The sequence below is a fragment of the Bacillus timonensis genome (genome assembly GCF_004799755.1).
GTDB lineage: Bacteria > Bacillota > Bacilli > Bacillales > Bacillaceae_L > Ferdinandcohnia > Ferdinandcohnia timonensis_A.
Window position 1 is genome coordinate 1 of sequence record NZ_SLUB01000022.1, and the last position, 57,671, is coordinate 57,671.

General features: G+C 41.0%; 50 protein-coding genes and 1 riboswitch (1 of these 51 running past the window's edge). Of the genes, 34 read left to right on the forward strand and 16 right to left on the reverse strand.

Translation table 11 applies throughout. The features are described from left to right. Positions 1 to 77: 77 nt before the first annotated feature. The gene (locus E1I69_RS12880; RefSeq protein ID WP_136380006.1) at positions 78 to 284 is read right to left on the reverse strand and encodes a hypothetical protein; all 207 of its coding nucleotides are present in this window, start codon (positions 282 to 284) and stop codon (positions 78 to 80) included. Then, positions 269 to 730 carry a hypothetical protein gene (locus tag E1I69_RS12885; protein WP_136380007.1) on the reverse strand — a complete coding sequence of 154 codons (462 nt, stop codon included), beginning with the start codon at positions 728 to 730 and terminating at the stop codon, positions 269 to 271. Before E1I69_RS12885 ends, E1I69_RS12880 begins: the two co-directional genes overlap by 16 nt. A 742-nt stretch (positions 731 to 1,472) precedes the next feature. Between E1I69_RS12885 and E1I69_RS12890 the strand changes: the two genes are divergently transcribed. Further along, on the forward strand, positions 1,473 to 2,024 hold the full coding sequence (locus E1I69_RS12890; RefSeq protein WP_136380008.1) for a glycerol-3-phosphate responsive antiterminator: 552 nt from the start codon (positions 1,473 to 1,475) through the stop codon (positions 2,022 to 2,024). A 435-nt stretch (positions 2,025 to 2,459) separates the two neighbouring features. Here the strand turns inward: E1I69_RS12890 and E1I69_RS12895 are convergent, their stop codons facing one another. After that, positions 2,460 to 4,292 (reverse strand): EAL domain-containing protein, encoded by a 1,833-nt coding sequence (locus E1I69_RS12895; protein WP_161974890.1) that lies wholly within the window; start codon positions 4,290 to 4,292, stop codon positions 2,460 to 2,462. A 256-nt stretch (positions 4,293 to 4,548) separates the two neighbouring features. Between E1I69_RS12895 and E1I69_RS12900 the strand changes: the two genes are divergently transcribed. The 5 genes from E1I69_RS12900 to E1I69_RS12920 all read left to right on the forward strand — a co-directional run bounded on the left by E1I69_RS12900 (position 4,549) and on the right by E1I69_RS12920 (position 11,599). Further along, positions 4,549 to 4,779, forward strand: a complete 231-nt coding sequence (locus E1I69_RS12900; RefSeq protein WP_136380010.1) for a DUF1659 domain-containing protein — start codon at positions 4,549 to 4,551, stop codon at positions 4,777 to 4,779. A gap of 35 nt (positions 4,780 to 4,814) precedes the next feature. After that, positions 4,815 to 5,030: a DUF2922 domain-containing protein gene (locus tag E1I69_RS12905; protein WP_136380011.1), complete on the forward strand. Its 216-nt coding sequence runs from the start codon at positions 4,815 to 4,817 to the stop codon at positions 5,028 to 5,030. Positions 5,031 to 5,096: 66 nt separating this feature from the next. Further along, positions 5,097 to 5,267 carry a YvrJ family protein gene (locus tag E1I69_RS12910; protein WP_136380012.1) on the forward strand — a complete coding sequence of 57 codons (171 nt, stop codon included), beginning with the start codon at positions 5,097 to 5,099 and terminating at the stop codon, positions 5,265 to 5,267. A 141-nt stretch (positions 5,268 to 5,408) separates the two neighbouring features. Next, a complete protein-coding gene (locus E1I69_RS12915; protein WP_136380013.1) occupies positions 5,409 to 6,308 on the forward strand; it encodes an Rpn family recombination-promoting nuclease/putative transposase in 900 nt (299 codons plus the stop codon). A 665-nt stretch (positions 6,309 to 6,973) separates the two neighbouring features. Further along, positions 6,974 to 11,599, forward strand: a complete 4,626-nt coding sequence (locus E1I69_RS12920; RefSeq protein ID WP_242634591.1) for a LysM peptidoglycan-binding domain-containing protein — start codon at positions 6,974 to 6,976, stop codon at positions 11,597 to 11,599. A 208-nt stretch (positions 11,600 to 11,807) separates the two neighbouring features. Here the strand turns inward: E1I69_RS12920 and E1I69_RS12925 are convergent, their stop codons facing one another. Next, on the reverse strand, positions 11,808 to 14,219 hold the full coding sequence (locus E1I69_RS12925; protein WP_136380015.1) for a DUF4127 family protein: 2,412 nt from the start codon (positions 14,217 to 14,219) through the stop codon (positions 11,808 to 11,810). Positions 14,220 to 14,418: 199 nt separating this feature from the next. Then, complete coding sequence (locus tag E1I69_RS12930; protein WP_161974891.1) at positions 14,419 to 15,129, reverse strand: response regulator transcription factor; 711 nt, start codon at positions 15,127 to 15,129, stop codon at positions 14,419 to 14,421. 151 nt (positions 15,130 to 15,280) lie between these two features. Between E1I69_RS12930 and E1I69_RS12935 the strand changes: the two genes are divergently transcribed. From E1I69_RS12935 to E1I69_RS13005, 16 genes are all read left to right on the forward strand, one after another. Then, complete coding sequence (locus tag E1I69_RS12935; RefSeq protein ID WP_136380017.1) at positions 15,281 to 17,089, forward strand: sensor histidine kinase; 1,809 nt, start codon at positions 15,281 to 15,283, stop codon at positions 17,087 to 17,089. Next, the gene (locus E1I69_RS12940) at positions 17,086 to 17,787 is read left to right on the forward strand and encodes a response regulator transcription factor (protein WP_136380018.1); all 702 of its coding nucleotides are present in this window, start codon (positions 17,086 to 17,088) and stop codon (positions 17,785 to 17,787) included. Before E1I69_RS12935 ends, E1I69_RS12940 begins: the two co-directional genes overlap by 4 nt. Before the next feature lie 102 nt (positions 17,788 to 17,889). Further along, positions 17,890 to 19,176, forward strand: coding sequence for an ABC transporter substrate-binding protein (locus tag E1I69_RS12945; RefSeq protein WP_136380019.1), 1,287 nt, complete (start codon positions 17,890 to 17,892; stop codon positions 19,174 to 19,176). A 70-nt stretch (positions 19,177 to 19,246) separates the two neighbouring features. Further along, entirely contained in the window at positions 19,247 to 19,939 is a 693-nt protein-coding gene (locus tag E1I69_RS12950; RefSeq protein WP_242634592.1) for a hypothetical protein, read from the forward strand. 14 nt (positions 19,940 to 19,953) lie between these two features. Beyond that, on the forward strand, positions 19,954 to 20,889 hold the full coding sequence (locus E1I69_RS12955) for a carbohydrate ABC transporter permease (protein WP_431731882.1): 936 nt from the start codon (positions 19,954 to 19,956) through the stop codon (positions 20,887 to 20,889). Further along, the gene (locus E1I69_RS12960) at positions 20,879 to 21,715 is read left to right on the forward strand and encodes a carbohydrate ABC transporter permease (RefSeq protein ID WP_136380020.1); all 837 of its coding nucleotides are present in this window, start codon (positions 20,879 to 20,881) and stop codon (positions 21,713 to 21,715) included. The genes E1I69_RS12955 and E1I69_RS12960 overlap by 11 nt, the downstream gene beginning before the upstream one ends. A gap of 24 nt (positions 21,716 to 21,739) precedes the next feature. Then, a complete protein-coding gene (locus E1I69_RS12965) occupies positions 21,740 to 23,080 on the forward strand; it encodes an FAD-dependent oxidoreductase (protein WP_136380021.1) in 1,341 nt (446 codons plus the stop codon). A gap of 19 nt (positions 23,081 to 23,099) precedes the next feature. Beyond that, the gene (locus E1I69_RS12970; RefSeq protein ID WP_136380022.1) at positions 23,100 to 24,749 is read left to right on the forward strand and encodes a DUF4127 family protein; all 1,650 of its coding nucleotides are present in this window, start codon (positions 23,100 to 23,102) and stop codon (positions 24,747 to 24,749) included. Between the two features lie 332 nt (positions 24,750 to 25,081). Beyond that, positions 25,082 to 26,155, forward strand: coding sequence for a YecA family protein (locus E1I69_RS12975; RefSeq protein WP_161974892.1), 1,074 nt, complete (start codon positions 25,082 to 25,084; stop codon positions 26,153 to 26,155). A 147-nt stretch (positions 26,156 to 26,302) separates the two neighbouring features. Continuing rightward, the gene (locus tag E1I69_RS12980) at positions 26,303 to 26,668 is read left to right on the forward strand and encodes a hypothetical protein (protein WP_136380024.1); all 366 of its coding nucleotides are present in this window, start codon (positions 26,303 to 26,305) and stop codon (positions 26,666 to 26,668) included. 132 nt (positions 26,669 to 26,800) lie between these two features. Next, positions 26,801 to 26,929: a hypothetical protein gene (locus E1I69_RS25240; protein ID WP_278186162.1), complete on the forward strand. Its 129-nt coding sequence runs from the start codon at positions 26,801 to 26,803 to the stop codon at positions 26,927 to 26,929. A gap of 204 nt (positions 26,930 to 27,133) precedes the next feature. Continuing rightward, positions 27,134 to 28,558 (forward strand): S8 family peptidase, encoded by a 1,425-nt coding sequence (locus E1I69_RS12985; RefSeq protein ID WP_136380025.1) that lies wholly within the window; start codon positions 27,134 to 27,136, stop codon positions 28,556 to 28,558. A gap of 334 nt (positions 28,559 to 28,892) precedes the next feature. Then, entirely contained in the window at positions 28,893 to 29,864 is a 972-nt protein-coding gene (locus tag E1I69_RS12990) for a Gfo/Idh/MocA family protein (RefSeq protein WP_136380026.1), read from the forward strand. 528 nt (positions 29,865 to 30,392) lie between these two features. Beyond that, positions 30,393 to 32,072 carry a methyl-accepting chemotaxis protein gene (locus tag E1I69_RS12995; RefSeq protein WP_136380027.1) on the forward strand — a complete coding sequence of 560 codons (1,680 nt, stop codon included), beginning with the start codon at positions 30,393 to 30,395 and terminating at the stop codon, positions 32,070 to 32,072. 51 nt (positions 32,073 to 32,123) lie between these two features. Further along, on the forward strand, positions 32,124 to 32,258 hold the full coding sequence (locus E1I69_RS13000; RefSeq protein WP_136380028.1) for a DUF4083 domain-containing protein: 135 nt from the start codon (positions 32,124 to 32,126) through the stop codon (positions 32,256 to 32,258). A gap of 58 nt (positions 32,259 to 32,316) precedes the next feature. Continuing rightward, the gene (locus E1I69_RS13005; RefSeq protein ID WP_136380029.1) at positions 32,317 to 32,850 is read left to right on the forward strand and encodes a hypothetical protein; all 534 of its coding nucleotides are present in this window, start codon (positions 32,317 to 32,319) and stop codon (positions 32,848 to 32,850) included. A gap of 25 nt (positions 32,851 to 32,875) precedes the next feature. Here E1I69_RS13005 and E1I69_RS13010 read toward each other — a convergent pair whose 3' ends face one another. Together E1I69_RS13010 and E1I69_RS13015 are read right to left on the reverse strand one after the other, a co-directional pair. After that, positions 32,876 to 33,325 (reverse strand): hypothetical protein, encoded by a 450-nt coding sequence (locus E1I69_RS13010; protein ID WP_136380030.1) that lies wholly within the window; start codon positions 33,323 to 33,325, stop codon positions 32,876 to 32,878. A 65-nt stretch (positions 33,326 to 33,390) separates the two neighbouring features. Beyond that, on the reverse strand, positions 33,391 to 35,454 hold the full coding sequence (locus tag E1I69_RS13015) for a glycosyl hydrolase family 18 protein (RefSeq protein ID WP_136380031.1): 2,064 nt from the start codon (positions 35,452 to 35,454) through the stop codon (positions 33,391 to 33,393). A gap of 178 nt (positions 35,455 to 35,632) precedes the next feature. Between E1I69_RS13015 and E1I69_RS13020 the strand changes: the two genes are divergently transcribed. Beyond that, complete coding sequence (locus tag E1I69_RS13020; RefSeq protein ID WP_136380032.1) at positions 35,633 to 37,132, forward strand: S8 family peptidase; 1,500 nt, start codon at positions 35,633 to 35,635, stop codon at positions 37,130 to 37,132. A 222-nt stretch (positions 37,133 to 37,354) separates the two neighbouring features. Here the strand turns inward: E1I69_RS13020 and E1I69_RS13025 are convergent, their stop codons facing one another. The 3 genes from E1I69_RS13025 to E1I69_RS24415 all read right to left on the reverse strand — a co-directional run bounded on the left by E1I69_RS13025 (position 37,355) and on the right by E1I69_RS24415 (position 38,874). Beyond that, complete coding sequence (locus E1I69_RS13025) at positions 37,355 to 38,287, reverse strand: LytR family transcriptional regulator (protein WP_136380033.1); 933 nt, start codon at positions 38,285 to 38,287, stop codon at positions 37,355 to 37,357. A 174-nt stretch (positions 38,288 to 38,461) separates the two neighbouring features. Next, positions 38,462 to 38,707 (reverse strand): hypothetical protein, encoded by a 246-nt coding sequence (locus E1I69_RS13030; RefSeq protein WP_242634593.1) that lies wholly within the window; start codon positions 38,705 to 38,707, stop codon positions 38,462 to 38,464. An 8-nt stretch (positions 38,708 to 38,715) separates the two neighbouring features. Beyond that, positions 38,716 to 38,874, reverse strand: coding sequence for a hypothetical protein (locus E1I69_RS24415; RefSeq protein WP_154670409.1), 159 nt, complete (start codon positions 38,872 to 38,874; stop codon positions 38,716 to 38,718). A gap of 161 nt (positions 38,875 to 39,035) precedes the next feature. Between E1I69_RS24415 and rbsK the strand changes: the two genes are divergently transcribed. The 10 genes from rbsK (at position 39,036) to E1I69_RS13075 (ending at position 48,678) form a co-directional block, all read left to right on the forward strand. Next, entirely contained in the window at positions 39,036 to 39,965 is a 930-nt protein-coding gene (rbsK, locus tag E1I69_RS13035) for a ribokinase (RefSeq protein WP_136380034.1), read from the forward strand. Between the two features lie 49 nt (positions 39,966 to 40,014). Next, the gene (locus E1I69_RS13040; protein ID WP_136380035.1) at positions 40,015 to 40,932 is read left to right on the forward strand and encodes a nucleoside hydrolase; all 918 of its coding nucleotides are present in this window, start codon (positions 40,015 to 40,017) and stop codon (positions 40,930 to 40,932) included. A 193-nt stretch (positions 40,933 to 41,125) separates the two neighbouring features. Beyond that, a complete protein-coding gene (locus tag E1I69_RS13045) occupies positions 41,126 to 42,274 on the forward strand; it encodes a M20 family metallopeptidase (RefSeq protein ID WP_136380036.1) in 1,149 nt (382 codons plus the stop codon). A 143-nt stretch (positions 42,275 to 42,417) separates the two neighbouring features. Then, on the forward strand, positions 42,418 to 43,305 hold the full coding sequence (gene purU / locus E1I69_RS13050; RefSeq protein ID WP_136380037.1) for a formyltetrahydrofolate deformylase: 888 nt from the start codon (positions 42,418 to 42,420) through the stop codon (positions 43,303 to 43,305). A 103-nt stretch (positions 43,306 to 43,408) separates the two neighbouring features. Further along, positions 43,409 to 43,993, forward strand: a complete 585-nt coding sequence (locus E1I69_RS13055) for a hypothetical protein (RefSeq protein ID WP_136380038.1) — start codon at positions 43,409 to 43,411, stop codon at positions 43,991 to 43,993. A gap of 159 nt (positions 43,994 to 44,152) precedes the next feature. Further along, entirely contained in the window at positions 44,153 to 45,073 is a 921-nt protein-coding gene (locus E1I69_RS13060; RefSeq protein ID WP_136380059.1) for a ribose-phosphate diphosphokinase, read from the forward strand. A 244-nt stretch (positions 45,074 to 45,317) separates the two neighbouring features. After that, entirely contained in the window at positions 45,318 to 46,466 is a 1,149-nt protein-coding gene (locus E1I69_RS25245; protein ID WP_136380039.1) for an SEC-C metal-binding domain-containing protein, read from the forward strand. Positions 46,467 to 46,569: 103 nt separating this feature from the next. Further along, positions 46,570 to 47,226 (forward strand): hypothetical protein, encoded by a 657-nt coding sequence (locus tag E1I69_RS13070; protein ID WP_136380040.1) that lies wholly within the window; start codon positions 46,570 to 46,572, stop codon positions 47,224 to 47,226. A 148-nt stretch (positions 47,227 to 47,374) separates the two neighbouring features. Further along, complete coding sequence (locus E1I69_RS24420) at positions 47,375 to 47,545, forward strand: hypothetical protein (RefSeq protein ID WP_154670410.1); 171 nt, start codon at positions 47,375 to 47,377, stop codon at positions 47,543 to 47,545. Beyond that, complete coding sequence (locus tag E1I69_RS13075; RefSeq protein WP_136380041.1) at positions 47,542 to 48,678, forward strand: PD-(D/E)XK nuclease family protein; 1,137 nt, start codon at positions 47,542 to 47,544, stop codon at positions 48,676 to 48,678. The genes E1I69_RS24420 and E1I69_RS13075 overlap by 4 nt, the downstream gene beginning before the upstream one ends. A gap of 84 nt (positions 48,679 to 48,762) precedes the next feature. Here E1I69_RS13075 and E1I69_RS13080 read toward each other — a convergent pair whose 3' ends face one another. From E1I69_RS13080 to E1I69_RS13100, 5 genes are all read right to left on the reverse strand, one after another. Then, entirely contained in the window at positions 48,763 to 50,067 is a 1,305-nt protein-coding gene (locus E1I69_RS13080) for a nucleobase:cation symporter-2 family protein (protein WP_136380042.1), read from the reverse strand. Beyond that, complete coding sequence (locus E1I69_RS13085) at positions 50,067 to 50,714, reverse strand: xanthine phosphoribosyltransferase (RefSeq protein WP_242634594.1); 648 nt, start codon at positions 50,712 to 50,714, stop codon at positions 50,067 to 50,069. Before E1I69_RS13085 ends, E1I69_RS13080 begins: the two co-directional genes overlap by 1 nt. A gap of 110 nt (positions 50,715 to 50,824) precedes the next feature. After that, positions 50,825 to 50,926: riboswitch (purine riboswitch) on the reverse strand. A 605-nt stretch (positions 50,927 to 51,531) separates the two neighbouring features. Continuing rightward, positions 51,532 to 52,815: a M20 family metallo-hydrolase gene (locus E1I69_RS13090; RefSeq protein WP_136380043.1), complete on the reverse strand. Its 1,284-nt coding sequence runs from the start codon at positions 52,813 to 52,815 to the stop codon at positions 51,532 to 51,534. A gap of 877 nt (positions 52,816 to 53,692) precedes the next feature. Beyond that, positions 53,693 to 54,223: a hypothetical protein gene (locus E1I69_RS13095; protein ID WP_136380044.1), complete on the reverse strand. Its 531-nt coding sequence runs from the start codon at positions 54,221 to 54,223 to the stop codon at positions 53,693 to 53,695. Positions 54,224 to 54,379: 156 nt separating this feature from the next. Then, entirely contained in the window at positions 54,380 to 54,862 is a 483-nt protein-coding gene (locus E1I69_RS13100; protein WP_161974894.1) for a sigma-70 family RNA polymerase sigma factor, read from the reverse strand. Positions 54,863 to 55,413: 551 nt separating this feature from the next. Here E1I69_RS13100 and E1I69_RS13105 point away from each other — a divergent pair. Next, complete coding sequence (locus E1I69_RS13105; RefSeq protein WP_136380046.1) at positions 55,414 to 56,601, forward strand: acetyl-CoA C-acetyltransferase; 1,188 nt, start codon at positions 55,414 to 55,416, stop codon at positions 56,599 to 56,601. Positions 56,602 to 56,685: 84 nt separating this feature from the next. Here the strand turns inward: E1I69_RS13105 and E1I69_RS13110 are convergent, their stop codons facing one another. After that, positions 56,686 to 57,671, reverse strand: the 3' portion of a protein-coding gene (locus E1I69_RS13110; RefSeq protein WP_136380047.1) for an ATP-binding protein. It continues 559 nt past the right edge of the window; only the last 986 of its 1,545 coding nucleotides appear in the window; its start codon lies off the right edge, out of view; its stop codon occupies positions 56,686 to 56,688.

Sequence of the window (57,671 nt, forward strand, 5' to 3'; positions counted from 1 at the left end):
TCTCTGTGAATTTTTGTTTGGTTTGGCGATTAAACAATACCACAATGAGAATACTTTTTCATTTTTTTTTATTAATTTTAGTCCGTGCGGGCTTTTAAAGAGCCATCGCGTAGCGATTTCGTTCTTCCTGTGGTCCCCCCAGATGGATTACGGTACTTTTTTGTTTCAAGTTCAGCCACCATTAAGTCGAACAATCGACTTAATGGTGTTTTCCAGTCCCTATCGTTAGAAAGTGCCCAAACATTGCGTTCTGCCGCTACATCACATCTTATCGATACGACCACAAGAGCATCCAGTCCCCATCTTCATGAACCACGAAAACATCTTGGTGGATGGAGAAGGTTCCATATGTGCTTTTGTAGGTTTGAGTGATAGGGACTTTATAGACATCATGGAAAGTAGTGGAGTTTTGCGTCATCTGCCAGGATTTGAGTTTTTCGGCGTCCTCTATCGTGAACTTGAACGTGTCAGTTCCGAAATGTCCAACAAACACATGGTTGCGCTGCTGGATGTAATCGGCTTTTTGGAACCGCTCTTGCATCAGGGGATGGAATAATTCCCAGGAGCTTCCGAAATCGGCATCCTGTTCGTATTTATAAAAGGAGTGAACAAGCTCCTTGGCTTCTTCCTCCGGTGATGAACGAAAAAATGATATAACTAGAATTACAAAAAGAATGGCCCCAACTATGATCAAAATTAACTGAATGGGCAAGCCGCGTCGTCTTCTCATAAGTAAACAAAAGCCCCCTTAAGCTTGTTTACTATTATGGATATGCCTTCGAAAAGTTGTCCTAGTACAAGATTTCCTCCTTAATTTGGTGTGGGACAACGAACCTGTCCCTCTGTCCCAAAAAAATAGGCTAGAGCCTAAGCCCTAGCGCTAAATTTACTTAAGCGAGTTAAGAAAGGACGACGTGGTCCTTTGCCATATCTCACAAAATACAGCCGATCTTCCAGTCTTTTATAAAAACGAATTCCCACGATCTTTAAGGGTGTCCAAATTTCTTTAAAGGTATAATAAGGCAAGTTTAGCACTCCTCCCCCAGTCAACACATTATTTTTATATTATTTTTTACCTTTATAATCTATTTAAAAAATAATAGCATGTCCATGTTGATAAAAATGTGGAAACGTGTAGTAAAAAATTAAAATATTTTGGTCAAATTTAGACAAAAATCGCTAAAAAAGCCCCTTTTTAGGAAAGTCACCCTCAAAAAGTGCCAATAATCGCTATATTTTTACACCGATTTTCCCAATATACAATTTCCTAATACATTGGTACTATATAATTATAGTAAAATACTAGATTGGTATTATAACCAATCATAATCTTGTTAGTTAATGTAGAGAATAGGGGTTTTCTACATTTGACTATATATTTTACCTGTAGACTTTTTTCTCTTTTCGCCCTGCTCATGTTGAGTAGGGCTCTTTTTTTGTTTGTAACCGAAAGTGTATACTAGTTTAAAGAGATGGAGGGGAGACTGGTGGATCAACAAATTTTACCCGCATCAACGACGATGAAAGAATTCGAGTATTTTTTAAAAAGTAAATATGAAATCGGGGTTTTTACGGAAATTCACATTGCTCAGTTGAAACATATTAAGAGGATGGCCAATGAATATGGGAAGAAGATGATCTTTCATGTGGATATGGTACAAGGGATCAAAAGTGATGAGTATGCGACGGAATTTATTTGCCAGGAGTTTCAGCCGTATGGGTTAATCTCGACGAAATCAAGTGTGATTCAAAAGGCGAAGCAAAAAGGAGTTTTCGCGATACAGCGGATGTTTTTGATTGATACGCATGCGCTTGAAAAAAGCTATAAGCTAATTGAAAAAAATCAACCTGATTATATTGAAGTGCTGCCAGGAGCCATGCCGTGGATGATCCAAGAGGTGAAAGAGAGATTGAATGTTCCGGTGCTAGCAGGTGGGCTGATTCGGACAAAAGAGGAAGTGCAAAAGGCACTTGAAGCGGGTGCCACCGCCATCACTACTTCAAAAAGGGAGCTTTGGGTATAATTTTATTCAGCAGAAGCAAACCAGTGATGCTGGGTAGAGCGATGTTTTGAACCACCTCGTGTAGATCTAAAATCAGGCACAAACACACCAAGGGGTTCTTTTTTTGATGCAATTTGGCATAATTTGTTGATGAGTTTATGTGTAAGCGTTATCATTATTTCGTTATAATATAGGTAAGAGAGTGTGAGGAGGCGAAGTGATGGAAGAGAATACGAATCAATTAGCAGTTGGTATGGTGTGGGGAACGACCTTGAGTATACCTCTTTGGATTGCGTTTTTTGGTTGGTTGAAGCTTCTGTCACATCTCTTCGTTTGAACGGAATTAAACTGCGGACATTTGTTGATAGTGGAGCCACAGGAACCGTCCCTGTGGCTCTGCCTGTGGCTCTGTTGCGCCCGTGGACTCCTTGCCCAAAGGGACCACGAGAACCGTCCCTATGGTCCCTTTAGCCACTTTTCTTCGAATTCGGTTTGGGGGAGGGGCTTGCTGAAGTAGTAGCCTTGGCCGTAGGTGCAGCCTTGGTTGATGAGAAATGTGAGTTGTTCGTTTGTTTCGATGCCTTCGGCGACGACTTTGACGTTTAGGTTATCGGCCATTTGGATAATCATTTGAATGAGAGCTTTGGTATCTGAATTAAAATTCTGAATAAAAGAACGGTCAATTTTTAAACAGTCAATGGGTAGTTGATGAAGAACGCTTAGGGAGCTATAGCCGGTGCCAAAGTCATCAAGGCTGATGCTAATCCCAAGTTTCTTCAATTCGCGGACGGAATCAATTGACTTTTCCAAATTGATCAAGGCACTTTCGGTTATCTCGATGTCTAAGCGATGAAGGCATGAGGTGTGCTCATGATTCACTTCCTCTATAAAACGACATAGGCTATGTTTTTCAAAATGCTTTGGTGACAGGTTCACTGAAATGTGCTCAAACTCATAGCCCGCCTCGGTCCACGAACATATCCATCCCAAAACTTCTGTAATCACCCATTCACCGACATCCACAATTAGACCGGTTTCCTCGAGGACATGGATAAATACGTCGGGACTAAGTATCCCTTTTTCAGGGTGATTCCAACGTAATAAAGCTTCAGCCCCACAAAATTTTCCTGTGCAGATTTCAAATTGTGGTTGATAATACAATTCAAACTCCCGTTTTTCAAGAGCTTCCTTTAAATCTTGCTCAAGCTTAAAGCGTTCCTCAACCTTTTTCAAGAGAGTATCATGATAAAAAACAAGGTGGCCCCGACCGAGTTCCTTAGATGCATACATGGCTAGATCCGCTTTTTGTAGTATTTCCTCGATGGTTTCAGCATCAAACGGAAAACGCGCAATTCCGAGGCTTGCAAAGACCTCTAAGGTAAATTCATGATAGGTAATTGGTAGGCTTATTTCATTAGCTATGCCTAGTGCGATTTTTTCAATCGCTTCATGCTGAACCTCGGGAAGAGTCACGGCAAATTCATCGCCACCTATATGATAGGCAACACCTTGGTCGTCTACCTCTCTGAGGCGTTTAGCAACCTCCATTAGAACTGCATCCCCAGCCAAATGTCCATAACGGTCATTGGTCTTTTTAAATTCATTCAAATCAAGATAAATGAGACTAAATGGAATTCGATGCGCCAATATTTCTCCCACATCCTCACTAAGTTTCCGTTTATTCGGTAAATTAGTGAGAGGCGTGTGGTAGGCCATGAAGTGGATTTTTTCCATGTTTCTTTTTTCCTTGGTGATATCCATAATGATCCCGTAGATTCCATGGATCTTGTTCTCTACTACAATTGGGATATTCCGGACAAATACATCAATCATGTCGCCGTTGGAGTTATGGATTTGAACCTCATATTCCACAACTTCTCCCGCCAATACCTTTTCAAATCGTTGTTTCGTCACCTCTTGCTCATGTTTAGGTAAAAAATGAGTAAAATGTAAGCCAATAATATCTTCTTTATCCATCTGCGTTAGTTTTTCTGAACTTGGGTTTAAGTCAATGATGAATCCGCTCGGATCAATCATAATAATCGAGCTTGGGTTTAGATCGTAAAGAGGGCGAAAATAGCGCTCTTGTTTGTTTAATTTTCGCTGATACCTGTTGCCGAGAATCGCAATAAACATGCATAAAAACAAACTAAATATAAGAAACGGAAAAAAGAGACTACTGGTAAAAAGGCCGTCATCTTCTGGGAATACTAGGCTCATACCTTTAAACAAAATATACTGAAAGGTGATGTGGGAGTTTGTAAATTCGAATAGAATAGTTGAAATCATACGTACACCTCGGCAAATGCAACTTATACGACTAGTATGAGCCATTATAATGAATTTATTGGAACCCCAGATATTTTTTTCTTTTATGTGTATAAGATGGTTGTGATCTGGCAATGATGATAGTGTATTCCCCCCTTTGTTTATATATTTTTGTTGAACCTCCTTTATGGAGGTATTTTTTTTGCTTTTTTTTAAAATCGATGCCCCTTTTTGCCCCTTACCTCTCTATAACATAGGTGTAAAGGAGGTGAGGGACATGGCAGTATTAACGGACATTCAACGTACACAGTTGCGCCTTGAGTTTGAAAATGGGCTTGATGACAAAGGTCAGATGACGTACAAAAATAAAAACTACAACAACATCAACCCACTTGTAACAGCTGAAGATTTGTATGCAGTAGCCGTTTCAATCGAAAAGCTTCAATCGTTACAGCTTATCGGAATTGAGCGTAATGACAGCTATTCACTAGCTAGTGACGGACAGTAAGGTTTAAACAAAATGGATAGAAAGGGGGAATAACAATGGCAAAAACATTGGAAATGCAATTTAAAAATGAAGATGGAAAAACGGCGACAATTTCCATTGAAAATCCAATCGAACCTGTTGATGCAGCAGCGGTTTCCACTGCAATGGATCTCATTGTATCAACAAATGTGTTTCTCACACCTGGTGGTGCAATTGTCGAGAAAAAAGGCGCACGCTTGGTCGAGCGTAATGTTGAAACAGTTGAACTTTAATTGGACTTGGGCCAACTTTCTCTTTAGGAAGTTGGCTTTACTTTTTTAGAGGAAGGAGGAGTTTTGGTGGAACAGTTCTTGCCTTTAATTCAAGAGGTTGGCTTTCCTGTCGTCGTGACATTTTATCTTTTGCACCGGATCGAAACGAAGCTTGATAGTGTTATTGACTCGATTCAAATGCTGCCACAAAGCATGAAGGCCGACCCACCGTATGAGACAAAGAAAAGTATATCGTAGAAATGATGTGCACCTGACTTGTGTAGTCGGGTGCATTATATTTTTGACAACTTGCAGGAAAATGTGGTTTCATGTCGAAATGGATATTTGTTACATATGCCTCTATACTCCCCGATAAATAACCCCGAAAGGAAGATACAGATGAAACCAGAATACCTCGATTTAAAAGTAGATTTTATGTTTAAGCAATTATTTGGTCAGCCAAGTCGAAAACATATTACAATTGCTTTTCTGAATGATTTGTTAGGTAGGAAAGGACACAATAGAATTAAAGATTTGCAATTTATTAATACTGAAATTTCAAAGGAGACTAAGGATGGAAAAACAGTTCGGTTGGATTTAGCCGTACTTACTGAGAACAGTGAAAATATCAATGTTGAAATTCTGGTGATTAACCAACATGATTTACCCGAGCGAATTCTCTATTATTGGGCAAAGACTTATTCTTCCTCCATACATTCTAGTGACCAATATCGCAAACTGCGTCCTACGATTTCTATTTCAATTTTAAACTTCTCACTTTTTCCTACTAAAACTGATGATTTCCACACTATTTTTCATATCCGAGAAAAAAGTAGCCATTTTCTATGGAGCGAGCAACTTGAATTCCATGTGTTTGATTTGACCTCTTTCGTGGTAAAATGGAGAAAATACCGAAGGCAACTGAACGACAACAAAGAACTGCCTTGGTTATTAATGTTAACCGCAGTGGATTATCCGGAAAATAAATTAGACGATGAATTAATGTCCGAATTGGAGGAATGGGCAATGAACATCGAACAAGTAAAAGAAGCACTCATTGAGTGGGAAACAATAAGTGCAAATAAAGAAAATCGTGTCATTTATGAAGCGCGAGCAAAAGAGTTGCGTGACTTGTTAAGTAACCTTGAAGGAGAGCGGAGATTAGGAAGAGAGATAGGTAGAGCAGAAAAAGATTACGAATATGCATTGAAATTTATGCAAGAAGGGTTAGATCTTGCATTTATTGAGAAAATGACCGGACTACCCAAAGAAGAACTTCTTAAATTGAAAAAGAAGTAATTAATTAGCAAATTACTTAATGCTACTCAGGAGTTTATTCACTCAATTCAAATGCTGCCACAAAGCATGAAGGCCAACCCACCGTATGAGACGAAGAAAAGTATATCGTAGAAAACTTGGCACCTGATGGAAATTCGTCGGGTGCTTTTTCATGTCTAAAAAAGGAATGAATAAAAAGGAAGGTGAGAAACTAAGACCAAAGTTTGGATAATGAGGTGTTCCGTTTGGAAATTCAAGGATATAAGCTTGTAAAAGATAAGGATGAGTATACACTTGTGGTCTTCTTGGACTCGCAAATGACGGAATTTGCATCCGAGTTTGGCGGGTATTTTCAACACGAAAAAAAGGACTTGAATACACAAATTCGCCATCTCGTTAAACAAAAATTCCCGCATCTGCCGATTAAGGTTGCGAAGGTGCTAGCGGGTTCAATGCTGATCACGACTTTTTATTTAGGAGCGACCGCCCCTAACGTTGGAGCTCAAACCATTAGCGGTCAAACGCAAGCAGTCAACGACATTTACACGGTAAAAGCGGGTGATACCTTATACTCGATTGCCATGCGCTACAATGTGTCAGTGGATTCGATTAAAAAAGTTAATGGGCTGACGACAAATATGCTATTTGTTGGTCAACAACTGAAATTGCCGTTTTTCACCTATACGGTGGCCTCAGGCGACACGCTTTACAATATTGCAAAGCGGTATAACACAACCGTTGACCAAATTCGCACAGCCAACCAATTAAAATCAGACATGCTGATGATCGGACAAAAATTGCGGATTCCACTGTTGGAGGCAACACCGGCACCAAAGCCTGTGGAAGAAACAAAGACAACAACACCAGCGCCACAGCCAGTAGAGGAAACAAAGACAACAACCGCTCCTGCACCAACCCAGGATAAAGCGCCAACACAAGATACGTTCGCATATACAGTTGCCGCGGGTGATACGTTGTATGGGATTTCTACAAGGTTTGGTACGACAGTTGATGAGGTAAAGGCGCTCAACAGCCTTACGTCAAATGTGTTAAATATCGGACAGGTGTTGAAAATTCCGGGAAGTGCGTCTGAACCAGTTGTGGTTGCACCGACAAATCCAACGCCAACAGCGCCTGCTCCGGAACCAACACCTGTCACATCGACCTATACGGTCGCTGCAGGTGACACCCTATATAACATTTCGCAACGATTTGGTACAACCGTTGACGCAATCCAAGCTGCGAACAATTTAACGACGACAAATTTATTTATTGGTCAGGTGTTAACGATTCCTGGTGAGGTAGCGCCAACCGCACCAGAAGAGCCTGTACAGGAAACACCTGTAATTAACTTAGAAGCACCGACATTGGTTACTACACAGATCATTAATAGCCAATCAGCTGCCGCCTATCCGTTGAAAGGAACGGCTGAGCCTGCATCGCGAGTGCAAATTGTCTTTTTTGATGGAGTGAATGCACCGATTACGACGGAAGTTCTTGCAAATGAAAAAGGCGAATTTAATACGTTCGTGAATCTCAGTAAATTGCGTGACGGTCCGATCTCAATTACGTCGAAAGCCGTTGATTCGTCTGGAAATGAAAGTGGTATGACGAAACTATCGTTGAAAAAAGATACCGCAGTGGCGGCGCCCATTTTTCAGGAATTACAAGACATCACCGGTAAAAATGTAGCCCAATATACGTTCGCTGGAACGGCTGAGCCCAATGCGACCATTGCCGTTCGCGCAACAGACAGCGCTAATACAAGTGTGGAAACAACCATTACAACGAATGAAAATGGCACATTTCAGGCTGCTCTTGATCTGTCTAGTTTGAATGACGGTGCAATCACTATTGCAGCAACCGCAACTGATGATGCTCAAAATCGTTCGACACCAGCACAAGTTACCGTTACAAAGGACTCTATCGTGGGTGAGCCTGTCATAGACACAAAGCAACCCATCACCACACAAAATGCCAACAGCTATACATTGGTTGGAATGGCAGACCCAGGTTCGACCGTCCAAATTGTGTTTTCAGATAGAGTGAATCCAGAATTAACGGTAGAAGCTGTGGCGAACGAAAGTGGTGAGTTCCGCACAAATGTCGACCTCCGCGGTTTGAATGACGGGGAAATTTTTGTTACAGCGCGTGCAGTCGATGAACATGGAAATCAAAGTGGAGTCGAGCAGGCTACACTCATCAAGGAAACAACCTTTGCACCACCAGTTATTAGCAATACAGAGATCATCAACAGTATGAATGCAGCGACTTATCACATTTTTGGAATGGCACAGCCGGGTACGACTGTTGATATTACGGTGTCTGACGGGGTGAATCCGGATATCATCACATCGACGACTGCGAATGAAAACGGGGAATACAATGTCGCTATTGATATGAGTGCCATGTTGGATACGAATTTGACAATCTCTGCATTTCAAACAAGTGCGGCCGGCATCACAAGCAATGTTAGTAATGTAACGGTTGAAAAAGACACAAAAGCACCTATCGCACCGATTTTTAATAATAATCAATTTATTACCGGTGAAAATCAAGCAACCTACGAGTTAACCGGGAAAGCGGAGGCAAATTCAGATCTCCATATTCGTATTTTTAACGGAAGTGGTCAGGAACAGGTTGTGACCGCAACGACAAATGAAAACGGTGAGTACCGTGTTCCAGTTGATTTAACTGCCTTTTCAGATGGAGATGTATCGTTTGAATTGACCCAGATCGACCGAGCGGGAAATGTAAGCCCTGCAGTCACAAAGACCTTGGTCAAGGATACAGTGGGACCTAACGCGATTCAGTTGGAAACGCAGCTGCCCATTTTTTCGGATAATGTGTTGGTCTACCCTATTCGCGGTGTCGTCGAACCACATAGTACAGTGGTGATTGAAATCTCGGACGGTGTCAATGTGGTCACGAAAACGGTGGAAACGGATGACGATGGCAGGTTTGAGGAAATTTTTGACTTGAGTACGTTGAAAGATGGAGAGCTGACTGCTTCATTCCGCGCCACAGACAATGCAGGAAACGTGGGTGACGCGCAAAGCTTTTCGTTTGAAAAAGATACAACGGCACCGGCTGGGGTGGTGACGAATCAACCAACGTATGTCAACAGCGCCAACCAGACCAATTTTACCATTACAGGCTCTAGCGTCGAAGAAGGGGCGACCATTGAGATAGTTGTGAGTGATGGCACGACAACGGTGCGGCAAACTGCCCAGGTTGTAAATGGGACGTTCGGTGCCAACTTGAATCTTTCGGGACTGAAGGATGGACCGTTAACCTTTGAAGCGCGACAAACGGATCGAGCGGGGAATCGAAGTATTGCAGAGGCATTGACGATTGAGAAGGATACAGTTGTTGACAATGCGGTCGCAACGAAGAATGGCTTCCGCTATGAAAATTTGCAGTACATTTATACAGTAATCGGAACGGCCGAGGCGAACGCCAGGGTTGAGGTTTCCCTTTTTGATGCTGATAAAAATGTACTCGTGACACGAATCGCAAATGCTGATGATAATGGATTTTATTCTGTAGATGTGTATGTCGACAGCGCTTTTAACGTAGCTTCGGCTTCGGTTACACAAACCGATGTCGCTGGAAATACGAGCGAGGTCACCAATGTTGCGATGAGTTCGTATGCCGTTACGCAAGGTGATACTTTGTATAGTGTCGCGAAGCGCTATAACACGACGGTTGATTCATTGATGTCGCTCAATAATTTGACAAGTGACGTGCTTCAGCCGAACCAAACATTACGCCTGCCGATTACAGCAAGCGAGGTTGTCAATCTTGGGTATATGTACTTTGGCAACACGAAGCAATATGTAAATACCGTTAATTCAACGGGGTATGCGGTGAATATTGCGTCACCAAGCTATTTTGATATCAATGCTGATGGGACGCTGAAGCTCACCTATCAGGTTGACCCGAATTTTATCGAAACGATGCACAGACAAGGAGTGCGCGTTGTTCCATTTTTAAGTAATCATTGGAATCGTGATGTGGGTCGGGCGATGCTTGCTAACAAGGAGCTTGCGGCCCAGCAAATTGCCGATGCCATCGCACGTTATAATCTCGATGGAGTCAATGTTGATATTGAAAATGTAACCGATGCGGACCGCGCCAACTATACCGAATTTGTTCGGCTGCTGCGCGAAAAAATACCGCCGACAAAGGAGGTTTCCGTTGCCGTTGCAGCCAATCCGAATGGCTGGAATGCAGGGTGGCATGGGTCTTACGACTACACAAATCTTGCGAAGTATGCGGATTATCTCATGATCATGACGTATGACGAGAGCTATCAGGGTGGCGACCCTGGCTCGGTTGCGAGCTATTCGTGGGTTGAAAAATCAATTCAGTACGCACTGGCACAGGATGTCGCACCGGATAAAATTGTCCTTGGAATCGCGCATTTTGGGCGCTATTGGATGGAGGGCCAAAGCTATGGTGGCTATGGTATTTCAAACTCGCAGGTCCAGACGATGATTGATCGCTATAATGGCACCGTTGTGTTTGATGAGGTAAGCAAAACACCAAAAGCGATTGTCACGATAAAAGAGGGCGATCCGGTGACATTTGTGAATGGTGCTGCGCTTTCACCAGGAACCTACACGATTTGGTTTGAAAATGACGAATCCATACAGGCAAAGCTTGGGCTTGTCGGTAAATACAATCTTCGCGGCGTTGGAAACTGGAGCCTTGGCCAGGAAAACAAAAGCGTCTGGAACAGCTACACGACAACATTGCCTAACACCGTACCAGTTGTATCGCCGGTCTACACTGGGCCAGTTCAGAACTATAAAACGTATACGGTTGTTGCAGGGGATACACTATGGGTAATTGCGAACAGCAACGATACAACGGTGAGTGAATTGAAGGAGGTAAACGGTCTAACATCGGATTCGTTGTATGTCGGACAGGTATTGCGGGTGCCAACGGATGAAGTTACTGCACCGGCACCGTCTCCTGTACCGGCTGGGGATGATGGTGGTACAACTGCACCTGCGTACACCGTGAATTATACAGTTGTGGCAGGCGATACACTGTCTGCAATTGCTACTAAAAACGGCACCACCGTGACCGCTATAAAAAATGCAAACAACTTAACGTCAGACATGATCTACGTCGGACAAGTATTGAAAGTTCCAACAAATGTTGTGGTGCATACCGTCGCGTCCGGTGACACCCTGTACGGAATTGCCAAACGCTATAACACCACCGTGGCCAACATAAAAACGGCAAATAACTTAACAAGTGACATCCTAAGTATTGGACAAACGTTGAAGATACTGGTATAAATGGAGACCCGAATGCCTTGGAGGTGTTCGGTATTATAGGTGCCTTTTAGAGGTTACGATGTATGGGGAAGCAGGAATAGCAAAAGCCTTCTTGTCTGATTAGAATGGTGTAACACCCTGAAATTCGAAGACAAGAAGGCAACAATTATTATTAGTTAGCTATTCTAATGTGTAAATAAAACTAAACCAGTGTTTCAGTAACTTTAAACTATTTTTTATATACTTCGAACTCATAAATCCTTGCCATTCCATCTCTAGTTTTTGTAATCAAAAGACGGACAGCATCAGTTTCGATTGTTTCAAATACATGTTCCGTTGTAGCTTCAATGTTTCCGGAAACAGATACTACATCAATCCAACTCCCATTTTGAAGTGCCTGCACCTTGTAATCATTGAGTTCATACCCATTATAACCGATGATTTTTACATTATTAGTTGCTTTTTTTTCAGGAAAGTTTACTTGTAACCAGTTTATATCGGCTTTTGCGGAAATCCATCTGCTTCTAACATTCGTGGCATTTCCATCAATAGCGAAATTAGCCTTGTAAGTACTGAACTGACTGCTTGCAGTAGCAACGCCACCGTTTGTTTCAAGGGCATGATTAATATGTTTAGGTGTAATGTAAAATGTATTCGTAGAAGTTTTTTGCGATTGACCATGTGCCTGACCATTGCCTCTTATAAGATTGTAATTTACGTTAGACAACAGTTGGTATGTTTGTTCAGGTGTTACATCAGATGGAATGTTTACAATAAAGGAAATCATGGTGCTTTCATTTGGATCAAGAGAAAAGTCACCTTCGTCTAAGGTTGCACTCCAATCCTCAGGTAATTCAAGTATTACTTCTCCTTTAATTGGTAATGTATGTTCATTCGTTACAAGAACACTGACTTTCTGTGTTTTATTACCTAGGGAAGCAACTGAACTGAAAGGCATCGGAGTATTTCGGACAAGAACATTCTTGTGAGTAGGTGATAGAGTTAACGCTAGTTCTGGAAATGCAGCTAATTCCTGATATCTATTCCATGGCAAAAACATATCCCATTCAGATAATCCGGTTACAGTTCCTATAATATTTTCATTTCCTCCAAGTTTTATTTGTTGGTTTAAAAAATGATTTTTAAACCATTCATTCGCAAGGGGCATGGTTTTTGAAACAGCAAACTGATTTACTTCTTCAAAATTGTTAATGATGTTTTGCGGATCTTCACCAAATGACTCCGCAAACTTTTTGGTGTCATCACGTACAAAATTCCGATATGCATCCTCATGAGCCAAGGCTTCTAATAAAAGCTCTAGATGGGCTACGGATGAACTTTCTAGAATATTTAATTTACCATTCGTGATTGATTCTAAAAGTCCAAACCTAGCAAAAGATTGAGTAATGGATACACCAATATTCCATCCAGAATATCCATAAAGATCGGAGAACTTTATTCGTTTACTTAAGAGATCGATTAATTCCGAATCGGCTACACCTGCTCTAGCATCATCCCCGACAGTAACGTTATAACCTTTCCCAATATATTCGTATATTTTGTCAGCGAATGTATTAATTTCTTCCGCACCTGCAGAATTGGCCATTAGTAAGATGTCTGCTTCATTTGGTTCCGATACAATTGTGCCACCCAGTATGGTTATATAGTTTTTAATTAATTGACTATAAGGTATGTTTTGATAGGGGGCAATCCAATCGTCTCCATGAATACGAGAGTACTCTACATATACCTTAGGGTGGACGTCGATTTTTTCCATCATTAGCTTAGTGATTAATAATGCACCGACAACATCAGCACCAGGTAAAATATCTATTTTATCTTCGAGGTTTAAATTATGAATCCTTTTTTCTAATGCAGCATGTTCCGGACGATGTAATCCATGCGGTTCTGCATCATCCTGACCAATGATTAAATAATCAATAATTCCCTCATTTACCCAATCAATCATTAAATTATTAATAGAAAAATTCCGCTCACGAGTTTTTAAATAGTCTTTGATTAGTTCACCGGGAATCGTTGTATTAAGTTCTTCGTACCTTTGGATGAGTTCTGGCTCATTCATTCCAAGATTTTCAATTTTGTCCTTTAAAATGGCCCATTCTCGTATCTCACCTGCAAAGTTCCCTGGATAGTCTCTTGTTGGGGAGATTGTTAATCTGGTTAAGGTATCATAAGCATACAATTTTTTATCAGGATTTTGTTTTTTAAACTCCTTGAGAACGTTTAAATTCTCTTTAGCATTTTCGAGAGATATTTCCTCATACCTTGAGTTAATCAATCCTCCGTATGCTAACATTGGTATCGCAACTACAGAGGATGAGGTTTTGGAAGCGTTATCAATCCACCATTCACCAATAGCCTTACTGTTACCAGGGGTAAAGTACTTTCCTAAAAGATCTATTTTAGGTGTATTCACATGGAAACCTCCAATCTCTGCTATCTTTTCTGGAGTGTATACATTAAACTGGCGGTCATCCAATGGTACTAAGGAGATATCACCTAAAGAACGTTCTAATTCATTTGCTAATAATTTTTTTTGCGGTACAACGATCATAACAAGAGAGATAATTACTGCAAAAACAAGAGCATTCCGTAATTCTTTTTGAAATTTTAACCACATGATAAATACTCCTCCTATAAGTAAAATTTTAGGAGAGAAAGATAGGGACCTATCTCATTATGTAAGGTAGGTAAAGTTATAAAACTAGTCCTTTTTTAAAAATACCCTCCATACCCATATAATAGCAATGATGTAGGCGATAAATAATAAAGTGGATTTAAGAAAAGGTTTGTAATATTAAGAATATAAAGTTGATAACCTATTGATCCCGTCTATATTCGAGCGGCGTTTTTCCGACAATCTTCTTGAATATAGAAGAAAAATGCTTTGAATTAGAATAACCAACAAGATGTGCTATGTCATAAATTTTAAGGTTTGAGTGATATAGTAATTCCTTTGATTTGATAATTCTTCGTTGGATGATGTAATCAGAAAGGTTAATATTAGTTTTCTGTTTAAAGAGCTGGCTAATATAATTGGGATGAAGATGTAAGGCAAGCGAAATAGAATGTAATGAAAGCTCTTCACTAAGATGATTTTCAATTAATTTTTTAATATGTCTTATAGTTGTAGAGTCATTTGGGTTAATAAATCCATTGTCACCACTTTCTTTAATACTTGAGAGAATATTGGCAAGCTCATGTCTACTGACAGGCTTTAATAAGTAATCTTTAACTCCAAGTTTTAACGCTTCTCTAACATATATATAATCATCATGACCACTAATTACAATAACCGGAAGTGCTGGGTAGATTTGTTTTAATGAGGATAGAAATTCTATACCATCCATTTCGGGCATTCGAATATCCGTTATGATAATGTCTGGAATCTCAATATGAATGATATCTAGTGCTCTAACACCGTTTGAGGCTTCCCAAGGAACTTGGTATCCTGTAATCACATTTTCTAGTAAAGTCTTAATACCCTGCCTAACGATGGGCTCATCATCAATTACAAGGACTTTTTTCAAAAGATTCACCTGCCTTTTCAAAATATTTCTACAGAAATAAGCAAAAACCTCTAAAATAGGAACTATTTCTCTTAAAACCAAACAAAAGGATTTCTCTGGATAATTGTCGAAAGAAATAAAAAATAAATAAATCATTCATGAGGGGAAATCTATGAGGATGCCACAGTATCAACGACTTAAAAGTTATTTGCTTTCTTTACCCTATCGTGTGAAACTGATGCTTGTTTTTTCACTTCTAATTCTCTTAACAGCTCTAATTTTGGGGAGCATCACCTATTATCAATTTGCAAAATCAAGCCAGGAACGGACGGAGGAGTATCAGGTTCAACTGGCTGATCAAATCAATCAAAATATCAACCGGTATTTAAAAGAGATGCAGATTATCTCACTTTCACCCTTATATGACCAGCAGATTTTGGATATTTTAAAAGCCCATCAAAAACCAAGCTCATCTACTACTTTTCCACCCGCATCCGAGCGACTGCCGATGTGGAGATATATTTCAAGTTTGATACATATGAGAAATGAGATTAAAGGAATTCATATCTTAGCAAACGACGGGACGATTTTTAGTAATTTAGATTCGAATTCAGTGATGCTAAAGGTCTTCGAAAGAAACAATGAATGGATTAAGAAGATTGAGAAGGCAGATGGGGAGTGGGTGTTACTCCCCCTTCATCAACCTAATTACTATTTAAATAAAGAAACATCTGTATTTTCGGTTGCTAGGCTTATTCGGGATCCTTCAACATATGAGCCGCTTGGAATTATAAAAATAGATTTGAAGCAGGAACTTATTGAGGAAATTATCGACAATACAAATTCAAAAAGCCATATTTTCATCGTAGACTCCGATAATCTATTTATTTATCCGAATAAAGAAAATAAAATCATTGAGCCAAGTTTCTTAGAAGAATTGGAGGATGTGACCGTAAAAAACTATACGAGTATTCCAATTAACGAAAAGGATTACATGATGGTTTACAATGAATCTTCTTATTCTGGAGTGAAAACTATTATGCTAACCCCTCGATCCGTAGTTTTTAGTGAAGTGAATCAACTGCGAAAAGTGATGATGGTTGTTGTGATAATTGGAATTGTCATTTCTCTTTTACTGGGTTTTATCCTTTCCAAACCACTTGTACAATCTATTCATAAATTGCAAAAGGCAATGGATAAGGTTCAGAAGGGAAACTTCTCACAAAGGGTTGAAATAGCATCTAATGATGAGATTGGTCAGCTTGGCAATGGCTTTAATCATATGATTAGTGAGATTGACCGACTTGTTTCAGAAGTATATAAAACGGGTTTGCGTGAAAAGGAGGCTGAAATAAGAGCCCTGCAAAGTCAGATGAATCCACACTTTCTATATAACACACTCGAATCAATTAATATGCTTGCGATTACAAAAGGAAATTTAGATGTGTCAGATATGGTATCTTCGTTAGGGAGATTACTCAGATATACGATAGATCATTCATCAAAGGTTGTATCCTTAAAGGAAGAATTACAATTTATACAATCTTACATCTCAATCCAAAAGGTAAGGATGGGAGAGAAACTGCAATATATAGAAGAAATCGACCCTTCCCTATATGATGCATTGCTTCCAAAGCTACTACTCCAGCCCTTAGTTGAAAATGCGATCGTTCATGGCTTATCCAGTAATGGGGGCTCTATTCTTATTAAGGTAAGCAGGGAAGGCAATCGTGTAAAGATTAAGGTCGAAGACAACGGGCAGGGAATAACAAAAAAACGTCTAGCAGAACTTAAAAGATTGATAGAGAAACAGAAACATACATCCTCTAATAAACATAGCGGAATTGCCTTATCAAATGTTCATGAACGGATTCAGCTATTGTATGGAAAACACTATGGAATACAAATTGAAGCTGGAGAACAGCAAGGCTTTTCAGTCATCTTAACATTTCCGATTCAAAGAATGGGGGAAGAAAAGTGAAGGAAATTCTTATTGTTGAAGATGAAGAGATTATAAGAGCAGGACTAAAGGTACTGCTTGAACAAGTAATAGGTGGATTTTCTGTCCGTGAAGCTAAAAGTGGAGAAGAAGGTTTATCGCTTTTACATCAACGACTACCTCACCTTATTATTACCGATATTCGAATGGGAGCAATGGATGGTTTGACCTTTATTTCGAAGGTTAGACAAATCTCGAAGGAGGTTCCAATTCTTATTTTAAGTGGTCATAGCGATTTTGAATATGCACGTACGGCAATGAAATATGAAGTAAGGGACTATTTATTAAAACCGATTAACAGAGTGGAATTATCTGAAACGATATCAAAGTTATTTAAGGATAAGGAAGAGGAATCGTCGGAAACCTCAAAACAATTTCGAAAAATCCTTCAATACATTGCCGATCATTTAAGTCATGAAATAACGCTAAAGCATATTGCAGATTATGTATTTTTGAATCCTCAATATGTAGGTCAGCTTTTTAAAGCAGAGCTGAATCAAACATTTACAGAATATATAACGGAGGAGCGATTAAAGCGTGCCAAAAAGCTTTTGAAAGACACCAATTTAAAAGTGTATGAGGTCGCTCAGCTCTCAGGTTATAGAAGTCCTAAACATTTTATGACTGTATTTAAGCAAGAGGTAGGAATGACTCCCGTACAGTTCCGCAAATATTCATAACAATCACATTATCTAAGATTAACGAACTATTTCTCTTTTTGGGAGGATATTTTTAAATGGGCTATTTTCCTAAAATGAAAAGGAAAGGGAGGGATTACGAAGATGAAAAAGTTTGGTATCATTTTTTTAACATTTCTTTTGATAGCGTTTACAGTTGCGTGCAGCAGTGACGCAGATACCGGCGAATCAAAAGGGGATGGAGACAAAAAAAGCGATAAACAAGTAGAACTAACCTTCATGATGTGGGGAAGTGAAGCTCATCAGGAAGTGTACAACAAATTAATCGCGAAGTTCAACGAAACACATCCAAATATTAAGGTAAAAATGGAAAGTGTACCATTCCCAGATTACCAGCAAAAGATAACCGTTTTAGCAGCAGGTAGGGAATTACCGGATGTTGGATGGGTAGCAGAGCGCATGGTGCCTCAATTTATGGAAAACGATCTATTAGAGGATGTATCTTCTTTCAAAGATGATGCTGAATATAACATGGATGACTTTTTCCCATCTACGCTCGATTTATTTAAGAAGGACGATCAATTATTAGGTATTCCGTTTTCTACGCCTCCAATGGTTATGTTCTATAATGAGGACTTGTTCGTAGATGCTGGTGAAAAGACACCAAACGAGCATGCGGAAGCGGGAACATGGACATGGGAGCAATTTGAAAAATCCGCAAAAGCGATTTCAGCCGACGGAGTATATGGTGCAAACTTCTTCCGTGATTGGAATACATGGATTGCCTTATTATCGCATACATGGGCAAACGGTGGGGATTTGTTTAATAAAGACCAAACGGAATTTACATGGAATAGTTCACAAGGTGTAGAAACCTTAAAAATGCTTGAACGGATGATGTTTGAAGATGCTTCTCATCCAAAAGCAGGGGAACAAGTAAGTTTTGAATCAGGAAAGATTGGAATGTTTTTCGATGTATACAGCTATGTGTCGGCTGCACGTAATGTACAAGACTTTAAATGGGACATTGCCCCTCTGCCAGAGGGACCTGAAGGCAGATTCCCAATGCTTGGTCAAGCGGGATATGGTTTATTCAAAGGTTCAAAACATCCTGAAGAAGCCAAGGAGCTATTAAAGTTCTTTACAAGCCAAGAGGGAATTACAGCAACATCTACTTTCTTTGTACCACCACGCGAGTCTGTTCTAAGCTCTGATGAGTTTGTGAATCAGCCAAATAATCCGCCGGTTGAGAGCATTCAAAGAGCGGTCATTGATGAAATGGACAATGCAAGACTTCAAGCTGGCCATATTGAGTGGCAAAAAATTGACAACGCTATTCAATTCGGATTTGACGAGTTATTTGGACAATTAAAAGAGCCTGAAGATATCTTAAAAACAATGGAAGAGAAAATTAATCCACTTTTGAAATAAAAGAATGACAAGGATGCGGTTAAGTATGCAAAAGACTTAACCGCATACCTTTTCCTAGGGGTGAAATTGCTTGAGTACATCATTACAACAAGTATTAGAAAAAAAGAAGATGACGTTAATCGTGAGTTTGCCAGAAAACCGTTTAGACCTAGCAAGAACTGCCATTCGTGCTGGCGTTGATGTGATAAAAATGCATGTGAATGTTGACCATCGTGCATCAGGAAATCATTTTACAGAAGTTGACTCTTACTCTGAAGTTTTTCGCAGTATTAGGGATGAATTTTCTGGCCCACTTGGCGTCGTTCCGGGTGGCTCATTTGAAGATATAAAACAAACTGAAATGGAGAAGTTGATCAATCTTGGGTTTAGTTTTTATTCGATTTACGCGCACCATAAACCAAGTTGGATGTTGGGCCTAGATCAGATCGAAAAAACATTTGCGATCACCAGTGATTATCAAATAGAGAATATCGGGAATGTAAAACAGTTTGGAATTACAGCATTAGAAGCATCGATCGTCCGTGGGGAGGAGTATGGGACTCCGTTAACTTTTAAAGATGTACTTGCCTATAGTAAACTCGTGCAAAGCGTAGATGTACCTGTCCTTGTTCCATCACAAAGAAAACTGGAGTCACATGATATACCAGTTCTTTATCGAGCGGGAGTAAAGGCTGTTATGCTTGGGGCCATCGTAACGGGACACACTGAAGAAAGTATTGAGAAAGCCATATCTATTTTTCGTGAAGGAATTGACTCATTATAAGGAGGTAGGATGAAGTGGAATCAAAAGTACAAACAGCGGATCGCCTACCTTTGAATGGTGAAAAAAGAAAACGTAAATTTATAGGTAGTGAGGCTTTTTATGGGTATTTATTTGTCAGTCCTATGGTATTGGGCTTCTTGATAGTGATGGTGTTTCCGCTGGTATATTCGATTTACATTAGTTTCACAGATTGGCAGCTTCTAGGGGATCCGAACTTTATTGGTGCCGAAAACTACGAAAGGCTAGTGAATGACCCTGACTTTTGGGTAGTCCTAAAAAACACATTAATTTTTGCGGCTGGACTAGTTCCAATCAATATTGTACTTGCATTATTCTTGGCTATTCTCTTACAACGTAATTTGCCGGGGATTGGCATCTTTCGAACGGCTATTTTTATTCCGGTTATGACGTCAATTGTAGTGTGGTCCATTATCTGGAAGTATATGTTCGGGACAGATGAAGGTTTTATCAATCAAATGCTTGCTGTTTTTGGAATTGAAGGACCAGCTTGGTTATATTCGCCAAACCTTGCAATGGCTGCTGTTATTGTTGTAAGTGCTTTGAAGAATGTGGGGTTAAATATGGTACTATTTTTAGCCGCATTACAACAAGTAGATAAAAACCTTTACGAGGCGGCTGTATTAGATGGGGCAGGAAAAGGAAGGCAATTTTGGAATATCACACTTCCAATGATTACACCGACCGTCTTTTTGACGATTATTTTAACAGTCATTGGGTCGATGAAAGTGTTCGGCCAAATTTATGTGATGACAGGTGGAGGACCAGGGAATTCCACAAAAGTACTAGTCTACTATATTTGGGAAAATGCATTTAAACTCTTTGATTTTGGGTATGCATCAGCAATCGCCCTCGTATTATTTGTCATCATTTTATTCTTTACCATTATTCAGTGGGTTGGAAGAAGAAGGTGGGTATTCCATGAACAATAAAAAGAAATACGGTATACTTACGAAGTTTTTGTTTTACGGAATTTTGTCATTGATATCTCTTATCATGATTGTCCCATTATTGTGGATGGTGAATACATCCTTTAAGGACTCAACGAAGGTGTTTGTTTTTCAGCTAATACCAGAACCATTTAAATGGGAGAACTATTTAAAAGTACTAGATTCTACTCCATTTCATCTTTTTTATTTTAATAGCTTATATATTGCCATTCTTGTAACAGTAGGGACTATTTTTTTAGGATCATTGGCTGGCTATGCATTTGCGAAACTGAAGTTTAAAGGAAGCTCATTCCTATTTCTCTGTTTATTAAGCACGATGATGATCCCAGTTGAAGTAATCACAATTCCACTGTTTTTGTTTATGAGGGATCTAGGGTTAATTGATACACATGTTCCGTTAATTGCTATTCCTATTTTAGGTCCGGCAGGTGTATTTGGTGTCTTCGTCATGAGGCAGTTTTTTCTATTAGTGCCTAAAGAGTTGGAAGAGGCAGCAAAACTAGATGGCTGCTCATATTTTCGAATCTATTGGAATATCATGCTTCCATTAGCAAAACCAGCTGTTGCCACGTTAACGATTTTTACATTTTTGACAAGCTGGAATGAATTCTATGAACCACTTATTTATATCAATTCAAAAGAGCTGATGACATTACCACTCGCATTGGCATTGTTTACTGACGAAGTTGGAACGAAGTGGGAGTTACTCATGAGTGCATCAGTCATGGCAACTGTTCCATTGCTTGTTGTCTTCTTCTTTGCACAAAAGCAATTTATTGAAGGTGTAGCTATGACCGGTGGTAAGTAAATATGTACAAAGGATGTGTCTATTTTGAAGAGAGAACTAGAGTTTGATGTCGTGGTAGCAGGAGGAGGCCCTGCTGGAATTAATGCAGCGATTGCTTCAGGTAGGACAGGAGCTAAAACACTTCTCATTGAAAGATATGGATTTTTGGGTGGGATGTCGACGGTAGCGTTAGTCTATCCATGGATGACCTTTCATACATCTTCTGGAAAGCAGGTCATCAAAGGAATTGCACAAGAAATTGTGGATCGGCTTATGGAGCAAGGTGGCTCACCGGGTCATTTACGTGATACGGTCGGCTTTACAAATACACTTACCCCCTATCATCCTGAGAAATATAAACTATTAGCACTCGAAATGCTTGAAGAGGCAGGAGTTGAAGTCCTTGTTCATAGCTTCGTAGATAAGGTTGAGGTTGACGGAAACATTATTACATCTATTAATTTAACAACGAAATCCGGACCAATCACGGTTTCGGCAAAGAGATTCGTTGATACAACTGGTGATGCAGATATTGCTTTTTTATCTGGAGCCCCGTGTTTAAAGGGTAGGGACAGTGATCATAAAACACAACCGATGACAATGAAGTTTCGAATGAGGGGCGTTGATTTGTCAAAGGTGAAGGAAGAGATGAAAGCAAACCCAAGTAATTTCTATAAAAAAACACCAATTGCCGAATTAGATGAGTTGCCACTAACCGGTGTTCAAGGCTTTTATAAGGAATGGAATGAATCAGGTGTTCCGATTAATCGTGACCAAGTGCTCTTTTTTGCAGGTCCTGAAGACGATGAGGTTTTAGTCAATTGTACACGTGTTCAGGGCTTAGATGGGACAGATGTATTTGACCTATCTGAGGGAGAAAAAGAAGGTAGAAAACAAGTACTAATGATGGCTGATTTTTTACAGAAGAAGATTCCTGGTTTTGAAAAGGCATCTATTTCAGCTGTTGGTACGCAAATTGGTATCCGTGAAACTCGCCGTATTGATGGACAATATGCTCTTACAATTGAGGATGTAGTGGCGGGAGAAAAGTTTGAGGATACGATTGCTCTTAGTGGCTACCCAATTGACATACATGATCCAACTGGTAAAGGCGTACAGGCAAATGACATCGAAGGGGATGGAAGCTATGGCATTCCATACAGATGCCTTGTGCCTAAGAAAATTAAAAATCTATTGGTAGCGGGGAGGTGTATTTCAACTACACACGAGGCATTAGCGACAACAAGACTTACTCCTAGTGCAATGGCAACAGGGCAAGCTGCTGGAACAGCCGCAGCACTTTCAATTACTGAAAATGTTGCACCAAAGGATCTAGACATCAACAAGTTAAAGGCGATTTTAGAAGAAAACGGGGTAGTTCTATAAGGTGTGAAGGAGGAAACCAATGAAAAGGTGGAGGAAACTGTTCTCAATTAGTCTCGCGGTCCTTTTGTTATTTAGCTCAGCCAGCATAATAAGTGCGGCAAAGGAAAAAAATGAACTTGCAACAATCTTAATGGTTCCACTTGATGATCGACCAGCAAACATTTATTTTCCTACCCAAGTAGGATATTCAGCTGGTGTTGAAGTCATTACACCACCTAAAGAGATAATCGGAAAGTTCACAACACCAGGAAATGGCGAAGAAATAAGTAAGTGGTTAATCGAAAACGGAGATAAAGCAGACGGGTTTGTCATTTCAACAAGCATGCTTGCTTATGGAGGATTAGTTGCCTCACGAACAGGCACAAAGTCGCTTGAAGATGCACTTTCCGACATTCAGGTTATTAAACAACTTAAGGAGCTTTATCCTGAAAAACCTGTTTATGTGTATGATACGATTCAACGATTAGCCGTCACGGCCATAAGTGATGAGTATTTAAAATATTATTCACTAATTAGTGAATGGGCGGTTCTATATGACAAGGTTGTTAACTTAGGAATGCCAGGAAAGGAAAGACTTGAAGAATTAGAGAGAATTATTCCTGAAGCGGTATTAGAAGATTATAAAAAAGCAAGGGCAAGAAATCACACAGTCAATAATCTGATGATTGACTGGGTGGAAGAGGGGTATATTGATTATTTGATTTTATCACAGGATGACGCTGCTCCATATGGTCTTCATCGTGCTGAAAGAGAGCTTTTACTTGAAAAAGTGGATACTCTTAATGTGGGGGATCAAGTAGCTGTTTTCCCAGGCGCTGATGAGGTAGATGTCGTAATGGTTTCACGCTTTGTGAATCATCTATTCGGGACAACACCAACATTCTTTGTTGAATATGGCGGACTCCACGGAGTAGATTGGATTGCCCCTTTTGAAGATACGACTTTTGATTATAATGTTCAAAAACATATTGTCTCTGCTGGAGGAAAAGTCGTAACGAATGAAGAGGATGCTGATATTCATCTTCTGTTAAACACTCCATCAGCAGCAGATTCAACAAGGGAGAAAGACATAGCAGGTCTTGTAGAAAGAACAAGTGCCCTTATTGCAAATGGAGAACAAGTGGCAATCGGAGATGTTTGGATTGTCAATAAAGCAGATGAAGCGTTTGTGACGGAGCTTGCTGAGAATGTAGATTTAACTAAAATCCTTTCATATAGCGGTTGGAATACAGCAGGAAATGCACTGGGTATTACAGTAGGTCATGCTGCCGCACGTTACGCATTCTTAACTCAAGAAAATGGTTTTGGCGTTCCTTTATATGGGCAAACAGCGGAATACCATTACGAATTTTTACTCCATCGCTTTACAAAGGATCAAAGCTATAAAAACATAGTACATCCTGCAGCAAGAACGTATATTCAATCTATCGGCGCAAGTGAATGGGACCTTGGAGAAAAGTATGACCAAGTCAATCACTTTGTTCAAGAAAAGCTTACACTTGAAACCGAAAAATGGTATCAATATTTTGACGGTAAAAAAGTATACATCGGCTCAAGAGGAAACAAGGATTTCTACAAGACGATCTCTGACTTAGAAAGTGTCCATGTCAAACTTCCTTGGCCACGTATCTTTGAAGCAGAACTCGAGCCAGAACTTGAATTAGAATAAGTATTTTATGAAAGAAGGTAGACTGCACAAGGTCTATCTTCTTTTTATTTTGGGCTGGGTTGAGAATGTGCTGCTGTGTGACGTATGTATGTGTAGGGAGACGTAAAAGTGTTTGAGATGACGCAAAAAAGTTGAGAACGACGCAAACATGCGTGGAATGACGCAAATACGTTCCCCAAGACGCAAATTCTGTTTCTAAATCGCAAACCCAGCATGAAAGCGCGAACCTGTGTGCAGACTACATTCTCCCTCTTCAAATTATTACCAACCACATAAATTTACAAGGATTTATGATATGATAGTGTTATAGAAAGAAGAGAAGGGTGAATGATTTGAAGGTTATTGGACGGAACGATCTTTGTACATGTGGGAGTGGAAAAAAGTATAAAAAATGCTGTGGCCGGTCTGCGGTTGTTTCAATCGATCAAGTCGTAGAAAACGAGCTGAACGATATCCAGCATGATATGTTTCAATACGCATTTCATATGTATGAAGAGTTTTTAGATGACGTGTTGGAAGAGTATGCCGATATTTTTGATGAGCTTCCAGAGGATGTGTATGATTTATTCTCATTCTTTTCACGCGTTTGGGTGGTTAGTTCGATACCGTTAGAGGAGAAAACGATTCTAGAAGAGTATGTCGATATTTATGGACCGAAATGCAGCCGCCCACGTACACGTGATCTTTTAAAGAAATGGAAAGAGGCGCGACCATCTGCCTACACGGTGACTGAGGTGGATGAGCAGGGAACCTATATGACGATACGTGATATATTTACGGAAACTGAGCACTGCGTACGGATCTATGAAACAGAGACGGGAGTTGAAGCAGGTTATTTTGTGTTCGGAACATTGTTGCCTGCTGGCGCGAACTCCATCTTTTTCCCAACATTTCTTGAGTTGCCAACGGAATTTGCGGGAGATATGCGAAACATGATCCTGGAACTCTTTGAAAAGAGTGGCGAGAGCAATCCGGTTGATTTTATGTCACATGAATTTATCAATGTATTCATGGTGTTTATGTTTGGAAAGGCAAAAATAACGGCAGAGGATTATCAGTGGAAGACACCAAAACAGCGAGAGGTCGCTGAAATGTTTCAGATTCGAATGAAAGAGTACGATTACGATGAAGACATTATTGGAATCGGACTTTCATTGTGGCATATGTATGGTGAGCGTAAAAATCCAAGGATTATCAAAACGGGAATTTATGAAGCCGCATTGGTGTATATGGTTGAACAAATTTATCCATATGAGGGCACTTCTACTTATGAAGAGCTTGCTGAAGAATATGATGTGTCACCAAGCAGCATTTCGACAAAATTCAAGGCACTAGAGAACCTGCTTAATGAGGAAATTGTGAAATACAAGGAACTTGTCGATCGTGATGAATTTGGTGAAGAGTAATGTATGCAACCCACTTGTTGGGTTGTTTTTTATATGGCCAAAAAGACCTATCGAACCGACTTTCGACTCATTTTTACAGAAAATAAAGGAATTTGTCGGATTCCTGTGTAATTTGTATCAATGTAGCTACGAAAGGGAGGATTTAGAATGAAGAAAATGGTCAAATTTTTAGGTGTAGTGCTTGTACTGCTGATGCTTGTTCTTCCTGGAAACACCGCATTTGCACATGGGGATGATTGCGAATGTGGCGTGACCTATTTGCAAGGAGCAGAGCGCAACAAGGCTGTTGCCAACACGTTGAAGTTGGATGAGTATAAAAAAGTGAAGGCAGACAAAGGAAAAGAAGGCTATGAATTTGCCGGAGCGGATCAGATAATGGTTGTCCACATGCCTTATGAAGATACCCTTTTAACAATTGTCGCAGTTCCGTTTGTCCATGAAAATGGCGATGTAATATTCGCTGGCTTTACGAATGGAAAATTCTCTGGATTTCAAGGTGCACCAATGGAATAAATCAATATGTTAACCCCTAACAAACAGTTGGGGGTTTTTTTGTCGAAACTTTGTAACAATTTTCCTTTGCAAAATTTAGCGAATAGTGTAAAATGGATTTTAATTGGAAAATAAGATTGGTAGGTAAAAAGTATGAGTGCCGAACAACTTTTAAAAATAATGATTGATATTCAGAAAAAAGTAGAAGATACAGCTACGATAACTACAGAAGAGGTCATGCAAGATCTTATTGGTAGATTGAAAGAGTGTCAATCCGCTTAAGTTTGAAATGCCACAGACCGAGCCAGAGGGAAATCTCTGGCTTTTTTTGTGTTTATCTAACATAACCCCCGACAATTCGACTGCCCATGGGTGTTCCTGTATTAATTTGATGAACGAAAGTTAGAGGATTGGGAAAAGACTCGTCTAAATATATGTATGTTGGAGTTCCTATAACTCCAAACAATCGTGATGAGGGGGAGTATAATGAAAAAGGTTTTTGCAGTTTTACTCAGTGTGGCTCTTTTACTGAGCTTCCTACCGGCTGTTTCAGCAACTGGTAAAGATGTTCAGACGGAGTATTATTCGGTACTGTTCAATAAGAACAGTATACCTGCTAGCTTCGCGAAGGAGGTTAGCAAATTTGGTGGTGAAGTCGTCTACACTGTTCCGGAAATTGGTTTCGCTCAGGTTAAAGCTTCAACGGCTTCATTTTCAAAGCTAAAAGGAATTACAGGAGTGAGCGTAGCCAATCCTTCGATTTCCTGGAATCTTCCGGAATCACAGCAAATTAAGGCTGATAACGTAAATCCTGCTGATGCAGCTTTATGGGATTTACAATGGGATATCAAACGCATCACGAATGATGGTGAAAGCTATAAATTAGGAACGGGCTCACATGATGTGGTTGTTGGAATCGTTGATACTGGTATCGACCGGGATCATCCTGACTTAGTAAAGAACCTATTACCTGGTTCTAAAAACTTTGTTCCAGCGGGCGGATTCCAGGGAACAGAGCCTGCTGAAACAGGTGATTCTGCTGCGTTTGATGACCGCCATGGACATGGAAGCCATGTAGCAGGTTCAATCGCTGGAAATGGTGCAATGCTAGGAGTGGCTCCTGATACGGGCATCCGTGCGTATCGTGTATTCGGTACTAGCTCTGCTGAGTCAGCGTGGATTTACGATGCGATGATTGCAGCGGCCAATGATGGAGTCGATGTGATTTCAATGAGCTTAGGTGGTTTTGATGTCATAGGACAAACGTTTTATGTGGACCCTGTAACTGGTAAAAAGGAGAACCTAGGTAATGATGTTGCTGATTTTTTAGGATACAAACGTGCTGTTGAGTACGTGACGAACAAGGGAGCGCTCGTTGTAGTGGCTGCCGGTAATGAGGGAATTAATGCCACAAATAAGAAAGAAGTTATGGATTATTTAAATAGCCAATATGCAGGAGATGGACTTTATTTTGTAGGGGCAGGCTTTGAAGTTCCTGGTACCATTCCAGGTGTTGTAACTGTATCAGCAACTGGACCTAATGATGAGTTTGCTAGCTATTCTAACTATGGACCTGGCTTTGTTGATATTACAACTAGTGGTGGAGATTCAAAGCTTTATGTTCAGTATTTAAATGAAGGTAAATTTGATGAGTACCTTGAAAAACGTTTGTTTGAGACGGAATTCAATTTAAGCGCTAGTGAAGATGGAGGCTGGTACTGGTCAACTGGTACATCAATGGCAACGCCAAAGGTCTCCGCCGTTGCGGCGCTACTTATTGATAAGTATGGAAAAATGTCACCTGCTAAGCTTCAAGACCTTCTTTATAAAAAAGCGGTAGATCCTGTAAAGGGCAAGGACAAACAGTATTTTGGAAACGGACATTTGGATGCTTACGATGCGTTAAAATAATCTATTGAAAAGACGGGTCTAGTAATGGCTAGATCCGTTTTTCTATTATTTTTTAATCTGTTTTCATAATGTAAAGCCCTTTCATAATCTCCTAAAATATGAGAATATAGATTTGTTGAATATTAACTTTATTAAGCAGTCATCCACTATTTTTAGGAGTACTGGTCTTTGTGAAAAAGTAAACAAATTGAGTGGCAGATAAAACAAAGTCTGAATAAAGTTAAGGCCTCCGGCGGATACCACAGATTTTAGCGGAAATTTATCGAGCGGGCTCGATAAAATCTGGGCGCAAATACGCCAAGGCGCATTTGATTTAATAAATAGGAGGATCACGATGACAAAGGTTCGTTTTGGTGTTTTATCTACAGCGAAAATAGCAAGAAATACATTGATTCCGGCAATGGAGCGAGCACACAATGCAGAGGTTGTGGCGGTTGCGAGTGAGAGCGGAAAAGCGCAGGATTTTGCAGCTGAACTGGGCATTCCTAAGCATTATGAATCCTACACAGATTTATTAAATGATCCCGAAATCGACGCCGTGTACATTCCACTTCCAAATCAATTACATAAACAATGGGCGATTGAAGCAGCAAAGCATGGCAAGCATGTGCTTTGTGAAAAACCGGCTGCTTTGACATCACAAGACGTTGAAGAAATGTCAGTTGCTTTTAAAGACAACAATGTCATTTTTATGGAAGCCTTTATGTATCAATTCCATCCCCAGCATAACCGCGTGAAAGAAATCATTGCTTCAGGTGAAATTGGAGATGTAAAGTTGATTCGTTCGACGTTCTCCTTCCTCCATGATTTGAATTCTGGAAACATCAGGATGCAAAAGGAGCTTGGCGGCGGTGTACTGTACGATGTGGGTTGTTACTGCATTCATGCGAGTCGCTTGATTACGGGCGAAGAGCCGGTTGAAGTGAAAGCAACAGCAAATCTTCATCCAACACATGATGTCGATATTACCACAGCGGGTACATTGAAGTTTGAAAGTGGTGTGATTGCCAATTTCGATGTAAGCTTTGAGCAAAGCTTTAAAGCTTCATATGAGGTTGTTGGTACGAAAGGTTCTATCCTTGTGAAGCATGCATTCCGTCCAGACAATGAAGGTGGAAATGGCGTGCTTGTCGTGAATGCTGAAGCTGGCCAGCGTGAAGAAACGGTTCAAGGTGACCAGTACAAGCTTCAGGTCGAGCATTTTGCAGAATGTGTTCATTCTGGTAAACAGCCGATGTACAGCGTTGAAGAAACATTGAAAAATATGCGTGTAATTGAACAGGCGCTTGCGTCTGCTCGTAATTAAAAGCCAACCCACGGGTTGGCTTTTTTGGTTACTTCCTCTTTTTTACCGTTTTTAGCAAATCCCTTCCTCAAATCTACCAAAAGTTTTCCTAGTAAACATGTATATCTACCAAAATCTTGGCAATACTAGATTACTAGTGAAAGGGACGGAGGGACAGGTCCATCGTCCCATTTAGGATAAGGAAACTGTCCTAAATGGGAACCAGTAGAACCGTCCCCGCGGTTCAAAGGAGGGATTCTAGTGAAAACAGGTGTTGAGTTGCCAGAGGTGTTACCGGTTAATAGGGAAGATTTTTTGAAGTTATTGCTAGATTTAATAGTAAAAAAGTAGTATGAATCGTGGTGTCGAGTATTGTTGAATGGTGCGAAAACTTATATACTATTAGGTAGAAAATCATATATTTGTAGAAAAGGGCAAACTCTTTGAAAAGAAATGCACCAAAAAATATGAAGCGTTTGGGCCGATCTAGTAGAATTGGCTTTATTTTTTGCCTAATTATTACTATTCAACAAGAAAGAGGTACTATAGATGAAAAGTATTCGTACGCGATTATTTGTCAGCTTTTTTGCCATCATTATCCTTTGCATTGGCTTAGCGGCATATAATTATTTTTCAGTGTCCACTATGAATCAAAAGACGGACGACATGGTCTCCGAGGAACTCACGGTTTTACTAGAATACGATAGTTTAAAATACAATATTGCACAGAGTATAGCGTTGGCTCGAGGATATGTGTTGTATGGGGAATCTTCTTATAGAGATGATTATGACATCTATTCCGTGGAATATGATTTAACCGAACGAAAGTTAAGCGCGATGAAGATTAAAGAGGTTGAGGGACTTTTAGGCGAGACGAAAAAATGGCGGGATATGATAAATGAAAAGGTGTTCATCCCATATGAAAACGGCAATGCAGATCTTGCTAAGCATAATCTGCAAACCTACGTCCAACCAGCAGCAAGGGGCTTGATGGATCAAGTTGAACAGCTATCAAAAGATCGCGAAAGACATATTGTTTCAACAGGAAACGACGTAGTGAACTACGGGGAGAGTACGAACATTGCTGGACTTGTGGTGGCGGCCATTGCGGTTATTTTAGGAACGATCATCTCCATTTATACATCAGTAGTGATTGCAAGACCAGTGAAAAATGTGGCAAACCGGATGAAGGCAATTTCGAATGGTGAGCTTCAAGCTGAGCCTATTAAAACAAAGCTAAAGGACGAAATTGGTCAACTCGTTACAGCAGTTAATGATATGAACGACAATTTAAGAGGTATGGTCAAGCAAATGTCTGTTGTGTCAGACCATGTGACCGGCCAAAGTGAGGAATTGACCCAGTATGCGGATGAGGTCATGGCTGGCAGCCAGCAAATTGCAGTCACAATGGAAGAACTCTCCCGCGGTGCTGAGGACCAGGCATCATCATCGACCCTTTTAATTGAAAAAATGTCCAATTTCTCGCAGGAAATCATGCAGGTTGCAATCAAGGGTGACGACATCAAGGAACAGTCACAAGGCATGCTGACATTGACCAACGATGGCAGCGCCTATATGGAAACATCAATTCAACAGATGAACAGTATACATGAAAAAATGAAGCAGTCCCACACGATGGTGGTTGGGCTTGATAACAAAACAAATGAAATTACGAAGCTAGTGAATGTGATTCAGGAAATCGCAGGACAAACGAATCTTTTAGCATTGAACGCTGCGATTGAGGCAGCAAGAGCAGGTGAACACGGAAAAGGCTTCGCCGTAGTCGCCGACGAGGTTCGTAAGCTTGCTGAACAGGTTGGAAAATCCGTTGCTGAAATAACAGTGATTGTAAAGGATATTCAAACGGAATCGAAGCAAGTCGTTCAATCCTTGGATGATGGCTACCAATCTGTGGAGGAAGGTACCGCACAAATCCAAACAACTGGTGAAACATTTAACGAATTAAAGAGAAAAATCGATGAAATAAGCACTCAATTCGAGTCCATGTCAAGCTCGCTCTACGGTGTGCTTGATGATACAAGAGAAATCAGCGGAGCAGTCGAAGGGATTGCAGCTGTGGCAGAAGAATCTGCAGCGGGTGTCGAGCAAGTATCGGCAACTGCCCAACAATCGAGCAGCTCAATGGAAGAAGTTTCAAAAAGCGCAAAACAGCTCGAAGAAAACGCTGGCGAACTCAACACCTTAATCCAGCAATTCAAGCTAAAATAATTTGTGGGACATAGGGACAGGTTCCTTGTCCCGGAGAGGAGAAAATCCGGCATGGTAAATATCGGAGACATTCTTTTTCAGTTATTTGCATTTCTCGTTCCACTTAGTTTTGTTGCAGTACTCATCTATGTCGTGCGCTTTTCAAAGCGTGTCAAACGAATGGAAGCAAAGCTAGATGACATTTAAAAAAAGTAGAGTAAGACTTGGGAGATGATCTCAAGTTTTTCTTTTAGGAGGAATCATTGTGATTGAAACATTAAGGGAGATTGTGGCTACCGTTGGCGAACGAAAAATCATTTGGGGTGTTGGAGGATCGCTATTATTAAGTTTTCACGGTCTTGTTCAGCATCCAAATGATATTGATTTGTTGGTGAATGAAGAGGATGCTTTATGGTTCAATAAGAAACTTGAACTGCTTGGAACGTCGCTTGAGGCGAAGTCTTTACGTCCTTTTAGAACGAGCTATTTTGCGAAATTCAGGGTTGGAGGGTTTAATGTCGATAGCATGGGAGGATTTGCAATTGAACATGAAGAAGGAGTATATCGGCTGCCATTTGATGAAAACTCGGTGGTCGGGCGCGTGGAGGGAATTCCTTTGTGCTCGCTTGAGGATTGGTATATTCTTTACATGCTCATTCCCAACAGGCAGGATAAGGCAGCACGGATCGAAGAACATTTTAACAAGAATGGCGTGAAGCATCCGATGTTGCTAGCACGTGCTTTGAACCAGCCATTGCCTCATGAGATTAAAGCAAAAGTTGAAAAGCTATTGTGGTAGAAAAAGGATGCCTGCGCGGCACCCTTTATTTTTTTACACTCATTTTTACATTTCGGAACATGAATGTGGTTTTCTCTTGCTGGTTAGTCAGCACCATTGCATCGATTTGCGAAGTAGTTTCCTGAAGGTCAACCTCAAGCTGAATCGTTCGCCACACATCATGCAAGCCAATCACCGGGGATACGCTCTCCGCTAAAAAGGTTCCGCGTGCATCAGTCTCGTCGACAAGTAAATAAACGGCAGTGTTGCCCTTCACCTGGACCTCGAACACAATCGTTTCGCCACCCTTAACCCCTCTTGGTGAAAACACAAATCCCTCGTTTTCCTCTTCACCTTTCGTTTTTACTTCAAATGTACCATCCTCAACCTGTGCCACCGTCGCACTCACTCCAAAAAAAGGCGACTTCTCCGCAGCACTTGCTGGCGAAACAAATAGAAATAATAACGTTATACAAAATAATATTTTAAGTTTCATTATGAGAACCTCCTTTGGGACATAGGTCCGTGGTCTGGGACACAGGGACAGGTTCGTCGTCCCACTTATTTAACTCTGGAATTTAACGTTGATATGGTTTGTGGACCGGCTATTCCATCAACTTTGAGCTTATATTTTTTCTGGAACGCAATTATTGCAGATCTTGTAGTCATATCAAATTTTGAATTAGGCGTTTGTTTGTAGTAACCTAATTTTCTTAACTTAGTCTGTAGGTCTTTTACGGCTGTTCCAGTTGAACCAGTTTTTAAGATAGAGGGTGGTTTTGGAACGGCTTTTACGACTGGTTTTAATTTAACCTGTGACAGTAACATCCAACCGGTTGTCCCCTTATGCTGTACTTTTACCCACTTTGTTTTCTTTTTATCCGTGTATTCCTGAATGACCTTAACCTCATCCTTTGTGGTTACGTATTTAATGACCTTGTTTGTAGTAGAGCTCCCACTGCGGATTGCGGTTTTAGTTGCTTTGGGTATCATGAGCTTTCCAACGTATAATGCTTTTGGTGCCGGTGTTGCAGCTTTTGGCGCAGCTACTTTTGGAACAGGTGTTTTTGCAACTGGTGCAGCTATCTTTGGAACGGGTTTGACAATCGGAACTATTTTCTCTGGCGTTATTGGAACAGGTTCAACGATTGTTCGTGGTAACTCAGCAGGTGTGCTCTGGCTTGGGGGTGGAACAACATACAGCACTTGCCCAACAAAAATGGTTTCAGATGTTAAATAATTATATTGCTTTAATTGCGCTACGGCTAAACCAAATGTAGTAGCAATTTTCCATAATGAATCCCCGGACTGCACAGTATAAGTTGGATACGTTACAGTTGGAACACTAGGTGTAACAGGCTGTGAAGGTGTGATGACACTTTGATGAGTAGTCATCCACATCTTATAGTCATTCCAGATAACAGGATTTTCTTGTCCGAGACTCCAACTACCAGTTCCCTTTAAATTGTATTTGTGTACAAGGTCGATTTTTGCCTTGATAGAATCACTGTTCTCAAACCAAATTGTATACGTGCCAGCTCCTAAGGTTTTACCTCCAATGGTGATGGTGGGGTCGCTAGGACCAATGGTTACCGTTGCTTTGGGGGACTTTGCCTTCTCATCATAAACAATGGTACCGCCGTATTTAGCCAACATTTCATCCACCCGTGTATTCGAAATTCCATCGCCGCCTGTTGTTGCTCCAGCCTTCCAATACCTTCCATAAAAAGGAATGCCAAGCACAATTTGAGAAGCAGGGACCCCTTGGTTAAGAGCATATTGAATGGAACGCTCAACCCACGGGTAGCTTGCTACTGGCCCCTCTGGACCGCCTGTGTAGCTTTCGTCATACGCCATAATCATCAGATAGTTTGAGTACTTCGCTAATTCTTTATAATCATAGGAACCATGCCAGCCCTTCGTCCATCCATTCGGATTGGCTGCAACAGCCACAGAAACTTCCTTATCCTTCGGTAGCTTTTGACGTAGCAATCGAACTAAATCTGTGTAATTTTGTTGATCAATATCAGATACATTTTCAATGTCCACCTGAACACCATCAAGGTTATTTTTAATGATAAAATTTGCAATTTGGGTAGACAATTGTTCTCGATTTTGAAGAGCGGAACGACCTAAATTACGGTCCCAATGATTACTTAAAAATGGAACAACTTTAATTCCACGATTATGCATTTCAGACACAAATGTCGGGTCAAATTGAGTGGTAATCTTTAATGAACCATCCTGGTTTAAATCAAAATAGCTAGGGGCAACAAGGTTCATATTCCCTTTCGTTCGATCGATTTGGGAAATATAAGATTTTGTATTCCCAAAATAAAGATATGTCATATTAAAGTTTGCCTCATGGGCTTCTGCTTTTTCACCGGCAGTAAAAGTACTAAACAACATTGCTCCTGCCATAACGACAATAGTCGATCTTTTAAGGAAAGGAAATTTTTGATTAACATACTCCATTGCCGCTGTTCGTAAATTGTATTTTTCCTCCTTATTCGTAAGCATTAACTCTGAAGCCAATTCCTCAGTAAAAGGTTGTAAGTGCAAAATAACTGTAAAATGTCCATGATCCTCCACCAGCTGGTGACGAAGAAAAAATTTATTTTTCATCTTAATTCACCTCAACCTTTAGTATGTAGTTTATTGGAAAGAAACATGTAATTTTCAGGGCTATCTATCGTTTTTGCCCTATAAATTCCAGTATATTTTTTTAGAAAAATACTTTATATTTATCTCAAGTTGAACTAAAAAAATTTTTTAAACCGGGGGATTTGTTCTGAAAAAATTAATGTCCTTTTTGGCTGTCATTACTCTATTAACCCCATTAGGACCAAAAGCAAATGCGGAGGTTCCAACTGAAAAAGTCATTATTGTTTTTAAAGATAATGTAGATAAACAATTAGTGAACAAGGTAAATGGTGAGATTGATCATATATCAAAAAATGTTCCTGTCTTATCTGGGGAGATTCCTACTTCCGCAATAACTCAAATTGAAAATGATCAGGCTGTGCTTGCTGTAGAAACTGACCAAGTGGTGAAGGTAAGCGGACAAGTTCAGGACTGGGGAATTGAGAACGTAAAAGCACCAAAAGCATGGCAAACAAAATATACGGGTTCTGGAACAAAAATTGCAATTATAGATACGGGTATTTCCCAACATGAGGATTTGGTGATCGCAGGTGGGATATCTTTCACCTCTTATACAACGTCCTATTCGGATGATAATGGGCATGGCACACATGTTGCTGGTATTGTTGGAGCGAAAAATAACCAAATTGGTACAGTTGGTGTTGCTCCAGAAGCTAGCATTTATGCAGTTAAAGTATTAGGTGCGGATGGTTCTGGGTATTTATCTGATATTATATCTGGATTAGACTGGGCGATAACAAATGATATGGATATTATTAATCTTAGCTTAGGTTCAACAGGTGACTCATTAGCATTAAAACAAGCTGTGGACCGTGCTTATAGTAAAGGAATATTAGTTGTTGCATCAGCTGGAAATAGCGGTAACACGGATGGTAATACCGACTCAGTTCTATATCCTGCAAAGTACGCTTCTACTATCGCTGTTTCCGCGGTAGATATAGAACATCATAGGGGTACATTTTCATCTACTGGGAAATCTGTGGAAATTGCCGCACCAGGTATAGATATTCTAAGTACGTACTTAAAAAACCAATATGTTAAAATGGACGGAACATCAATGGCGGCGCCATATGTCACAGGAATCTTAGCATTATTGAAACAAGCATATCCAACTTTATCGCATATTGAATTAAGAGAAAAGCTCCAAACTACAGCATTGGATCTTGGAACACCTGGCCGAGATACGTTTTTTGGTTATGGATTAGCTCAGGCACCAACTGAATCGATTGAAGCAATCCCGGTTGCAGCAAAACCATCAGCTCCTAAACCAGTGGTAAATCCAGTACCGAAACAAACAATTGCAAAGCCTGTTTCAAAACCAATCGTAAAGAAAAAAATGATTTCCACCATTACAACTGCTAAAACAGTATACAACGTTGGTAATACCATTTGGCCGACTGTAAAAGTGATTGATTCTAAAACAAGGAAACCACTGCCGGGAGCGATTGTTAAGCTAACAATTATTCCACCAAAAGGAAAAGCAGTAACTATTACAGTAAAATCAAATTCAAAAGGAATAGCACTATTCAAATATATAACTACTAAAAAATCTGTTAAAGGAACTTACAAATTATCCACTTCAATAAACCTAACAAACTATGCTACTGTTAGCCAAACAAAAACAGTGAGACTTAAGTAAATGTGACCTAGATACATCATGTAAGAAATTTGTAATATGGATTTTCATTGATAAGTTCATTTAAGTTTTAAAAAGAGACTCGTGCACCCAAAGGTGTTGCCCGAGTCTTTTTTTAGTATCTGTTCTATAAATCGACCCCTTGGTAATAGTGCTTAAAAATAATAACTGTCCAGGTGTCCCATAAAAAAAGCAACCGGAACATGACCGGTTGCTCTTAGTATTTTATTCGATTTCCAAATGTTGTTTCAAACGAGATGAGACGGCTTGGCGCTCTTCATCAGAGACAATCCAGTACCACGCGTCAAGGGTTTGCCCAACACCATCGATGCTGTATTGCTCGATGTTATGGCGAGCACCCTTATATTTCGATTGAATGGTTTTCATTTCATCAAAGGAGATATCGGTTGTTACGTTCGTGCCAAGCGCACCAAGAATGTCATCAATTTTTGTGACAGAAGTAAAGCTTGCCCCTTTATCGATAATCCCTTGAATAACCTGCTTTTGACGATCCTGTCGACCAAAGTCACCACGAGGGTCGTCATAGCGCATCCGCGCATATTTAAGTGCTTCCTCACCATTTAAGGTTTGAGGACCTTCCTTGAATGAGGCGCCCTCATAAGAGAATGCCAATGTACTGTTCACCTGGACACCACCAAGCGCATCCACGATTTGCTGTAGGCCTTCCATGTTCACTTTTACATAGTAGTCAATTGGTATATCTAGGAAGTTCTCCACGGTATCAATCGTCATATCAACGCCACCAAATGCGTATGCGTGATTGATTTTATCCTGAGTACCCCTTCCCACAATTTCAACACGAGTATCACGCGGAATGCTTAGCATTTGCATCGAATTCGTGTTTGGGTTAACGGTAACCACGATTAACGTATCAGTACGACCCTTGTCACCTGAGCGCTCATCAACACCCATGAGCAGGATCGAAATCGGATCTGCTTTCGAGATATCAATTTCCTCTGTACGCTTGTCAGATGGACCACGGTCGCTGTGCATTTTTCCAACCGTACTGGCAACAGATTGATATAAATAAACGGCGTATCCACCGATAGCTAACAATAAAACAAGAGCGATTGTTCCCACAACTTTTGGCCATTTCCGTTTCGTTTTCTTTTTCGAATGGCGGTCAACTCGACTCATATTATCAACACCTTTTCGTAGATTACTAGTTGAATTAATAGTACACAAGTATTAGACGTTTGAGAAGAGAAAAAGTTACAAGGTTTTGTGAAAAATGTCTAAACTTGGGGATAGATTGTCGGAAACGTTTCATGTACTATCCTCATTATTAAAATAAAGCTTACTTTCGACACACTAATCATCGTTATCTATAAATTCTTCCATCTCCTCATGGGTAATGCCATAAGGAGCACCACCTGATGTAAAGCCAGCGATAAATGCAAATGTGTCATCATAATCTTCATATTCATTGAGTCCTTGTGCATGTTTTCTTTTTTCTCTTCGTTGTTGTTTTTCTCGTTTTCTTTCTTCAACCAAGTCTTTAATACGTTTGCTATCTTGACTACTTATTGGAACCCCAAGCTTTCTTAGCTCTTTCATTGAACTTATTAGGTTAAGGTCAAATGTCTTAGAATAGCTTTTTTTATAATATCATCGCCTTCGAATTGAGCGATCCATTCTTTTCCTTTTTCTATTCGTACATCTTTCGGTAATCCCCAGAACTGCTTTTTTGGACTCTTGTTCCCTTTTTTCTTTTTCCGTCCCATAGGTAAACTCCCCATTTCATTTTGCCTCGTCGACTCAGTTTGTCTATAATATTCTATATGAAACTCGCGTTTAGGGACAGGGGGACAGGTTCATTGTCCCAGGAAAAAAATGGTGGGACGCGGAACCTGTCCCTATGTCCCATTAGATTGGGGGAACTCAGATGGCTGCGGATATTGTGGTTGTAGGTAGCTTGAATGTGGATATGGTGGTAAGTGTGAAGCAGCGGCCCGAATGGGGTGAAACGGTTCTCGGGAATAGCTTTTTTACCGGTAATGGTGGAAAAGGTGGCAACCAGGCGTATGCAGCAGCTAATCTTGGGGCATCGGTTGCGATGCTCGGCTGCGTCGGAGAGGACATTTTTGGTGAGCAGCTTCTAAAAGGCTTGAAAGAAGTGGGAGTTGATACTTCTCCGATTGCAAAAATTCCCGGCGTTTCGTCTGGCGTGGCTGTAATTAGCGTGAATGAAGATGGAGAAAACAGCATTATTGTGTCACCGGGTGCAAACGACCATGTGACACCTGAATATGTAAGAAAACATGAGCAACTCATTCGCGAGGCAAAGCTTGTGATGATGCAGCTCGAGATCCCTCTTGAAACTGTCATTGAGGTTGCAAATATTGCACATACATACAATGTTCCAGTTATGCTGGACCCTGCTCCGGCACGAACGCTTCCTAATGAGCTTTATAAAAAAGTGACCTATCTCGTTCCAAATGAGAGTGAGTTAGGGATTGTGGCTGACGCGAAAATTTCGGATGCGGAGTCTGCAAAAATGGCTGGCACGAAGTTATTGAAAAAAGGTGTCGATACGGTATTTGCAAAGCTTGGTGGAAAAGGAGTCGTCGTGTTAAGGGACAACGAAACCTCCTTTGTCAGCCCACTTACAGTGTCCGTGGTTGACACGACGGCAGCAGGTGATGCATTTGCAGGGGCGCTCGCTACAGCACTCGTGAGCGGGAAAAATCTGCAAGAAGCCACTGAATTTGCAAACGCGGTTGGCGCATTGACCGTTACAAAAAAAGGCGCTCAAGCCTCAATGCCAACACTTGAAGATGTTGGGACACAGGGACAGGTACATCGTCCCAAGTAAAAATTGGTGGGACAAGGGACCTGTCCCTCCGTCCCAAGGAGGTAAAACGATGAAGAAAGTAATTTTTGATGTGGATACTGGAATAGATGATGCGATGGCGATTGCCTATGCCGTGAACTCACCGGAGCTTGATCTTCTTGGATTAACAACGAGCTACGGAAATGTTGCGGTTGATGAGGCGACACGAAACACGTTAGCAGTTTTAGAGAAGCTAGGAAGAAAGATTCCGGTATATGCGGGTACAGCAAAGCCACTGGTCAGAGGGAATCGAGAAGGTTTTGCAAAAAAGGTCCACGGGGAAGATGGTCTAGGCAATGTGTTGAATTTTGAACCTGCTGCATCCGCGGAAACCCAGTTTGCGGTTGATTTTATCATTGAAAAGGTCAAAAAGCATCCCAATGAGGTCACCATTATCGCCGTGGGCCCGTTGACAAACCTGGCTCTTGCACTTCAAAAGGCGCCAGAGATTGTCGAACATGTTTCCGATGTGGTGATTATGGGCGGCGCGGTCTTTGTACCTGGAAATGCGACACCACATGCTGAGGCGAATATTTTTACAGATCCTGAAGCGGCTAAAATCGTGTTGTCATCGGGTTTACCGATAACTTTAGTAGGGCTGGATGTGACGATGCAGACCTTGTTGCCAAGAGAAAAAGTAGATGCATGGCGAGGTTCTGAAGTCGGTGACTTTTTCGCAGACATGGTCGGCTTTTACCACGACTTTTATGAGTCTGCTAACCCAGGAATCGGTGGCTGTGGTCTCCACGATCCATTGGCAGTAGGTGTAGCGATTGACCCAAGCCTAGTGAAAGCGAAGGACATAGCAGTTGACGTGACTTCTGAAGGAAAAGAAGACGGAAGAACCATACCAATCATGGAAGGAAATCCTAAAATCCAAGTGTGCACCGAAGTCGACGCGCAGGCATTCCTGGATCATTTTTTAAAAAGAGTGCCCACTGCACAATAGAATTTTTGAACCCATGCTATAAAAATAGTAGCATGGGTTCAATTGTTGTAATATTGTTATAATATATAAATTTTTTAGGGACATAGGGACAGGTCCATCGTCCCAGGCAAAAGTTGGTGGGACACGGGACCTGTCCCTCCGTCCCAAATTAATGGGCAGGGAATATTCTGTCCTAATAGAAGGTGGCAATGTAATGGAACAGCAGGTTGTAGCATTTTTAAAAGAGAAAGAGTCTGAGATGGTGGAGGTTTTGAAAGGGTTAGTAGAGTTGGAATCTCCGTCTCACGATAAAGAAGCGGTGGACCAGGTGGGTAAGCAGGTTCAGGAGCTGTATAGAAAATACGTGGGTGGCTCCATCCAGAAGTTCAACAATGAACATTTTGGAGATCATTACCGTTGTGAGTTTGGGGAGGGCGATGAGCAAATATTGATTTTGGCGCATATGGATACGGTTTGGTCAAAGGGTACGATTGAAGAACTTCCATTCCGAATTGATGGAGACAAGCTTTATGGTCCAGGTTCATTTGACATGAAGGGCGGCATCGTGCAAGGGGTGTTTGCATTGCATGCACTCAAAACACTTCAGGTTCCTTTAAAAACAAAGGTTGTTATGTTATTTACGACAGATGAGGAGATCGGAAGTGAGTCTTCACGCGAGTTAATCGAAGCAGAAGCGAAGAAGAGCAAATATGTGCTTGTTCTAGAATCCGCAGCAGCGTCTACGAAAGGAAAGCTAAAGACCTCTCGCAAAGGTGTCGGCATGTTCACGATCAAAGTAAAGGGACGCGCGGCACACTCCGGCATTGAGCCTGAAAAAGGAATTAGTGCAATTGAGGAGCTTGCTCGACAAACCCTTTATTTGCATGGCTTAACAGACTTCGAAAAAGGAACAACATTAAATATCGGACTAATAAAAGGCGGAAGTGCATCGAACGTGGTTGCTGCTGAAGCGGAGGCAGAACTAGATTTGCGTGTTAAAAATACCGCTGAATTCAATCGAATCATTCCGTTGATTCAAGGCTTGACGCCATCTAAGGAAGGCTTATCTATCGAAGTTACGGGTGGCATCAATCGTCCAGTTATGGAAAAAACGCAAGAGATCACAAAAATGTTTGAAACAGCGAAGGAAATAGCGAAGGAATACCTTGATTTTGACTTAGAAGATCAAGCTAGTGGTGGCGGAAGTGACGGCAGCTTCGCATCGCAATTTGCCCCAACCTTGGATGGCTTAGGACCAGTTGGAGACGGCGCTCACGCTTCAAACGAGCATTTACGTATCTCGCAAATGCCAGTAAGAAGTGCATTGGTTGCGTTACTCATTGAAAAACTAGCAAATGAATAAGGGACAAGGGGACAGGTACAGTGTCCCAGAATAATATGGGTGGGACGAGGAACCTGTCCCTCCGTCCCAAAATCTGAATTATTTAGACAACTCCTCAGGATACTGTTATAATATTCCTCATTAATTATTGTGAGGTAATGATCATGTATTTTAACAAAGAAGAGTTTCAAAGCAAGCATCAGAATCACGGAAGGCTATTGGTGAGCTGTCCTGACCAACCGGGGATCGTGATGGCGATCTCTGCATTTTTATATTCATTCGATGCCAATATTATTGAGTCTAGCCAGTATTCCACGCATCACCAGGAAGGTACATTTTATCTTCGAATTGAATTTGAATGTCCATCCCTAACGGAGAAAAAGTCAGAGATGGAGACTTCATTTTTAGAAGTTGCCGAAAAATTTTCAATGAAATGGAAGCTAATTGACGTTCAAAATGTGAAGAGAACGGCGATCTTTGTTTCTAAGCAGCTTCACTGTTTGCATGAGCTTTTATGGGAATGGCAAAGCGGAGACTTGATGACGGAGATTGCGCTAGTCGTGAGCAATCATGAAGATGCAAGACCAGTTGTTGAAAATCTTGGTATTCCGTTCGTTTACATTCCAGCGAACAAAGATATCCGAAAACAGGTTGAGGAACAGCAATTACAACTTTTAAAAGAATATGACATCGATTTGATCGTGCTCGCGCGTTACATGCAGGTGTTAACACCCGATTTTGTTGCGGCCTATCCAAATCAAATTATTAACATCCATCACTCATTCTTGCCTGCGTTTGTCGGAGCGAGACCGTATGAGCGGGCCTATACACGCGGGGTAAAATTAATCGGTGCGACCTCGCATTATGTAACGAACGATTTGGACGAGGGCCCAATTATTGAACAAGACATCGCACGTGTGGATCACCGTGATGATGTAGCGCGACTGAAAAAAATCGGTCAAACGATTGAACGAAGCGTTCTTGCACGTGGAGTAAAATGGCATCTTGAGGATCGAATTATCGTGGATAACAATAAAACAATTGTGTTTTAAATATAGCAGGGGCGCCACATTTGTGGGGTCCTTTTTTTGAAGAGAAGGATAAATATATTATTTATCGAATACCTTTTATAGGAAGGGAAAAAGGGGGAATAGGATGCGTGAACTAGTTCAGAAAGCATTTTTATCATTAGTAGGTGTGTTTTTATTTGTTATTTTCTTAAAAAACGAACTCTACCTAAATTTCCTTTTCATTCATTTTTTGATTGAATTTATCATTTATATTCTCATCATAATGCTTATAGTATGGGTGGTTAAAAAGGTAAATAAGTGGATGTTCGCTTTGCGATATAAGCTTTCAATTGAAGTTATGGGAAGCCTTTTTATTATCCTTTTCTTTACATATGAATTATTAACACCCTATTTTTACACCGAGGATTATTTAAAAAAAGTTGGATTTGAAAAGGTTGAGGTACTTCATCAAGTTACGAATCCTGAGCTTACCAATAAAGAGCGTGACAATCTAGCGAAAGATGCAGTTGTGAAGGAAATGGCAGCTTCCTTTTCAATGATAGGACAATATCCAAATATTTATAAGGGTGAAGTGATTGATTTTAGACGTCATTTTAATCAATTTGAGTTGATCATTGAAAGTAAACCTCCTGAATTGAAAAAATTTCAATATACATTTGCAAAAGAAGGAATGGATTTTAAAATAATTGGGTTTGGAGAATTACATTAGCTTACTGGAAAACCTGTAAAATTGGGGTTTCCAATTTATTTCTGTCGAAATTTGTAACTTGGCACTATGTAAAGATTGTAAAGATAGGTTATATTATATATAGACTATTTTTTGCATGGAGGACGAACAGTGGCTTACCAATTGAATGAGTGTTTTAAAATGTTTAGTTTAAATTCAAATCCAGAACTAGCTGAGGAAATGGCATCGTTACTCGGTTGTGAGTTGGGGAAATGTTCAGTTTCACGCTTCAGTGATGGGGAAATTCACATTAATATAGATGAAAGTGTACGTGGAAGCGAAGTGTACTTGATTCAATCAACTTCACAACCCGCAAACGAACATGTAATGGAATTATTGATCATGATTGATGCGCTAAAAAGAGCTTCCGCCAAAAACATCAATGTTGTAATTCCCTATTATGGGTATGCCCGTCAGGATCGTAAGGCGCGCTCCCGTGAACCAATTACCGCTAAGTTAGTTGCAAATTTACTTGAAAAAGCCGGTGCAACTAGGGTCTTGACTATGGACCTTCATGCACCACAAATCCAAGGATTCTTTGATATACCAGTGGATCAATTGCTGGGTGTACCACTTCTATCTGAATATTTTGCGGCAAAAGGTCTTGAGGATGTTGTAGTCGTATCGCCTGACCAAGGTGGGGTGGTTCGAGCTAGAAAAATGGCAAGCCAACTAAATGCACCAATCGCCTTTATTGATAAACGCCGTCCAAAGCCAAATGTGGCACAGGTGATGAACATCGTGGGTAACATCGAAGGTAAAAATGCCATTCTGATTGATGACCTCATTGACACAGCCGGAACGATTACTCTTGCTGCTAAAGCATTAATGGAAAGAGGGGCAAAAGGGGTTTACGCATGTTGTACGCACCCAGTCTTATCTGGCCCAGCGATTGAACGAATTGAGTCTTCACCAATTCAGGAATTGGTCGTCACAAATTCCATTCAATTACCAGAAGAAAAACAAATTGACAAAATCACAACCATTTCCGTAGCGACATTGCTAGTCAATGCAATCGACCGCATCCACAACGAAAGAGCTGTGAGTCCTTTATTTGAATAAAAAAATGAACGGGGGTCGTTCCACTAGGTGGAGCGGCTTTTTTTGACGTATATCAAGTTGACGCCGATAGAGATGAAATAACGTTGATAGAATCGAATTAACGCCGATAGCTAACCTTGGGCTTACGCTCAGTTTTGGGAAAATGCCCTATTTTCAATGAAATATGGTTATAATGGGGATATTCAAACCGGTGAAAATGATATTGATTCATAATCCAATAAATTAAATGGAAAGGACCCACCCCATGTCATTTTTAGAAAAAATCAAACCACATTTGCTTTCAGATGATATCTTAATCCAACAAACCGTCTTACATGCGCTTCATGAATACCCGAACGTTCCAGAGGAATGGACAGTAGAGTTACTAAAGGATGCGTTCCGAAACGAAAAGAAACAATCAAACATCTTAATGTACATAGAAAATCAAACAATCAATGAAGAAGCGCTCAACATTTTAATCGACAATATCCCAAAAATGAACGAGACTGAGCGGCACCTCGCCCAAAACCTATTAAGTAATATTGATACGTCACTTGCTTTTCAATATAAAGAACAGCTTGAAAAATATATTCCTAAACAAACCTGGGAGATCTTCGAAGTTATCGAAAATGGATCAGAGGAAGACGTTTATTCAATGTACGGAGAAGTTTTGAACAAACTTGATCAATCATCATCTCGAGGATCTGACGTTTACCAAGCGGCGAAAAAACTATCTGAGTGTATCGTGAAAAAAGGGTGGATAACTGAGAAGGAAATTGATATTGTGTTGTCCGAGGAAGCCAATGATGATTGGTTCTCGTCAAATGGAATCATGAATGTCTATATGGGAGGGTTACTAAATCTTGAAAAACATATCCCTCTCTTTGCAAGCTTGTTAACAAGAGATGATGATTTTTTATTGGAGGAGGTTTCGGCCGCATTAGTTCGTTTTCATTCAGATCAAGTAGTAAAAGAGGTTGCCCCGTATGTAAGAGATTCGGAATCGGTCATCTATGCTGCATCAATCTTAGGGAATATTAAAACGGACCGTGCGCTTCAGGAGTTACGAAAAGCTTATCATGAAACGGATGAATTTGAGGAGCAGGAGCCAATCATTGAAGCGCTTTGCCATCATTTTTCAAAAAAGGCTCTTCCTGAATTCAATGCTCGTATGGAATACGAATATGAATATTCCCTTATAGAAATAGAGCATGTTGCTTACTCTTTCTACACAATTGTGGGAGAAAAACACCCAGAATTATTGGAATGGAAGAGGGTGGCAATGGGAAGAGAGATACAGTTCCAACATACAATGAAGGAACCAGTCCAGATTAGAAATGAGAATAAAGTAGGAAGAAATGACCCTTGTCCATGTGGAAGCGGAAAAAAATATAAGAAGTGTTGTGGAAAATAACGGTTGAACTCTGTTTGGGTTCGCCGTTTTTTGTTTGCGCAAGACTTGGCATGTTCTGATTCCTCTAGGAATAAAGTAGTAAAAAAATAAGGGGGAATCCATAATGGTACGCCAACGACTCGGTGCTTATTGTGCATTTATTTCTGCTTTGATGCTTGTTCTAGTGATGGTTATTTCACAGACCGTTGTAGTAGAGGGGAAGGATGTATACGAGCAAACGGTGCATTCGCTAGCGACTTATCCCGTTTTGAACTGGGTATTACTGCTGTCTGGGGCATTCGCAATGATTCTAGTGTTCTGGACGGTTGAAGCGATTGATACGCGACTTCGATCAGGGTATCCAGAACTGAGCTCAAATGTATCCAGATTCGCCTACCTCCACCTCCTTTCCTATACCTTTTATATGCTGCTACCAGCTGCAGCCCTTCACGACCTCGTTAATAAAGATCAGAACATCCAAGAGGCTATCACGACCATCCACCCAATGATTGAACTCGGACTCGTCATATCTGTATTTTCTAGCATTTGTCTCAGCATTTGGCTCATTCAAGTAGGATATCTCATTTTAAAAACAGGTTTATTTTCAAAGTCATTGGGCGTATTCACTATCATCATCAGCTTAATCGTACTTTTCTCGGGTGCATATGAAGCGTTATACGGGAGGGGTTCGGTGATTGGAATCATTTCCAGTATCCTAACCTTTGTTGGAGCATTCGTTATATGGAAAATTTGGGTGGGGGTTGAGTTGTTGAGGAGGTAAGAAATAGCTAACGCCGATAGAATCAAATTATCGTTGATAGAGCTTTGAAAAAAGGGGGGTACAGTTGTACCCCTTGTTCATTTTACTGGATAAACCATCCAATCTAATTTAAATTATAGGTATTACTTAATAAAAGTTGGTGGATTTGATGGATGGCGTAGAGAAATGTCCGCATTGTAATTCAAAGTTGATTGAAGATGTTTGGGAATTGATTCATGAGGAGGAAAATGGAAATCTTGTTCAAGAAATCATCTACCCGGCACTCATTTGTAGTAATTATTGCGGTTATTATCAAAGACTTCGGGAGGATGACATATGAAAAATAGACCTAATATCTTTAAATTTGCAACAAAGGAACTGACACAAGATGCTTTCATTGTTTGGAGTTTATCATGGATCAATGTGCCTGGGGATTTTCCAGAAAAGAGATACGGATTGGAATTATTAAACACCATGTTAAAATTGCATGATATTCATGTTCCGAGTAACGTAATCGATTCAATAGAGGTTATAAGGCAGTACAAAAACATTGATATCCTAATCCGTTTTAGTGCAGGTCATAAAAAGTATCAAATAATCATTGAGGACAAAACAAACACGGCTATGCATTCCGGGCAACTAGAAAAGTACTTTAATCTATTAAAAAGTGAAAATAATAAAGATGACATGGAAATACTCGGAGTTTACTATAAAACGGGATATATTTTTGATAATGAAGTTAGCTACATTGATCGATTTAATGAAAAGATAGGCAAGTTTAAAGTCTTTAATAGACAAGAAATGATTCATGTTATATCTACATACATAGATGTAATTTCAAGTGACATTTTCCACGATTATTATGACTACATTTTAGAACTGCAACAAGAAGAGGAGCTTATCAAAGCTAATTTGGCTTCAAAAGAGTTGGATAAGGTAAAAAGCTCACTAAAAACGGATGTGGGCCAATGGATTTTTATGAAAGAGCTATTTGGAAAGATTGCAGAAAAAGACGATAAGACGTCGATACGCAGAGGAAATAGTAGCGGTAGGCCGTGGACGCAATGTTCCTTCATACCATCGAATACTAGCGATGAATTTCCTGAGGCTTTATTTTATCGTTTGGACAGGCGTAAAGAAGGCTATTATTTATCGGTTCGTCAATATTACAATTATGAAGCTAATGCAAGTAAACTAAATCAACCATTAGATTCGTATAGACGGGAAAAGGTAGAAAGGCTTCAGGCTCTCATTCAGCTATTCGAGGATACAATGCAACACTTTAAAAAAGAAAACCCTCGTTATCTACTAGAGAACGGGAAAAGAGTAACAGATCGTGCTGGAAAAAAAGAATCAGAAATAGGGGTGTTTTTCATAAATGAAAAGAACACACCTGATAAGATCATGGAGTTCATCCCTGAATTTCATCATAGGTTTTTGAAGGAAATAAAAGGGGAATGGGAACTAAATTAGCAGAGGGAACATAGAATGGGACAAAGGGACAGGTACCTTGTCCCTGGGAAAATATGGGGGGACAGTGAACCTGTCCCCGTGTCCCTATGATGCCTTTTGTCCTTCCAGTACCTGCACCGCTTTTTCTGTCGGTTTTTTCATGAAGATGAGGTTCATGACGATAGCGGTTAGGCTTCCGATGACGATTCCGTTGCTGGTTAAGATTTGGACGCCTTCTGGAAGGTTTGCGAATAGGGTTGGGACGGTTGTGATACCGAGTCCCATTCCGATTGAACATGCCATGATTAATAGATTTTCTTGTGATGAGAAGTCAACTTTGCTTAGCATTTTGATTCCCGCTGAGATGACCATTCCGAACATCGCTAGCATTGCGCCGCCGAGAACTGGCGTTGGGATAACGGTTGTGAACGCACCGACTTTTGGGATGAATCCAAGAATGATTAAAAATGCGCCAGCCGCGTATATCACGCTGGTCTTTTTTACACCTGAAAGTTGGATTAGACCAACGTTTTGTGAGTAAGTTGTATAAGGAAACGCGTTGAAAATTCCACCTAGTATAGTGGCGATCCCCTCTGCACGGTAGCCGTGTGATAACTCTTTTTCAGATAGCTTTTTGCCTGTGATGTCACCGAGTGCGAAGTAGACGCCGGATGCTTCAACAAGGCCTACGACAAGCACAAGAATCATGGTGATGATGGCAGATGGCTCAAATGTTGGCATGCCGAAGTAAAATGCCTGTGGCATGTGTATCCATGACGCGTCGCCAACGGCTGAAAAATCCACTCTTCCCATAAAATAAGCGACAGCTGTTCCAATGAGCAATCCAAGTAAGATAGAGATTTGACGCATAAATCCTTTCGCAAAACGGTACAACACTAAAATAAATAGAAGTGTTCCGAATGAAAGAGCGAGGTTTTGAACCGAACCGAAATCCGCGCTTCCTACACCGCCCGCCATGTCGTTCATCGCGACTGGAATCAGGGTGATTCCAATAATCGTGACAACTGACCCGGTTACGACAGGTGGGAAATATTTGATCAACTTTCCGAAAACCGTTGAAACAAGTACGAGGAACACACCGCCGACTAAAATCGACCCGTAAATCGCGGAAACCCCGTATTGGCCACCAATTGCAATCATCGGTCCGACCGCTGTGAACGTACAGCCGAGCATAACAGGTAATCCGATTCCAAAATATTTATTTTTCCAAACTTGTAAAAGCGTAGCGATACCGCACATTAAAATATCGATTGAAACAAGGTAAGTGAGCTGCTCAGCTGTTAACCCGATGGCGCCACCGACGATGAGCGGCACAACGACAGCTCCTGCGTACATTGCAAGGACATGCTGAATTCCGAGAGACGCTGTTTTAAATAGATTCCCTTTCATTAGCGACCAACCCCCACTTCTTGGACAGATGTTTCTTGGTTCTGGGAATATATGGTGGGACGAGGAACCTGTCCCTCTGTCCCAAATGTTACTTTTCCGCCTTCGAGGGATTGGATTCGTGCGAGGGATTCAACTTTAAATCCTTTGTTGCGAAGCAGTTTACCCCCGTTTTGGAAGGACTTTTCAATTACAATTCCGATTCCAGCGGTTTTAGCGCCAGCTAACTCTACGATGCTAGCAAGACCAAGTGCAGCCTGCCCATTTGCCAAAAAGTCATCGATGATCAGCACATTGTCCGTTGGTTCGAGGAATTTCTGAGATACGGAAATTTCATTGGTTTCTTTTTTCGTAAAAGAATAAACGGACGCTGTAAGTAGGTCGTTTACGAGTGTAAGAGATTTTCTTTTTCGCGCAAAAATCACCGGCACTCCCAGCTCGAGGGCTGCCATCATAGCAGGCGCAATCCCAGAGGATTCGAGCGTTAAGACTTTTGTGATGCGGTCGTTTTGGAATCGGCGCGCAAATTCTTTGCCGACTTCGACCATTAGTTGTGGGTCTATTTGATGATTCAAAAAGGCGTCGACCTTTAGGACGTGGTCAGAGAGGACGGTACCTTCGTTGAGAATTTTTTGTTGTAAAAGTTCCATTTGAGTTTCCTCCTTTAAAATGAAAAAGCCTGAACATCATTGCACTCCCCAATACGAGTGAGTCAATGACCTTCAGGCTTTTAACGAAGGAAAGTGGAATAAGCATAAATGCATTCCCATTGCTCACTCATAGTCAGCACATTTACGGTGCGCTGGTAGAAACTTACGGGCCCTATCCCCGTGATTATATGAGTGAATGCCGATATTCAAATGGTATGTTGGTATTATATGACGGGAGCGGGGATTTGTAAATGGTGGGAGTTGGAAAAAGGGGAGGGGGCAATAGAAGAATGTTTGTTAATTGGGGGACCAGGGACAAATAGGCATGGGTGAATTGGAGAAATGTCTCTGAGCGAGGTTCTCACGGACAAATCAATGTTGTATAGAAGGTGAAATGTCTCTGAGGCAAGGTATCAAGGACAAAATGAAGTGAAAAGTAATGCGAAATGTCTCTGAGGCAAGGTATCGAGGACAAAATGAAGTGAAAAGTAAGGTGAAATGTCTCTGAGGCAAGGTATCAAGGACAAAATGAAGTGAAAAGTAATGTGAATTGTCTCTGAGGCAAGGTATCGAGGACAAAATGAAGTGAAAAGTAATGTGAAATGTCTCTGAAGCAGTGTCTCGAAGACAAAATGAAGTGAAAAGTAATGTGAAATGTCTTTGAGACAGGATCTCGAAGACAAAATCATGTGGATACCATATTAAAATGTCTCTGAGGGATACACTCAGAGACAAAACTTACAAAAGCTTTTTATAAAATGCATTTGAGACTTATAATGGTTGCCCAATTTTTTCACATCAGGCTATTTCGTCACCATTACCTATCATACCCCTCCAAAAAGTCCTTCAATACATGCACGGATTGCACGCAGTCGCTTAAAGAAGACCATTCGGCTGGGTTATGGCTGATGCCATCTTTGCTTTGGACGAAAATCATTGCGACCGGCAACACATGGCCGACAATCATGGAATCGTGGCCTGCGCCACTAGGTAAATACACTGGTTCAATTCCTTGTGCGATTACAGATTTTTCGAGTTTTTGCCGCATGTCCTTGCTGATCGGAACGGGTGCTTCTCGTAATGTTTCTTCAAATTGAAGTTCGATCCCATGTTCCTCGGTAATGGCCTTTGCTTTTTCAATGACCAGGTCAACGAGTTGATCGCGAGTTTCCTTTTTAATATCACGGATATCGACAGTGAGGCGGACTTCACCAGGAATGACATTCACGCCGTTTGGCAGTACATCCACTTTTCCAACGGTTGCGACAGCTGAGGAGCTAACCTGAGCGGGGAGGGCCTGAACCTCGTAAATGAACTGGCTCGCTGCAACAAGCGCATCTCTGCGGTCGTCCATTGGCGTGTTGCCCGCGTGTCCAGCGCTGCCCGTAAACGTCATTATTAACCAACAAGGTCCTGCGATTCCAGTTACAATCCCCACTGGCACTCCGGCGCGCTCCAACCTTTTTCCTTGTTCAATATGTATTTCAACAAACGCCTCAAGCTGTTTTAGGTCTCTTTTTGAATTGAAAAAGTCGTCAACCGACAGTCCAATATCCTCTAAAACTTTGGTAAAAGAGTCACCATGGATATCTATTTTTGGAAGAAGCTCCTCTCTAGTTGCTTCACCAATCATCGACGAACTTCCACTGAAACCGCCATTAAATCTAGCACCTTCTTCATCAGAAAAAATAACAACCTCAAATGGACGTTCCGGTACAAAACCTGTTTGTTTCCAAGCCTCAGCAACCTCAAGTGCGGCAAGCACACCAAGGGGACCGTCGAAATGTCCGCCGTTCGGAACACTATCAACATGGGAGCCGGACAAGAGTGCAGGCAGATCAGGATTATTGCCATTGAGTCGCCCGAATACATTACCAGCCCCATCCTCAGTTACGGTAAGCCCTGCTTCTGTCATCCATTGCTTCACCAAATCCTTCGCGGCCTTTTCTTCGTGGGAAAATCCGATTCGGTGTGAGCCGTTATCAGGGGTCAACCCAATTTCTGATAGAGCGGCGAGCCGTGACGCCAAACGCTTTCCACTGACGCCTTTTTTATCTAATGTAAAATCATAATCTGATAGTAATTTTTCGAAAAAATTCATAGGGAGTGCTCCTTTTGCTAGACTTTTCTATATTTTAACACATGGGTGGGAAAAGTAATGCGAACAAATGTTCTGTTTTTACTAGTAATCTATTATCTGAAATGTTAAAATAGGGGTACAGTTACATAAAGTGAAACTTCAATCAATGGGGGTTTACTCCATCCCCCATTGATTGTTAGTTGAACCAATCGGGCATTTACGGGCAGTTATCCTCTGTTAAACTTAATTGGTTTCACTAAAATTTTGAACGGAAAGTTATACTGCCCGTTAATGCGGGATAATGCGGGTGGGCGGTTAGCCACTTCCTCAAAAGTTGGGAGGTGGTCCGATGACGTCATACGAGGCAATGTCTGTGGCATTGCAATCTAATTTAGTTTTGCTAGGGGTCATAACAATTGTAGTTATGTTGGTCGTTGCAAACAAAAAGAAGTAACCGCCCCGCCTCGACCAGAGTATAAGGGATGATTACTTCATTTTGTGAAACTTCATTATTAATTGGTTAGCCGCTCACTTTGCGGCATGTAATTGTGTTGATCAGGTGTTGGAGCACCTGATCTTTTTTATTATATCTCTATTATAAGCATTATAAACGGTTATATCAACATCTTAGGGAGTCGATTTGGTGAAAAACTAGCGGGATATTTCCTCAGCTAAAGCGCAAATCTGCTAGTTTAAAACGCAAATCTCCAAAGCTAAAGCGCAATTCCTCCAGGTTAACGCGCAATTCCCAGTAACTAAAGCGCAATCCGCCAGATTAAAGCGCAATTCCTCCAGATTAACGCGCAATTCCCAGTAACTAAAGCGCAATCCGCCAGATTAACGCGCAATCCGCAAGATTAAAGCGCAATTCCTCCAGATTAACGCGCAATCCCACGCACTACTCATAACTACCCTGCACATCCAACGCTTTTTTCATCATTTTCTTCTTCTTTTCCTCGTATTGTTCCCGGAAAATCACGGCCTCGTCCTTTGAATAGCCGCCCGCAGCAAGCTCTTCCTCGAGTTGAGCATAGATTTGCTCGAAGGCTTCATCGGTTTCCGTTTCAAGCGTCTTGAACTCGTTATAATAACTGCTCATGACCTGCAGAGCGGCGATGCCATCGGTGGATTCTTCAATGAAATCCTCTTTAGCCCGTGCAAGCAGATCCTTCGCCTTCTTTTTTGTTTCCTTTTCTAAATTCTCGAATTCAACTGTATATTTGTCTTTTATAACCGTCAAAGGGTCCGTTGTGGCTGCAGTTTCAACCGTAAGCTCCGGTTCGTCAGCAGGGACCTTTTTCTGGTCCAAAAAAAGCTCGCGCTGTGGGAATTTCTCCACCTGAACTTGGACGGGGGTCTTTTCGTGGTGCACGTACCAAAACACTCCAAGCTCCACGATGATTGCGAGAAGTAGCAACCTCTTAATCATGTTCTCACCTCACCATACATTGTTGCCCAACGTCGCAATCCTAATCATTCATTATCCTCGAAAAATGAACACAACCCCCAAACAAGCGCTTGTTTAAAAACGGAGGCCCACATGCACTACCCCAAAAAATTCAAACAAACATTTGCTTGAAAAAAGTTATCCTTCGAAGATAATGATTTTTCGCAATTTCTTAATAGCTTGTCGTCCCCAGGACTTTACAGAATCCACGGAAACACCATGCTCGTCGGCAATTCTCTTGTAGCTTTTATCCTCGATAATTCGCCCTTGGACCCACTTCACTTGGTTGTCCGTCAATCCTTCGCCATACTCTTCAATTACATTTACCGAATCCCTCTTTGTGCTATCTGTAAGACTCAAGAAAATCATCTCCCCCATAGGTCGACAACGGTCGCGGTGAAGGGCTTCCTTTTTCAAATGATCAAGAAGTTTTCCGCGTATTGTTGAATAAGCAAATGTCGAAAACGCAACCCCTTTTTCTGGATCAAAGCGGGTTGACGCTTCCCAAAGTCCGATTAAGCCAATCTGATAAAAACACTCCTTGTCTCCGTACAATCGCAAGTGTTTCATTACTTGAAAAATTAATGGTTTATACTGTACTAAAAGATCCTCAAATTCCACAAAAATGGTCCTTTTAAAGAACGCGTTCCTCTTTTATTCCGCCGGTACGTCCAATTTACTTGGTCACAGGAAGGGAGTCCAAAGCGTAAACTTCAAGTACGAGGGGGTCAGGAGGGGACCGTATGTCACGTTTGCTATACTGAAACTTCACGTATGCTACCAGTTAAGTAAAATAAACTTCGAAAAATTTGTAAAAAAATACAAAAATGTGATTAAATTAACAGAATATTGTTGGAATAAAGGTTAATCTATAGGTAGAAAGTCACAGATTTCAAATCGGCAGCGCTTTTCCTTGTTTGAAACGCAGCTCAGATTTATACATATATTTTGTAATACATACTTATAATTGAAAGCGTTTCACTAGCTTTCAACCCCTTTATTCCCCGCTTTTTCCACTATCGACAGCCAAGTTCAACATAAACAACTGAATGAGTCCAAATTAGGTGTACAGAAATGTACACCTCTTCCCAATGGAGCGAGTATTAGTCAGAATATTCGTTACATGTCACAAGCAACGTGGTAAACTAATTAAAAAAGGAGGTTTTTTTTCAATGGAATCCATTTTTATTGTGGATGGAGCTCGTACAGCATTTACTAGTTTTGGAGGTTCATTTTCGGGGACAGGTGCAACGGAGTTAGGACGCGCAACTGCTGTTGAAGCAATGAAGCGATCCAAAGTCGACCCGGCTCAAATTGATCATGTCATTTATGGCAATGTCATTCATACTGAAAAAAATGCTTCCTATTTGGCGCGACACATCGCCCTACATATTGGTGTTCCTCAAGAGGTACCTGCGTTTATGGTGAACCGCTTATGTGGCTCTGGGCTGCAATCTGTCGTTTCTGCGGCTCAGCATGTTTTAGTAGGGGATGCGAACATCGTACTCGCCGGAGGAACAGAGAATATGTCCCAATCCCCGTATGTGAATTTTACCCAGAGGTTTCGAGGTTCAAAATTAGGCAATCTTCAATTCGAAGACATGTTGCTGACGACCCTCACTGACCAATACACGGGAAAAGGCATGGGCATGACCGCTGAAAAACTAGCTGAAAAGTACTCAATCTCCCGTGAGGAGCAGGACAGATTTGCGATTGAATCAAACCAAAGAGCAGCAAAAGCAGCTGAGAGCGGAACCTTTGTGGAAGAAATCGTCGCGGTTGAGGTGAAAACGAGAAAAGGAAGTATTTTAGTAGAAAAAGACGAACATATCAAGCCAAACGCAAATTTGGAGTCGATGAGTAAATTGCGTCCGTCCTTCATGGCTGACGGAACGGTTACGGCCGCAAATGCATCTGGTATCAATGACGGGGCGGCATCTGTTGTAGTAGCTGGTGAAAGAGCAGTCCGTGAAAATGGGCTCAAGCCTCTTGCAAAGGTGATTTCGTGGGGGGTAGCGGGAGTCGACCCAACCATCATGGGGATAGGTCCAGTACCGGCCATTAAAAAGGCACTCAAACGTGCAGAACTTAGCTTAGCTGACATGGATTTAGTCGAAGTAAACGAAGCATTCGCGGCGCAATATCTCGCAGTTGAAAAAGAACTCGGGCTCGACCGTGAAAAAACAAATGTGAATGGTGGGGCAGTTGCACTTGGTCACCCAGTTGGGGCAAGTGGTGCACGAATTCTATTATCGGCAGCATACGAACTAAGACGTCGCGGTGCAAGATACGCAGTCGTCAGTCTCTGCATTGGTGGCGGCCAAGGAATCGCAATGATCATCGAAAACACTAGCTTATGAGTGGGACACGGGGACAGGTTCCTCGTCCCAAAATGTTAAATAATGGGGCCATTTTTGGGACAGTGAACCTGTCCCTCTGTCCCATTACATCTCCAACAAATAGTCTTTTAATGCGAGTTGGAGGGTGCCCTTTGATTCGGCGATATCAGCAAAGCTGATGCCCAACGCGATCATTTTTTTCACAATTTCTGCGCGGATTCCGGTGAGAACGGTTTGGCAGCCCATCATTTTCATACCCTCAATCAGCTTCGTGAAGCGGGAGATAACCTCGTCTTCCATAAAGGCGACACCCGATAAATCCATGATTAGTGTACGGATATGTTCATTTTCAATCGTAGACAGGATTTTGTCCTCGATCGTCAAGAGGCGACGCTGGTCGATACCGCCAATCAGCGGGATAATGTACGTATCCTGGTTAATCGGAATGATTGGTACAGATAAATTTTCAACGAGTTGCCTTTGCGACTCCAGCAGTTCATCCTTGTACTTCGAATAGCTGATGAAAAAGTGTGTTAAAAAGTGGTCGAGAAGAATATTCATTTTTTTCACAAGTGTAAAAAACTCGTCACGACTGGATTCGTGATTCAATAATAGGTCATAATTGTACAGGAAGTCCCAGAGGGTGCGGCGAATGGCTTGGACCCACTCGAGCTTGAACGCTAGTGTTAGCGAATTTTTTGCCCATGCCATGCCTTCACGCTTTGCGAATGTAATTAACTCATGTTCACGTTCTTCGACGACATAGAGTACGAGTTTATGAGCATTATCGACGAGATTAATGTTTCCGATCGTGTGAATTTCCTTGATTTTATCCTTCACATTAATGGCTTCCTCTAGCAACTTTTCTTCGAAATAGACTTTGTTTTCTAGGAAAAACTCTTTAATAGAATCTTTGTAGATGAGATCCAATCTTCTTACACCTCGATCAATTGATTTGTGTTGTTTTGGCAATCTAATTGTAAAGGTTGTTCCGGCATTCAATTCACTGTCAACGGAAATGTCTCCCCCATGCTGGTAGACCACAGAGAAAACCTGGGCAAGTCCCATCCCAGTCCCAGCATCCTTTGTTG

Bases quoted from the DNA above. Each gene is read 5' to 3' on its own strand.
- E1I69_RS12915 (WP_136380013.1), top strand. From the start codon at position 5,409: ATGAAACCAGAATACCTCGATTTAAAAGTAGATTTTATGTTTAAGCAA.
- E1I69_RS13085 (WP_242634594.1), bottom strand. From the start codon at position 50,714: ATGGAACTTTTACAACAAAAAATTCTCAACGAAGGTACCGTCCTCTCT.
- E1I69_RS12970 (WP_136380022.1), top strand. From the start codon at position 23,100: ATGAAAAGGTGGAGGAAACTGTTCTCAATTAGTCTCGCGGTCCTTTTG.
- E1I69_RS13105 (WP_136380046.1), top strand. From the start codon at position 55,414: ATGGAATCCATTTTTATTGTGGATGGAGCTCGTACAGCATTTACTAGT.
- E1I69_RS13040 (WP_136380035.1), top strand. From the start codon at position 40,015: ATGAAGAAAGTAATTTTTGATGTGGATACTGGAATAGATGATGCGATG.
- E1I69_RS13060 (WP_136380059.1), top strand. From the start codon at position 44,153: ATGTTTAGTTTAAATTCAAATCCAGAACTAGCTGAGGAAATGGCATCG.
- E1I69_RS12995 (WP_136380027.1), top strand. From the start codon at position 30,393: ATGAAAAGTATTCGTACGCGATTATTTGTCAGCTTTTTTGCCATCATT.
- E1I69_RS12925 (WP_136380015.1), bottom strand. From the start codon at position 14,219: ATGTGGTTAAAATTTCAAAAAGAATTACGGAATGCTCTTGTTTTTGCA.
- E1I69_RS13045 (WP_136380036.1), top strand. From the start codon at position 41,126: ATGGAACAGCAGGTTGTAGCATTTTTAAAAGAGAAAGAGTCTGAGATG.
- E1I69_RS13075 (WP_136380041.1), top strand. From the start codon at position 47,542: ATGAAAAATAGACCTAATATCTTTAAATTTGCAACAAAGGAACTGACA.
- E1I69_RS13020 (WP_136380032.1), top strand. From the start codon at position 35,633: ATGTCCTTTTTGGCTGTCATTACTCTATTAACCCCATTAGGACCAAAA.
- E1I69_RS13070 (WP_136380040.1), top strand. From the start codon at position 46,570: ATGGTACGCCAACGACTCGGTGCTTATTGTGCATTTATTTCTGCTTTG.
- E1I69_RS12885 (WP_136380007.1), bottom strand. From the start codon at position 730: ATGAGAAGACGACGCGGCTTGCCCATTCAGTTAATTTTGATCATAGTT.
- E1I69_RS25245 (WP_136380039.1), top strand. From the start codon at position 45,318: ATGTCATTTTTAGAAAAAATCAAACCACATTTGCTTTCAGATGATATC.
- E1I69_RS13095 (WP_136380044.1), bottom strand. From the start codon at position 54,223: ATGATTAAGAGGTTGCTACTTCTCGCAATCATCGTGGAGCTTGGAGTG.
- E1I69_RS13090 (WP_136380043.1), bottom strand. From the start codon at position 52,815: ATGAATTTTTTCGAAAAATTACTATCAGATTATGATTTTACATTAGAT.
- E1I69_RS12985 (WP_136380025.1), top strand. From the start codon at position 27,134: ATGAAAAAGGTTTTTGCAGTTTTACTCAGTGTGGCTCTTTTACTGAGC.
- E1I69_RS12905 (WP_136380011.1), top strand. From the start codon at position 4,815: ATGGCAAAAACATTGGAAATGCAATTTAAAAATGAAGATGGAAAAACG.
- E1I69_RS13055 (WP_136380038.1), top strand. From the start codon at position 43,409: ATGCGTGAACTAGTTCAGAAAGCATTTTTATCATTAGTAGGTGTGTTT.
- E1I69_RS24415 (WP_154670409.1), bottom strand. From the start codon at position 38,874: ATGGGACGGAAAAAGAAAAAAGGGAACAAGAGTCCAAAAAAGCAGTTC.
- E1I69_RS13025 (WP_136380033.1), bottom strand. From the start codon at position 38,287: ATGAGTCGAGTTGACCGCCATTCGAAAAAGAAAACGAAACGGAAATGG.
- E1I69_RS12980 (WP_136380024.1), top strand. From the start codon at position 26,303: ATGAAGAAAATGGTCAAATTTTTAGGTGTAGTGCTTGTACTGCTGATG.
- E1I69_RS13015 (WP_136380031.1), bottom strand. From the start codon at position 35,454: ATGAAAAATAAATTTTTTCTTCGTCACCAGCTGGTGGAGGATCATGGA.
- E1I69_RS12935 (WP_136380017.1), top strand. From the start codon at position 15,281: ATGAGGATGCCACAGTATCAACGACTTAAAAGTTATTTGCTTTCTTTA.
- E1I69_RS12960 (WP_136380020.1), top strand. From the start codon at position 20,879: ATGAACAATAAAAAGAAATACGGTATACTTACGAAGTTTTTGTTTTAC.
- rbsK (WP_136380034.1), top strand. From the start codon at position 39,036: ATGGCTGCGGATATTGTGGTTGTAGGTAGCTTGAATGTGGATATGGTG.
- E1I69_RS13000 (WP_136380028.1), top strand. From the start codon at position 32,124: ATGGTAAATATCGGAGACATTCTTTTTCAGTTATTTGCATTTCTCGTT.
- E1I69_RS13030 (WP_242634593.1), bottom strand. From the start codon at position 38,707: ATGAAAGAGCTAAGAAAGCTTGGGGTTCCAATAAGTAGTCAAGATAGC.
- E1I69_RS12945 (WP_136380019.1), top strand. From the start codon at position 17,890: ATGAAAAAGTTTGGTATCATTTTTTTAACATTTCTTTTGATAGCGTTT.
- E1I69_RS12895 (WP_161974890.1), bottom strand. From the start codon at position 4,292: ATGATTTCAACTATTCTATTCGAATTTACAAACTCCCACATCACCTTT.
- E1I69_RS12900 (WP_136380010.1), top strand. From the start codon at position 4,549: ATGGCAGTATTAACGGACATTCAACGTACACAGTTGCGCCTTGAGTTT.
- E1I69_RS12890 (WP_136380008.1), top strand. From the start codon at position 1,473: ATGGAGGGGAGACTGGTGGATCAACAAATTTTACCCGCATCAACGACG.
- E1I69_RS13080 (WP_136380042.1), bottom strand. From the start codon at position 50,067: ATGAAAGGGAATCTATTTAAAACAGCGTCTCTCGGAATTCAGCATGTC.
- E1I69_RS24420 (WP_154670410.1), top strand. From the start codon at position 47,375: ATGGATGGCGTAGAGAAATGTCCGCATTGTAATTCAAAGTTGATTGAA.
- E1I69_RS13010 (WP_136380030.1), bottom strand. From the start codon at position 33,325: ATGAAACTTAAAATATTATTTTGTATAACGTTATTATTTCTATTTGTT.
- purU (WP_136380037.1), top strand. From the start codon at position 42,418: ATGTATTTTAACAAAGAAGAGTTTCAAAGCAAGCATCAGAATCACGGA.
- E1I69_RS25240 (WP_278186162.1), top strand. From the start codon at position 26,801: ATGAGTGCCGAACAACTTTTAAAAATAATGATTGATATTCAGAAAAAA.
- E1I69_RS12990 (WP_136380026.1), top strand. From the start codon at position 28,893: ATGACAAAGGTTCGTTTTGGTGTTTTATCTACAGCGAAAATAGCAAGA.